Annotated in this window: 60 protein-coding genes (1 of these 60 only partly in view); 34 read left to right on the top strand and 26 right to left on the bottom strand. The window is 70.0% G+C overall.

All coding sequences use genetic code 11. From position 1 onward, the window contains the following. The 3 genes from EHO50_RS21760 to EHO50_RS21750 all read left to right on the top strand — a co-directional run. Nucleotides 1-983, top strand: the 3' portion of a protein-coding gene (locus EHO50_RS21760; RefSeq protein ID WP_128432314.1) for an Hsp70 family protein. Its footprint begins 832 nt before the window's first position; 983 of the gene's 1,815 nt are visible here — the last part of the coding sequence; its start codon lies beyond the left edge, outside the window; its stop codon occupies nt 981-983. A 66-nt stretch (nt 984-1,049) separates the two neighbouring features. Then, complete coding sequence (locus EHO50_RS21755) at nt 1,050-2,276, top strand: LmeA family phospholipid-binding protein (RefSeq protein WP_128432312.1); 1,227 nt, start codon at nt 1,050-1,052, stop codon at nt 2,274-2,276. Between the two features lie 185 nt (nt 2,277-2,461). Continuing rightward, nucleotides 2,462-3,031 carry an ABC transporter transmembrane domain-containing protein gene (locus EHO50_RS21750; RefSeq protein ID WP_425472241.1) on the top strand — a complete coding sequence of 190 codons (570 nt, stop codon included), beginning with the start codon at nt 2,462-2,464 and terminating at the stop codon, nt 3,029-3,031. A gap of 47 nt (nt 3,032-3,078) precedes the next feature. Here EHO50_RS21750 and EHO50_RS21745 read toward each other — a convergent pair whose 3' ends face one another. From EHO50_RS21745 to EHO50_RS21690, 13 genes are all read right to left on the bottom strand, one after another. Beyond that, nucleotides 3,079-3,852 carry a carbonic anhydrase gene (locus EHO50_RS21745; RefSeq protein ID WP_128432309.1) on the bottom strand — a complete coding sequence of 258 codons (774 nt, stop codon included), beginning with the start codon at nt 3,850-3,852 and terminating at the stop codon, nt 3,079-3,081. A 143-nt stretch (nt 3,853-3,995) separates the two neighbouring features. Beyond that, complete coding sequence (locus EHO50_RS45155) at nt 3,996-4,523, bottom strand: alpha/beta hydrolase (protein WP_246101307.1); 528 nt, start codon at nt 4,521-4,523, stop codon at nt 3,996-3,998. A 173-nt stretch (nt 4,524-4,696) separates the two neighbouring features. Then, a complete protein-coding gene (locus tag EHO50_RS45150; RefSeq protein WP_246101305.1) occupies nt 4,697-5,425 on the bottom strand; it encodes an alpha/beta fold hydrolase in 729 nt (242 codons plus the stop codon). 130 nt (nt 5,426-5,555) lie between these two features. Continuing rightward, a complete protein-coding gene (locus tag EHO50_RS21735) occupies nt 5,556-7,625 on the bottom strand; it encodes a pectinesterase family protein (RefSeq protein ID WP_128432307.1) in 2,070 nt (689 codons plus the stop codon). 99 nt (nt 7,626-7,724) lie between these two features. Continuing rightward, nucleotides 7,725-8,147 carry a hypothetical protein gene (locus EHO50_RS21730; protein ID WP_128432305.1) on the bottom strand — a complete coding sequence of 141 codons (423 nt, stop codon included), beginning with the start codon at nt 8,145-8,147 and terminating at the stop codon, nt 7,725-7,727. 101 nt (nt 8,148-8,248) lie between these two features. Further along, entirely contained in the window at nt 8,249-9,124 is an 876-nt protein-coding gene (locus EHO50_RS21725) for a hypothetical protein (protein WP_128432302.1), read from the bottom strand. A 589-nt stretch (nt 9,125-9,713) separates the two neighbouring features. Then, on the bottom strand, nt 9,714-10,196 hold the full coding sequence (locus EHO50_RS21720) for a hypothetical protein (protein ID WP_128432300.1): 483 nt from the start codon (nt 10,194-10,196) through the stop codon (nt 9,714-9,716). Between the two features lie 122 nt (nt 10,197-10,318). Continuing rightward, entirely contained in the window at nt 10,319-11,761 is a 1,443-nt protein-coding gene (locus tag EHO50_RS21715; RefSeq protein WP_128432298.1) for a HAMP domain-containing sensor histidine kinase, read from the bottom strand. After that, on the bottom strand, nt 11,758-12,495 hold the full coding sequence (locus tag EHO50_RS21710) for a response regulator transcription factor (RefSeq protein WP_128432295.1): 738 nt from the start codon (nt 12,493-12,495) through the stop codon (nt 11,758-11,760). The genes EHO50_RS21715 and EHO50_RS21710 overlap by 4 nt, the downstream gene beginning before the upstream one ends. Nucleotides 12,496-12,575: 80 nt before the next feature. Continuing rightward, the gene (locus EHO50_RS21705) at nt 12,576-12,773 is read right to left on the bottom strand and encodes a hypothetical protein (RefSeq protein ID WP_246101303.1); all 198 of its coding nucleotides are present in this window, start codon (nt 12,771-12,773) and stop codon (nt 12,576-12,578) included. Nucleotides 12,774-12,823: 50 nt separating this feature from the next. Then, nucleotides 12,824-13,915 (bottom strand): S1C family serine protease, encoded by a 1,092-nt coding sequence (locus EHO50_RS21700; RefSeq protein WP_164904898.1) that lies wholly within the window; start codon nt 13,913-13,915, stop codon nt 12,824-12,826. A 143-nt stretch (nt 13,916-14,058) separates the two neighbouring features. Further along, nucleotides 14,059-15,081 carry a LacI family DNA-binding transcriptional regulator gene (locus EHO50_RS21695; RefSeq protein ID WP_128432290.1) on the bottom strand — a complete coding sequence of 341 codons (1,023 nt, stop codon included), beginning with the start codon at nt 15,079-15,081 and terminating at the stop codon, nt 14,059-14,061. Between the two features lie 127 nt (nt 15,082-15,208). Further along, nucleotides 15,209-15,988 carry a winged helix-turn-helix transcriptional regulator gene (locus EHO50_RS21690; RefSeq protein ID WP_128432287.1) on the bottom strand — a complete coding sequence of 260 codons (780 nt, stop codon included), beginning with the start codon at nt 15,986-15,988 and terminating at the stop codon, nt 15,209-15,211. Nucleotides 15,989-16,169: 181 nt separating this feature from the next. Between EHO50_RS21690 and EHO50_RS21685 the strand changes: the two genes are divergently transcribed. From EHO50_RS21685 to EHO50_RS21650, 8 genes are all read left to right on the top strand, one after another. Then, nucleotides 16,170-17,024, top strand: coding sequence for an alpha/beta hydrolase (locus tag EHO50_RS21685; RefSeq protein WP_128432285.1), 855 nt, complete (start codon nt 16,170-16,172; stop codon nt 17,022-17,024). 37 nt (nt 17,025-17,061) lie between these two features. Beyond that, nucleotides 17,062-17,316 (top strand): MoaD/ThiS family protein, encoded by a 255-nt coding sequence (locus EHO50_RS21680; RefSeq protein WP_030052141.1) that lies wholly within the window; start codon nt 17,062-17,064, stop codon nt 17,314-17,316. A gap of 2 nt (nt 17,317-17,318) precedes the next feature. Continuing rightward, nucleotides 17,319-18,536 carry a hypothetical protein gene (locus EHO50_RS21675; RefSeq protein ID WP_128432283.1) on the top strand — a complete coding sequence of 406 codons (1,218 nt, stop codon included), beginning with the start codon at nt 17,319-17,321 and terminating at the stop codon, nt 18,534-18,536. Between the two features lie 199 nt (nt 18,537-18,735). Further along, on the top strand, nt 18,736-19,473 hold the full coding sequence (locus EHO50_RS21670; RefSeq protein ID WP_128432597.1) for an LmeA family phospholipid-binding protein: 738 nt from the start codon (nt 18,736-18,738) through the stop codon (nt 19,471-19,473). Between the two features lie 208 nt (nt 19,474-19,681). Continuing rightward, on the top strand, nt 19,682-19,762 hold the full coding sequence (locus tag EHO50_RS46065; protein ID WP_350751515.1) for an Ms5788A family Cys-rich leader peptide: 81 nt from the start codon (nt 19,682-19,684) through the stop codon (nt 19,760-19,762). Between the two features lie 127 nt (nt 19,763-19,889). Further along, the gene (locus tag EHO50_RS21660) at nt 19,890-20,729 is read left to right on the top strand and encodes a sulfurtransferase (RefSeq protein WP_128432281.1); all 840 of its coding nucleotides are present in this window, start codon (nt 19,890-19,892) and stop codon (nt 20,727-20,729) included. A 56-nt stretch (nt 20,730-20,785) separates the two neighbouring features. Continuing rightward, a complete protein-coding gene (locus EHO50_RS21655; protein WP_043502058.1) occupies nt 20,786-21,076 on the top strand; it encodes a DUF1416 domain-containing protein in 291 nt (96 codons plus the stop codon). Between the two features lie 95 nt (nt 21,077-21,171). Next, nucleotides 21,172-21,438 (top strand): DUF3099 domain-containing protein, encoded by a 267-nt coding sequence (locus EHO50_RS21650; protein ID WP_128432279.1) that lies wholly within the window; start codon nt 21,172-21,174, stop codon nt 21,436-21,438. Between the two features lie 20 nt (nt 21,439-21,458). Here the strand turns inward: EHO50_RS21650 and EHO50_RS21645 are convergent, their stop codons facing one another. After that, complete coding sequence (locus EHO50_RS21645; RefSeq protein ID WP_128432277.1) at nt 21,459-21,821, bottom strand: DsrE family protein; 363 nt, start codon at nt 21,819-21,821, stop codon at nt 21,459-21,461. Nucleotides 21,822-22,080: 259 nt separating this feature from the next. Between EHO50_RS21645 and EHO50_RS21635 the strand changes: the two genes are divergently transcribed. From EHO50_RS21635 to ygfZ, 3 genes are read left to right on the top strand one after another with little or no spacing between them, the layout of a single operon-like run. Further along, complete coding sequence (locus tag EHO50_RS21635; protein WP_128432274.1) at nt 22,081-22,656, top strand: heme-binding beta-barrel domain-containing protein; 576 nt, start codon at nt 22,081-22,083, stop codon at nt 22,654-22,656. A gap of 31 nt (nt 22,657-22,687) precedes the next feature. After that, nucleotides 22,688-23,125, top strand: a complete 438-nt coding sequence (locus EHO50_RS21630; RefSeq protein WP_128432271.1) for a Fur family transcriptional regulator — start codon at nt 22,688-22,690, stop codon at nt 23,123-23,125. 10 nt (nt 23,126-23,135) lie between these two features. After that, the gene (ygfZ, locus tag EHO50_RS21625) at nt 23,136-24,101 is read left to right on the top strand and encodes a CAF17-like 4Fe-4S cluster assembly/insertion protein YgfZ (protein ID WP_128432268.1); all 966 of its coding nucleotides are present in this window, start codon (nt 23,136-23,138) and stop codon (nt 24,099-24,101) included. An 18-nt stretch (nt 24,102-24,119) separates the two neighbouring features. Here ygfZ and dtd read toward each other — a convergent pair whose 3' ends face one another. Then, on the bottom strand, nt 24,120-24,545 hold the full coding sequence (gene dtd / locus EHO50_RS21620; RefSeq protein ID WP_128432265.1) for a D-aminoacyl-tRNA deacylase: 426 nt from the start codon (nt 24,543-24,545) through the stop codon (nt 24,120-24,122). Between the two features lie 161 nt (nt 24,546-24,706). Between dtd and EHO50_RS21615 the strand changes: the two genes are divergently transcribed. After that, the gene (locus EHO50_RS21615) at nt 24,707-25,330 is read left to right on the top strand and encodes an RsiG family protein (protein ID WP_128432262.1); all 624 of its coding nucleotides are present in this window, start codon (nt 24,707-24,709) and stop codon (nt 25,328-25,330) included. A gap of 380 nt (nt 25,331-25,710) precedes the next feature. Further along, nucleotides 25,711-26,970, top strand: coding sequence for a GNAT family N-acetyltransferase (locus EHO50_RS21610; protein ID WP_128432259.1), 1,260 nt, complete (start codon nt 25,711-25,713; stop codon nt 26,968-26,970). Between the two features lie 288 nt (nt 26,971-27,258). Here the strand turns inward: EHO50_RS21610 and EHO50_RS21605 are convergent, their stop codons facing one another. Beyond that, nucleotides 27,259-27,438: a hypothetical protein gene (locus EHO50_RS21605; RefSeq protein WP_128432257.1), complete on the bottom strand. Its 180-nt coding sequence runs from the start codon at nt 27,436-27,438 to the stop codon at nt 27,259-27,261. A 248-nt stretch (nt 27,439-27,686) separates the two neighbouring features. Here EHO50_RS21605 and EHO50_RS21600 point away from each other — a divergent pair, with 248 nt between their 5' ends. Beyond that, nucleotides 27,687-28,529: a winged helix-turn-helix domain-containing protein gene (locus tag EHO50_RS21600; protein WP_425472240.1), complete on the top strand. Its 843-nt coding sequence runs from the start codon at nt 27,687-27,689 to the stop codon at nt 28,527-28,529. A 49-nt stretch (nt 28,530-28,578) separates the two neighbouring features. Here the strand turns inward: EHO50_RS21600 and EHO50_RS21595 are convergent, their stop codons facing one another. Continuing rightward, a complete protein-coding gene (locus tag EHO50_RS21595) occupies nt 28,579-28,767 on the bottom strand; it encodes a hypothetical protein (RefSeq protein ID WP_128432251.1) in 189 nt (62 codons plus the stop codon). A 153-nt stretch (nt 28,768-28,920) separates the two neighbouring features. Here EHO50_RS21595 and EHO50_RS21590 point away from each other — a divergent pair, with 153 nt between their 5' ends. The 8 genes from EHO50_RS21590 to EHO50_RS21555 all read left to right on the top strand — a co-directional run bounded on the left by EHO50_RS21590 (nt 28,921) and on the right by EHO50_RS21555 (nt 37,537). Next, a complete protein-coding gene (locus EHO50_RS21590; protein ID WP_128432248.1) occupies nt 28,921-29,802 on the top strand; it encodes a winged helix-turn-helix domain-containing protein in 882 nt (293 codons plus the stop codon). A gap of 29 nt (nt 29,803-29,831) precedes the next feature. Next, entirely contained in the window at nt 29,832-30,563 is a 732-nt protein-coding gene (locus EHO50_RS21585; protein ID WP_246101301.1) for an HAD family hydrolase, read from the top strand. A 170-nt stretch (nt 30,564-30,733) separates the two neighbouring features. Then, nucleotides 30,734-31,834 (top strand): aminoglycoside phosphotransferase family protein, encoded by a 1,101-nt coding sequence (locus tag EHO50_RS21580; protein WP_128432243.1) that lies wholly within the window; start codon nt 30,734-30,736, stop codon nt 31,832-31,834. Beyond that, nucleotides 31,831-32,589, top strand: coding sequence for an HAD family hydrolase (locus EHO50_RS21575; protein ID WP_164904897.1), 759 nt, complete (start codon nt 31,831-31,833; stop codon nt 32,587-32,589). The genes EHO50_RS21580 and EHO50_RS21575 overlap by 4 nt, the downstream gene beginning before the upstream one ends. An 80-nt stretch (nt 32,590-32,669) precedes the next feature. After that, nucleotides 32,670-33,599, top strand: a complete 930-nt coding sequence (locus EHO50_RS21570; RefSeq protein ID WP_164904896.1) for an ATP/GTP-binding protein — start codon at nt 32,670-32,672, stop codon at nt 33,597-33,599. A 58-nt stretch (nt 33,600-33,657) separates the two neighbouring features. Then, nucleotides 33,658-34,740: an aminoglycoside phosphotransferase family protein gene (locus tag EHO50_RS21565; RefSeq protein WP_128432237.1), complete on the top strand. Its 1,083-nt coding sequence runs from the start codon at nt 33,658-33,660 to the stop codon at nt 34,738-34,740. A 9-nt stretch (nt 34,741-34,749) separates the two neighbouring features. After that, complete coding sequence (locus EHO50_RS21560; protein ID WP_128432234.1) at nt 34,750-35,376, top strand: TetR/AcrR family transcriptional regulator; 627 nt, start codon at nt 34,750-34,752, stop codon at nt 35,374-35,376. A gap of 55 nt (nt 35,377-35,431) precedes the next feature. After that, the gene (locus EHO50_RS21555; RefSeq protein ID WP_128432231.1) at nt 35,432-37,537 is read left to right on the top strand and encodes a HelD family protein; all 2,106 of its coding nucleotides are present in this window, start codon (nt 35,432-35,434) and stop codon (nt 37,535-37,537) included. Nucleotides 37,538-37,580: 43 nt separating this feature from the next. On the opposite strand, the gene EHO50_RS21550 is transcribed toward EHO50_RS21555, so the two are convergent. Next, entirely contained in the window at nt 37,581-38,489 is a 909-nt protein-coding gene (locus tag EHO50_RS21550; RefSeq protein ID WP_128432228.1) for a nitroreductase/quinone reductase family protein, read from the bottom strand. Between the two features lie 171 nt (nt 38,490-38,660). On the opposite strand from EHO50_RS21550, the gene EHO50_RS21545 reads away from it, so the two are divergent. Together EHO50_RS21545 and EHO50_RS21540 are read left to right on the top strand one after the other, a co-directional pair. After that, the gene (locus tag EHO50_RS21545; RefSeq protein ID WP_128432226.1) at nt 38,661-39,284 is read left to right on the top strand and encodes an RraA family protein; all 624 of its coding nucleotides are present in this window, start codon (nt 38,661-38,663) and stop codon (nt 39,282-39,284) included. 93 nt (nt 39,285-39,377) lie between these two features. Further along, nucleotides 39,378-39,914 carry an HAD domain-containing protein gene (locus EHO50_RS21540; protein ID WP_128432591.1) on the top strand — a complete coding sequence of 179 codons (537 nt, stop codon included), beginning with the start codon at nt 39,378-39,380 and terminating at the stop codon, nt 39,912-39,914. Here EHO50_RS21540 and EHO50_RS21535 read toward each other — a convergent pair. Beyond that, entirely contained in the window at nt 39,868-40,800 is a 933-nt protein-coding gene (locus EHO50_RS21535; protein ID WP_128432223.1) for an NAD(P)-dependent oxidoreductase, read from the bottom strand. The genes EHO50_RS21540 and EHO50_RS21535 overlap by 47 nt on opposite strands. A 59-nt stretch (nt 40,801-40,859) precedes the next feature. On the opposite strand from EHO50_RS21535, the gene EHO50_RS21530 reads away from it, so the two are divergent. Continuing rightward, nucleotides 40,860-41,207 carry a winged helix-turn-helix transcriptional regulator gene (locus tag EHO50_RS21530; RefSeq protein ID WP_128432220.1) on the top strand — a complete coding sequence of 116 codons (348 nt, stop codon included), beginning with the start codon at nt 40,860-40,862 and terminating at the stop codon, nt 41,205-41,207. A gap of 309 nt (nt 41,208-41,516) precedes the next feature. Here EHO50_RS21530 and EHO50_RS21525 read toward each other — a convergent pair whose 3' ends face one another. Together EHO50_RS21525 and EHO50_RS21520 are read right to left on the bottom strand one after the other, a co-directional pair. Then, entirely contained in the window at nt 41,517-41,891 is a 375-nt protein-coding gene (locus EHO50_RS21525; protein ID WP_128432217.1) for a VOC family protein, read from the bottom strand. A gap of 446 nt (nt 41,892-42,337) precedes the next feature. Beyond that, complete coding sequence (locus EHO50_RS21520) at nt 42,338-42,583, bottom strand: hypothetical protein (RefSeq protein ID WP_128432214.1); 246 nt, start codon at nt 42,581-42,583, stop codon at nt 42,338-42,340. Nucleotides 42,584-42,733: 150 nt separating this feature from the next. Here EHO50_RS21520 and EHO50_RS21515 point away from each other — a divergent pair, with 150 nt between their 5' ends. The 3 genes from EHO50_RS21515 (at nt 42,734) to EHO50_RS21505 (ending at nt 44,607) form a co-directional block, all read left to right on the top strand. Further along, nucleotides 42,734-43,369, top strand: a complete 636-nt coding sequence (locus tag EHO50_RS21515; protein WP_128432211.1) for a helix-turn-helix domain-containing protein — start codon at nt 42,734-42,736, stop codon at nt 43,367-43,369. 71 nt (nt 43,370-43,440) lie between these two features. Then, a complete protein-coding gene (locus EHO50_RS21510; protein WP_128432209.1) occupies nt 43,441-44,133 on the top strand; it encodes a hypothetical protein in 693 nt (230 codons plus the stop codon). Between the two features lie 141 nt (nt 44,134-44,274). Beyond that, nucleotides 44,275-44,607 carry a DUF2516 family protein gene (locus tag EHO50_RS21505; protein WP_181449674.1) on the top strand — a complete coding sequence of 111 codons (333 nt, stop codon included), beginning with the start codon at nt 44,275-44,277 and terminating at the stop codon, nt 44,605-44,607. 154 nt (nt 44,608-44,761) lie between these two features. Here EHO50_RS21505 and EHO50_RS21500 read toward each other — a convergent pair whose 3' ends face one another. The 3 genes from EHO50_RS21500 to EHO50_RS21490 form a co-directional block, all read right to left on the bottom strand. After that, nucleotides 44,762-46,063: a PP2C family protein-serine/threonine phosphatase gene (locus EHO50_RS21500; RefSeq protein ID WP_128432207.1), complete on the bottom strand. Its 1,302-nt coding sequence runs from the start codon at nt 46,061-46,063 to the stop codon at nt 44,762-44,764. Between the two features lie 396 nt (nt 46,064-46,459). Further along, the gene (locus EHO50_RS21495) at nt 46,460-47,539 is read right to left on the bottom strand and encodes a C40 family peptidase (protein ID WP_128432204.1); all 1,080 of its coding nucleotides are present in this window, start codon (nt 47,537-47,539) and stop codon (nt 46,460-46,462) included. A 175-nt stretch (nt 47,540-47,714) separates the two neighbouring features. After that, nucleotides 47,715-48,533, bottom strand: coding sequence for a class I SAM-dependent methyltransferase (locus tag EHO50_RS21490; protein ID WP_181449668.1), 819 nt, complete (start codon nt 48,531-48,533; stop codon nt 47,715-47,717). 226 nt (nt 48,534-48,759) lie between these two features. Here EHO50_RS21490 and mshA point away from each other — a divergent pair, with 226 nt between their 5' ends. Both mshA and EHO50_RS21480 read left to right on the top strand, forming a co-directional pair. After that, the gene (gene mshA / locus EHO50_RS21485; RefSeq protein ID WP_128432201.1) at nt 48,760-50,097 is read left to right on the top strand and encodes a D-inositol-3-phosphate glycosyltransferase; all 1,338 of its coding nucleotides are present in this window, start codon (nt 48,760-48,762) and stop codon (nt 50,095-50,097) included. Further along, complete coding sequence (locus EHO50_RS21480) at nt 50,090-50,590, top strand: type III secretion system chaperone family protein (RefSeq protein ID WP_128432198.1); 501 nt, start codon at nt 50,090-50,092, stop codon at nt 50,588-50,590. The genes mshA and EHO50_RS21480 overlap by 8 nt, the downstream gene beginning before the upstream one ends. Nucleotides 50,591-50,649: 59 nt before the next feature. On the opposite strand, the gene EHO50_RS21475 is transcribed toward EHO50_RS21480, so the two are convergent. Further along, a complete protein-coding gene (locus tag EHO50_RS21475; protein WP_128432196.1) occupies nt 50,650-51,462 on the bottom strand; it encodes a helix-turn-helix transcriptional regulator in 813 nt (270 codons plus the stop codon). A gap of 49 nt (nt 51,463-51,511) precedes the next feature. Between EHO50_RS21475 and EHO50_RS21470 the strand changes: the two genes are divergently transcribed. Further along, nucleotides 51,512-51,973, top strand: coding sequence for a DUF2000 domain-containing protein (locus EHO50_RS21470; protein ID WP_128432193.1), 462 nt, complete (start codon nt 51,512-51,514; stop codon nt 51,971-51,973). Between the two features lie 5 nt (nt 51,974-51,978). Here the strand turns inward: EHO50_RS21470 and fxsT are convergent, their stop codons facing one another. Continuing rightward, nucleotides 51,979-54,477 (bottom strand): FxSxx-COOH system tetratricopeptide repeat protein, encoded by a 2,499-nt coding sequence (fxsT, locus tag EHO50_RS21465; RefSeq protein WP_128432190.1) that lies wholly within the window; start codon nt 54,475-54,477, stop codon nt 51,979-51,981. Between the last annotated feature and the right edge of the window lie 3 nt (nt 54,478-54,480).

Here is a 54,480-nt window from a genome sequence, read left to right as displayed (position 1 = left end):
CCTCTTTGGGCTGGCTCAGGGGCGTGGACATTCCAGGGCGCGTCGTGCGTGGGCCGGGCGGCTGGGCCGAGGGCTTTTCGGACGTGCTGACGGAGGTGCGGGGCCTGCTCGGCGCGACGGAGCCCGAGCTGGTGGTGATCACCGGAGGCGGATCGCGTATGCCCGTCGCACGCCGGCTGTGTCTCGACGCGTTCCCGGAGGCCAACGTCGAGAGCGACAGCGACCCTTCCCAGTCCGTGACCCGGGGGCTCGCCAGCGTCGGACGGCACCGAGTCAACGTGGCACGGTTCCGGCACGACATCCATGAGCTCAAGGATCGGCCGGACTTCGAGGAGAAGATCCGCGCCGGCCTGCTCGACGCGTTCGACCAGGCGAGGAACACCCTCCTGACCCGCCTGCTGGAAAGGGCCGACGACGGCAACGCCGATGCCGAGGACGAACAGGACATCGACGCGCTCATCCGTCGGCTCACCGGGATGGACCAGGTGCTCGCTCGCCTGCGCGTACGCCTCACTGCCGAACTCACCCCCATGGCCCTGGAAATCTGCCGCAAATACGACATCAGGGCCGACCAGTTCATGCTTGAGCTCGTCCTGCCCGGGGTCATCGGCACCGCCATCAGCGCGCGGATCCGTCCCATGTGGCGCACGTTGCGTGGTGCCCAGTCCGTGCTCAAGACGATCGGAAGCATGGGGGGTCTCGGCCTTTATGCGATGAGGTTTGCGATGCAGAGCTCGAAGCGTCTCGCGCACTTGGGCGCGCTGGGAGCCGTCGCCGGAGGCGTGCTGGCTCTCCCGAAGGCGACGGAGATGGCCGCCCGCAAGCTCATCCGTACGACACTGGAGAACGCGCAGCTCGATCCCGCCGAGGTGAGCAGCGTGGTCACCCACGTGGCCGAGCAGATCACCGAGCAGATGGACCGGCGTGCCCAGGAGGTCGAGCGCTTCGTCTCCGACAGACCCGGCCCTGAGGCCGGGCTGTAGTGACGTGGGTCGCAGACTCCCGGTACAGGTTGCGGGCGGGGGGCATGTGCATGATCGGATGGATCGATGCGTACCCCCCACCGCATAACCACGCATCCCTATCCAAACCCCTACGAGGAGCTCGCCAGTCTGGACGACGGTCCGCTGGAGGAGTTTCTCCACGAGGACATACGGGACGAGCAGGCGGAGCAGGACGAGGCGGCGGCCCAGGACGATCCCTGGGCCCCGCCCAACCACCGCCGTAACGGCCGGCGCCGCCGACGAGGTCGCTTCGCCGGGCTTCCCCTCGCGCTGAAGGCGGTGGTCGCACTCGTCGTCCTCGCCGCCTTCCTCACCCTCGCCGACCGCTGGGCCCTCCTGTACGCCGAGCGCAGAGCGGCGGACACCCTCAAGAACCGCTTCGATCTGGCCGCGGCGCCCGAGGTGGAGATCGGCGGCTTCCCCTTCCTCACCCAACTCGCCGACGAGCGGCTGGACTCGGTGAAGGTGACCGTCCCCGACGTGGCCGCCGACCGGATCTCGCTCGCGCAGGTGACGGCGACGGCACGGGACGTACGGCTGGACACCGACGGCCCGACGGCGGTGCGCGGCGCCGAAGTCCCGAGGCTGGAGGGCGACGTCCTCCTCTCCTTCGCGGACCTCAACCGCGAACTCGGCGCCTCCCAGGTCACGTTCACGGGTCAGGGCCGTGACCGGGTCCGGGCGCGCGGCACCCTCCCGGTCGCCGGACACGACCTGCGCCTGCGCGCCGAGGCCCGCATCCTGCGCGACGGTGACCGGGGCATCGCGACGCACATCGGCGGAATGCGCCTGGACATCGGGGACCTGGCCACGTACCGCCCCGGCGCCCGCGCCACGGACGGCCTGCACCTGAGCCGCGACTCGGCGGACCGCCTCGCCCGCGAAACCAGCAAGGCGAAGGCGCTCCTGTCGATCCCGTCGGTCGTACGGCGCCTGGGAGTGCCCGACTCCGTCGTCCGCGAGGCCCTGCGCAACGAGTCCAAGCTCACCGACCTGACCGGCACCCCGCGCTTCCTCCACCAGGCCATGCGCCTGAACCTCATCGACCTGGCCCTCGACCACCCCGCCCTGCTCAAGCGCCTGGGCTTCGACCCCGCCCTCCTCGACGCCCTGCCCCGCCTCACCCGCCCGGTCCTCGCCGACCAGCTCTCCCTGGGCTTCCGGCTGCCCGAGCCGCCGAGCGGGCAGCTGCGGCTGCGGGATGTGCGGGTGGAGGAGGACGGGATCAGGGTGCGGTTGGAGGGGGCGGGGCTGGCGGTCGGGCGCCGGTAACTGCAAGACCGCCGCCCCGGCCGCCAAGAAGCACAAGGCTCCCGCCGCGCCGAAGAAGGCGGCCCCGAAGCGCCGCCCGGTCGCGCACAAGGGCTGAGGTCCGCCACGAGGCGGGGTCACCGGAGCGTCCGCGCTCCGGGGCCCCGCCTCGGCCATGTCCGCGGGGACCGCAAAGGGAGTTGAGCATGAGGGAAGTCCGGGACGCCTTCCGGCGTTTCTGGCCGCTGACGCGAGGCGATCGGGAGTGGCTGGCGGCCATCGTGGCCTGCGTCGTCGTCGCCGCGCCGGCCGAGACCGCGTCGATCCTGCTGTTCGCCGAGCTCACCGACAACGCGCTGAAGGCCGGCTCGCTGTCGGCGTTCTGGGGCCCGGCGGCGGCCTGGCTGGGCGTCGCCGCGCTGGGCGCGCTCGTCGGCTACCTCGGCAACTCGCTCGCCACCTGGACCGCCGAGAGATTCGTGCTGCGGCTGCGCGCGAAGGTGTTCCGGCATGTCCAGGACCTGCCGCCGCACTTCTTCCAGAAGCACCGGCAGGGCGACCTGGTCGAGCGGCTCACCGCCCCTGTTCCTCCTGGCCGCCCGCCACTTCTCCGGCCGTATCCGCACCGCTTCCCAGGACGAGCGGGTGGCCGACGGCGGGGGCGTTGGCGGAGCAGACGCTCGTTCTCAGGCTTTGATCGCCGTGGCGTGACCAGGGGGGCGGCATGGCAGAGCGCACGACCGTCCAGGTGTCCCGGCATGCTCGGCTCCAACTGACGTCGGGCATGCCGGGGCGGGCGGGGTTATCCCGCAGGTCGCCGTCGTCAGGCGAGGCGGTGGACGCGCTGGGTGTCCAGGTCGTAGCGGGCGCCGACGATGGCCAGTTCGCCGGCGGCCACCTTCGCGGCGAGGTCGGGCTCTGCGGCGAGGCGGGCGCGGACGGCCCGTACGTTGGCGTCGATGGTGGAGCCGACGCGGGCGTCGCCCGTCTTGGAGTGGTCGATGTTCGGGGCTATCTGGTCGGCGATGTACTGGATGTGGGCCGGCAGCCGCTCACCCGACTCGTCCGCCGCGACGGCCGCCTTCACGGCGCCGCACGACTGGTGGCCCACGACCAGGACCAGCGGGATGTCCAGTTCGAGCACGCCGTAGGCGACGCTGCCGAGTACGGCCTCGTCCAGGACCTCGCCGGCGCTGCGCACGGTCATCAGGTCACCGAGGCCCTGGTCGAAGACCAGCTCCGGCGGCACCCGGGAGTCGATGCAGCCGAGGACGAGGGCGAACGGATGCTGACCCGTCGTCAGGCTCTGCCGCACGGCGGGCGACTCGTCGGGGTGCCGCTCGCGGAAGGTGCGCCAGCGGTGGTTGCCCGCGGCGAGCTCACGCAGGGCTTCCTGAGGAGTGCTGGGGCGGCGACCGGAGGCCCCGGTGGTGGGGGCGGCGGAGGCGGAGCCCGTACCGAGGGCGGCGGTGGCCCCCAGTGCCGCGGCCCCGGTCAGCCCGGCCCGCAGGAGTGCGCGGCGGGCGAGAGAGGGGAGGGCGAACCGCTTGTGAGCAGTGCTGGCCGGCTGTGAGCCGGCGGATCTGTCGGAATTCACGGGGTGGAACGTACGCTCGAAACTTCAAATAAACGTTCCCATTGCTGAATCATGGGCGGGCGCGGGGAACTCATGATCGAGCGTTGGCCGGCTCTTGGCATTCACCCGTGCCTGCTTTGACCTTTCCAGCACGAACCCGCCTGTCAGGAACGGCACTTGACGTCGTCCGCAGGCAGTCGCCCGCTGGTCAGATAGGCGGTCACCGTGCGGGTGGCGCAGGAGCCGGGGTCGGGGTAGATCCCGTGGCCCCGTCCGCCCCGGACCTCCACCAGACGGGAGCCGCGCAAGGCGCGATGCATGGCCCGCCCCTCGGGGAGAGGCGTCTGGGAGTCCCACTGGTTCTGTACGACGAGGACGCCGACCGTGTTGTCGACGCGGGTGGCCGGTTCGGCGCCGCGCGGCCAGAACGCGCACGGGGTGATACCGGAGGCGAAGTCGCCGTAGAGGGGGTGGCGGGCGCCCTCGCGGAGGGCGTCGCGCCGGTACTGCTCCGGATCGCGAGGCCAGGAGGCGGAATTGTCGGCGCAGGTGATGGCCCAGTGGAGCGCCTCGCTATTGGCGTCGTAGGCATCGACCGGAGTATCGGCCGGGCGGGGCTCCGGGCGGGTGGCGTGAGCCCGGCGGAGCGAGACGAGGTCGCGGGCGGCCTGGTAGGGGTCGTTGAAGAACATCGGCCGCAGCGAGTTGCGTATGTCGGCGCCGGTGACGGCCCGGTCCTGGTAGTCGTAGTCGCTGCCGTTGTACTTGAGCGGGGTGCGGTCGGCACGGGCGACGAGCCGGGAGAAGGATGCCCGGACCTTCGCGGGGGTGGCGCCGAGGTGGTAGGTGCCGTCCTTGCGGGCGATCAGCCGGCTCCAGTCCCGACGGCGCCCAGGTAGGTGCCGTAGGACCAGCCGACGTAGGAGATCTTCCGCTCGCCCAGCACACCACGGATGACGTCCATGTCGCGGGCGGTGTTGCGGGTGTTGAGGTACGGCAGGCGGGCGCCTTGGCGTGCGGTGCACTTGCTCGCGAACCGGCGGGCGAGTGCGGTGTCCTCGGCGAAGGCGGCGGCGCGGTACGCGCGCGGCCACTCCACCTCCCGCTCGGTGAGACCGCAGCGCAGGGGGGTGCTGGCGCCCAGGCCGCGCGGGTCGAAGCCGACGAGGTCGTAGCGGTCGGTGACGCTCTTGGGGAACTGCTCCTTCAGCCCGGCCGGATAGCTCAGGCCAGGGCTGCCGGGCCCACCGGGATTGGTCAGGAGCACACCGTGCCGCTTGCCGGGTACGGCGGTGCGCAGGCGCGAGATCTTGAGGCGGAGGGTGGGGCCGGAGGGGCGTGCGTAGTCGAGGGGCACGGTGATCGTGGCGCACCGGAAGCCGGCGGGGTAGTGCGCGCTGCTCGGGCCGCAGCGCTGCCAGGTGGGGTGCTGGTCGTAGTAGCGGGCGAGGGTGGCGGGGTGGTCGGGCGGGGTGGATGCAGTGACTGCCGTCCCGGGAGTCGTGGTCGGCGTCGCCCGCGCCTGGACGGTGGGGACGAAGAGGGTCGCGAGCAGGCCGGTGGCGGCGAGGGCGGCTTTGTGTGTGGTGCGCATGGCATCACCCTCGCCGTGCCCACCAGGCCCGCACCTCGGCCGAAAGGCCGGAAACCCGGGGGCTTCCGGCCTGGTGGGCCCGGCCGAACGGCCGAGCCACGTCCTCAGAGCGAACAGGGGTCGGCAGGACCTAGGAAGCCGTAGGCGTCCAGTCCCCCAACCAGTCCGCGACCTCCTGCCCGGTTGCCTGGGCGTCGGTCAGCTGGGGTCGGTCGGAGCTTGCGGAACCGGAGCCCGCGCCGGAGTTCTTGTACTCGGCGAAACGGTCGTCCTTCCAGGAGAAGCCGCCCATGTCGGACCAGGGCGTGGTCTTGACGGCGGCGCTCAGCGTGCTGTTGCGGACCGTGGTCTGCGGGTCGAGGGACGCGTCACCGCCGGCGTGCCAGTTGCGGCCGAGGAAGAAGGAACGGTCGGACACGTCACCGTTGATCGTGGAGTTGGTGATCAGGATGCCCTTGCGGTTGGCGGGGGTGCTGGGCGCGGTGACATAGCCGGCCGAGGAGCCGTCCCAGCGCTTCTTCAGAGTGATGACAGAGCGGTCGATCACCGCCGTCGCCCGGCCGAAGATGAAGTCGACGTTGCCGACGACGTAGGAGTTCTTCATGTAGACGCGGCCCAGCTTGTCCTTGGCCGCGGTGTCCACGAGCAGGGTGTCCTGGTCGCCGCCGACGATGACGCCGTCGAGGAACACTTTGTCGGCGGCGGTGCGCAGGGCGACGGCCTGGTGGCCGTTCAGGTTCTGGTTCGCCTTCTCGTCGAAGTCGTTGTTGATCGTCAGGTTGCGGGCCTGGAAGTCGTCGGCCTCGACGGCGACGGTGGCGCTGCCGCCCGTGCCGTAGGTACCGCCGCCCGGCTTGGGTGTGCCGGACGCGTTGTTGTAGACGATCACCGTGTCCTTACGGCTGCTGCCCGTGCCCTGGATGGTGACGTGCGGCTTGTTCGCCGGGACCTTGACCAGCTCGCGGTACGTCCCCGGCTTGACCGCGATCACGACCCGTGAGGCGTTGTTCGCGGGTACGGCGTCCACGGCGGACTGCACGGTCGTGTACTGCCCGCTGCCGTCCTTGGCGACGGTGAGCGTCGTGGCGGCCTTGGTGCTCGCCGCCGCGGCCGTCGTACCGATGGAACTGCGCGGTCCCGCGCCCGACTTGAGGAGCGACGGCACGTTCGCCGCCGCGTCGAGCGTGTACGAGTAGTACGTCTTCGGATCGAAGGCCGTGCCCCCGCTCTCATTACGCCCGCTGGTGCCGGAGAAGACGCTGCCGCGCTGGACGAGCGTCGCGGTGCTGTCCTTGATGACGGGGTTGTTGACGCCCTGGAAGTAGGAGTTCTCCAGGACCATCTTCGTCTTGCCGCGCGAGTAGTTGCCGTACGACGACTTGATGTCGGTGCCCGCCACGTCCTCCAGGAAGTTGTTGTAGAGGTGCGCGTGGGCGGCGTTGTCGGTGGAGGGATTGCGCTGCTCGGTCTCGCGGATCCAGTTGTGGTGGATGGTGATGTCGGTGACGACATTCTCGGTCCACCCGATGCCGAAGGCCTTGTTGTCGTTGCTCAGCTTGTTCCAGGACACGGTCACGTTCGTGCTGTCCTTGCGCACGTCGATGAGGCCGTCGGCCATGTGCCGCAGATCGTTGTGGTCGATCCACACATGGTGGGCGCCGTCCATCTGGATGGCGTCGAAGTCGTGGTCCTTGTCGTTCCAGACGCCCTGGTACGCGTCCCGGATGGTGAGGTTCCGGATGATCACGTTGTGCACGCCGGAACCGAGGAAGAAGCCGCCACCGACGATGTGCCCGGAGGTACCGGACCCGACGATGGTCTTGTTCGACTGGACCTTGATCTCCTTGCCCACCGGGTTCATGTTGATGGTCCCGGCGACAACGATGACGTAGGGCTCCGCGGCCGTGGCGTACTTCTCCAGGTCGGCCTGCGTCTTCACGGTCACGATCTGACCGTCCCGGCCACCGTAGGTGCCGTTCTGGCCGAGCGAGTTGACGGACGCGAAGCCGTCGGCGGTGGCAGTGGCCCAGGCGGGGGCGGCGGTGGTCGCGGCGGACGCCTTCTGCTGGGCGTCCTCGCCGAAGAGGCCGAGGTCCGTGCCGTAGGCCAGAGTGCCGGCGGCGGTCAGGGCGAGGGGGATACCGACCGCCAGCGCGCTCCTGCTTCTGCGGTGCCGGGGCCGGTTGCGGGTTTCAGTCACGGCTGCTTCCGTTCAGGTCAAGTGGTGGGGGGCTCACGTCACTTGCCTGTCGAAGCTGTGGAGGGAAAGGTTGCCGTGCTCGGACGTGCTTTGGGGCGCCTACGAGGACGGAGCCGGAGTCGCGTCGTCGTCCCTCGCCGTGGCGTTGCGGTTCTGCCGGCTCAGGTGGACGGCGTGGAGCAGGGTGCCGACCGCTGCCGCGCCGCTCAACAGGGAGCCGAAGGCCGCGATCAGTGAGCCGGGGCCGTCGCCTCCGCCGCCACCCGGGTTCACCGCGACGACGGTCTGGGTCACGACGGTGACAGGGGTCGGTTCACCGGGTGCGGTCGGTTCCTCGGTGGCGCCGGGATCACCCGTGTACGGCGGCTGCGTGGTGTACCAACTGGTCGACGGGTGCCCGGAGGGAGGAGTCCCGCGCGACCCCGAGGTCGCCGCCACGACGAGGAGCGAGACGGCTCCTGCCGTGAACAACAGACCCACGGTGATCCACAGGGCGATCTTCGGTGACGAGTTCTTCGACATGGCTCCCCCTCGCCCCAAGCGTAAGGAGAAACGGCCGGGAAGTGGATCACGTTCCCGGCCGCCTTGGGTGAGAAAGTGCGCCAAGTGGCGCCTGGGGACCCCTACTTGGCGCAGGTGCCCGGGTCCAGCTTCTCCTCCACCTTGTCCTCGCGGCCGTCGGGCTGCCCGTTGGGCAGGAGCTTGTCGGAGACGCCGTCGATGTAGTAGCCGTACGAGTAGATCGTCTTCCAGCTCGCGTCCCGGCCGCGCCAGGTGTGCGTGGTGACGTCGCCGTCACCCTTGTTCCACTGGTAGTCCTCGACGTAGAAGACCGGGTTCACGCGCACCACGCGCTGGTACGGCGTCCAGGTCACGGCGACCTGGGTGCACGGCGGGATGGTCTTCTCGCTGCGGCGCTCGAACTTGGACTCCTTCTCCCAGCCCCACTCGTAGCCGGCGCTGCCGCCCACGCTGCCCGAGAAGATGCTCTTGGCGAGGGAGAGGCCGATGGTGCCGCCGACGCTCTTCTTGGCGAACGTCTTGGTGCCGTAGCTGCTGACGAAGGTCTCCTTGTCGTCCTTCGAACCGCGGTTGCCGATCCACGGCGAGGTGCGGACCGTCGCGCCCTTGGTGGACCAGGTGGACGCCTCGGCGTAACCGCACCAGCCGCGGAACAGCTCCCACGGCCCGGCGGGCTTCCACAGCCCGAAGACGTCCCGCAGGTACTCGTCCTGCGTCTTGAACTCGCCGGTGTCGACGTTGTAGGCGCCGTAGACGCCGGTCAGGCTCCCCTCCTGGTTGCAGAGCCGCTCGATCATCAGGTCGGTGTTCCCGGGGTCCGTACCCCGGATGTTCGACGCGCCGCCCGGCCCGTTCCCGGCCGCCTGCGCGGTTCCGGTGCCGGTCAGCACGCCGGCTATGGCGAGGGCGGTGGAGGCGGTGATCAGGGCGCTCTTCTTGGCGCCCTTCCCGAGCTTCGATTTGCGAATGAGTCGCATGGGGGTTGGCTCACTCCTGTCTGCTGTGCACAGGCGCCGACTGGTACGTCCGGCACCTGTCTGACAGCCAGGAAGATTGCAGAGAACTCGCGAGTAGGGTCGGAATCAGGTGAGGATGACAGGACATCGACAGCTGGGTGGGGGTGTCTGTCGGGTTTTTCCTGGCTTTGGCCTGCTGCCGCTTCACATGAATGCGCGGCCCCCTGGGCGGTACGGACCCCTTCGCCGCGACCGTGGACGTCGGGTGCGCGGCAGGGAACCGTGGCCGTTGCCGTATGCGTTCGCGATCATGTTCCGCGACGGCGCCCGGCCCGGTCCGGGGGGAGGGCGTCGGGCCGGGCGCCGCACCACCAACTGTCGCGTCCCTCGCCTTTGATTCGCCTCGGCCGAAAGGCCGGGTCCCGCCTGCTCCCCTGGCCGCCCCTCGGCCGATCGGCCGACCCCGAGTGAGTGGGGGGCCGGGTCCGAGGGCGCCTCGGAGTGATCAGAGGGCGACCAGGTCGAGGACGTTGATCACGACATCGGCAACGTCTGTACGGTCTGGTACTCGTCTTCGGCGCGACCTCGTGGACGTCCGTCCTGGCCGGCGTCAAGAACTGGTCGCCGACCTCGCGTCGTCGTCCGTCGCCGCGGTGGCGCTGCGGTTCTGGCGGCTCAGATGGACCGCGTGGAGCAGTGTGCCGACCGCCGCGGCGCCGCTCAGCAGGGAGCCGAGGGCTGTGATCAGTGCGCCTGGGCCGTCGCTGCCGCCCCCGCCCGAGGGCACCGCGACGACGGTCTGGGTCACTACGGTCACCGGCGTCGATGGGACGGTCCCACCGCCGCTCGGTTCCGAGGACGTCCCCGGGTCCGGTTCCGTCGGTTCCTCGGTCGGCCCATCGGTGTCACCGGGGTCGTCGGTCGTCTCCGGCCGCGTCGTGTGCCAACTGGTCGACCCGGCGCCCCCGCCCCGGTCCGGCTCCTCGTCCGACCCCGACACCACCGTCAGAACGAGGAGCGAGACGGCACCCGCTGTGAACACGAGGCCCAAGGCGATCCACAGCGCGATTTTCGGCAGCGAATTCTTCAACATGGCTCCCCCTCGCCTCAAGCCTAGGGGGAAACGGCCGGGAAGCGGATCTACTTCCCGGCCGCTTTGGGAGAGCAACTCCGTAGCGGGGCCGTAGCGGTAGACGTGCGGGGTACCGAACGTGACTACTCCTGCGGCTCCGCAGGCGGCGGCGTCGGCGCCCCCGGCAGCCGTACCGTCGCCACCGTGCCGCCGTCCTGCGCGCGGGCCAGCGTGACCTGGCCGCCCGCCTGCCCGACCGTACGGGCCACGATCGACAGGCCCAGTCCCGAGCCCGGCAGGGCCCGTGCGCTCGGTGAGCGCCAGAAGCGGTCGAAGACGTGGGGGAGTTCGTCGGCGGGGATGCCGGGGCCGTGGTCGCGGACGGTCAGGACACCGTCGGCGAGTTGCACCTCGATCGCGCCGCCCTCGGGGCTGAACTTCACCGCGTTGTCGAGGATGTTGACCACAGCGCGTTCGAGGGCCGCCGGTTCTGCCCGTACGTACCAGGGCTGAAGGTCGGCGGTGATCGTCAGCTCCGGGCCGCGCAGTCGTGCCCGGCGCAGGGCGGACTCGACCGTTTCCTCCAGCGAGATCACCTGGACGCGTTCGCCACGCTGGCCCTCGGAGCGGGACAGCTCCTGCAAGTCGCCTATCAGTGCGGCCAGTTCGGTCATCTGAGCCTTGACGGAGGCGAGCAGCGCCTTGCGGTCGGCCTCCGGGATCGGGCGGCCCGTCTCCTCGCTGCGGGTGAGGAGCTCGATGTTGGTGCGGAGGGAGGTGAGGGGGGTGCGCAGTTCGTGGCCGGCGTCGGCGATGAGCTGCTGCTGGAGTTCGCGGGAGCTGGCCAGGGCGGAGGTCATGGAGTTGAAGGAACGGGAGAGCCGGGCCACCTCGTCCTCGCTGTCGTCCTCGACCGGGATGCGGATGTTCAGGTCCTCGGTGCGGGCCACGTGCTCTACGGCGTCGGTGAGTTTGTCGACGGGACGGAGGCCGGCCCGGGCGACCGCGAGGCCGGCGGCTCCGGCACCTACGACTCCGATGCCGGAGACGAGGAGGAGGATGAGGGCGAGTTCGTTGAGGGTGGACTGGGTGCCGCTCAACGGGGCTGCCACGAGCACGCCCACCGGCTTCCCGTCGGAAGCGTCGACGCCCAGGTACACGGTCAGTGCGCGGACCTTGTTGCCGTCCTCGTCGGTGCCGTTGCGTTTGGTGCCCTGGCCGATGCGCTCCGCGGTCTTGAGCAACTCCTTGTCGGAGTCGGTCACCTTGACGGTGCCCCGCGAGAACCGGCTGACGCAGGGATCGCCCTCCTCCTTGACCAGCTGGATGTAGTTGATCCCGAACCGGCCTCCCTCAGTGCCCTGCTGCGGGGTCCGGGAGCAGGTGCTGATGACCGAATCGAGCGTGTCCGGTTTGCGCACCATCTGCTCCAGGTCCTGGTCGACCTGGTCGTACAGCTTCCCTTGCACGATGAACCAACACGTCACCGAAACCGCCGCCACCGCGAACGCCACCGCAGCCGCCACCAGCAACGACAGCCGCGTCCGGATCGGCAGCGACCTGAACCGGCGTAGAACCCTGTTCACTCCGCCCCGCCCTGCCGCAGCACATACCCCACACCCCGAACCGTGTGCACGAGCCTCGGCTCGCCGCCCGCCTCGGTCTTGCGGCGCAGGTACATGACGTACACGTCCAGCGAGTTCGACGACGGCTCGAAGTCGAAGCCCCACACGGCCTTCAGGATCTGCTCACGCGTCAGCACCTGGCGCGGATGCGCCATGAACATCTCCAGCAGCGTGAACTCCGTACGGGTCAGCTCCACCGGCCGCCCACCCCGCGTCACCTCGCGCGTCGCGAGGTCCATGCGCAGGTCGGCGAAGGTCAGCGCCTCGTCCTCCTCCACCGCGCCCGCACCGGCCGCCGCCGAGTAGGAGCTGCGTCGCAGCAGGGCGCGGACCCGGGCGAAGAGTTCGTCCAGTTCGAAGGGCTTGACCAGGTAGTCGTCGGCCCCGGCATCCAGTCCCGTCACGCGGTCGCCGACCGTGTCACGGGCCGTCAGCATGAGGATCGGCGTCGTGTCGCCGGCGCCACGGATGCGGCGGGCGGCGGTCAGGCCGTCCATGCGGGGCATCTGGATGTCCAGGACCACCAGGTCGGGCCGGTAGGCCGTCGCCTTCTCCAGGGCGTCGGCGCCGTCGACCGCGACCTCGGTGTCGTACCCCTCGAAGGCGAGGCTGCGCTGGAGTGCTTCACGCACCGCCGGCTCGTCGTCGACGATCAGGATGCGCTGGGGGTCACGGTCGCCATCGGCGGGGCTCATGGGCTCGGGATCCTCGGGTGCGGTGGGACGGAGGGGCTGATCGGCTGAACGCCTTCAGCGTCGCATGTTTCCGGGCTTTCTCAGCCTCGTACGGTACGGCGGCGGCCGCGGGCGGCAGCGGCCCGGCGACCCGCGCTCGGGCGGGCGGTCGCCAGTTCCGGCGCCCGGGACGGGGCGGTCGGCGCGTGCAGGGCGCCGGCGACCGCGAGGGCCAGGGCGAGGTCGGCGGGACCGACGCCGGTAGCGGTGTGCTCAACCTGCTCAACCTGCTTGATCACGACGTACTCCTTCAGCTCTGCGGGGTCAGCCTGCGGGGTCAGCCTGCGGGTCAGCTCTGCGAACCCGACCGCAGCTTCGCCAGGTCGGACTTGACGGTGTTGATCGGGATGGCGAAGCCGAGGCCCACGCTGCCCGCGTCGGACGAACTCGAGCCGGAGGCCGAGTACATCGCTGAGTTGATGCCGATGATGTTGCCGTTCATGTCGATCAGCGCGCCGCCGGAGTTGCCGGGGTTCAGGGACGCGTCCGTCTGGATCGCCTTGTACGTCGTCGTCGACGAACCGGTGTCGCCGTTGAACTGCTGACCGCCGAACTCGAACGGCCACCCGCCGCCGCCCTGCTGCTGTTGCTGCTGGCCCTGGCTCTCGTCCGTCGAGACGGTCACGTCCCGGTTGAGCGCGGACACGATGCCGCTGGTGACCGTGCCGGTCAGGCCCTCGGGGGAGCCGATCGCCACGACCTGGTCGCCGACCTGGACGCCGGAGGAGTCGCCGAGGGTGGCCACCGTGAGCCCGGAGGCGTTCTGCAGCTTGATCAGCGCGAGGTCCTTGCTGCTGTCGGTGCCGACGACCTCGGCGGTGTACTGCTTGCCGTCGCTGGTCCTCACCTTGATCGACGAGGCGCCGGAGACGACGTGGTTGTTGGTGACGATCTCGCCGTCACTGGTGATGATCACGCCCGAGCCGGTGGAGGATCCGGCGTTCGAGGTCGCGTTGATCTCGACGATGCTGGGGCTGACCGCCTTGGCGACGCCGGAGACCGTGCCCTTCTGGCTGGAGGGGACGACGTTGGTGCTGGTGGAGCTGGTGGTGGCGACGGTGTCGTTGCCGGTCAGCTCCTGGATGCCGTACGCCGTGCCGCCGCCGATCGCCGCGGCGACGATCGCCACGGCGGCGAGCAGCGCGACCGGGCCGCGGGGGCGGCGCCGTGTCTTCGGCGGCTGGGCGACGGGCTCGGTGAGGAGAGCGGTGGGGGCTCCGCCGGCAGGGACGCCGGTACCGGCTTCGGCCTGTGCGGCCGGCTGGTACGCCGGCGGGGGCGGCCACTCGGGGTTCACGGGGGAGGAGGCGTGCTGCTGGGCGCCCTGGTGGGGGTTCGTGTACTGCTCGTACTCGCCGTCGCGGCGGAAGCTCTCGGTCATGACAATGAGCTTGTCGCCCGACCATGAGAGCTTCCTGAGTGCTCCCTGAGAAGCCCGGCAGAAGGTCGTATGCCCGATGTAAAGACCGTTCTCGCGGCTTGGTGAGGCCTCTCAGACAGGCTTCATGAAAGCCGGCCCGGCCCTCACTTGCAGCCGCAGGACCGCCGTACCACCAAGCGCGACGGAAACACCTTCAACCGCTCACGCCGCGACCCGGCAACCCGCAGTCCGTCATCGAGGACCAGATCCACGGCGGCCCGCGCCATCGCTGACCGGTCGGACGCGATCGTCGTCAGCGGCGGATCCGCCAGCGCCGCCTCCTTGATGTCGTCGAACCCGGCGACAGCCAGCTCCCCGGGCACGTCGATCCGCAGCTCCCGCGCCGCCCGCAGCACGCCGATCGCCTGGTCGTCGGTGGAGCAGAAGATCGCGGGCGGACGGTGGGGCCCGGACAGGATGTCGAGCGCTACGCGATACGCGTCGTAGCGGTTGTACGGCGCCTCGAACAGCCGCCCCTCCGTCGGGATCCCGGCCTCGGCCATCGCGCGCCGCCAGCCCTCGACGTGGTCGGAGACCGGGTCGCCGACCGCCGGGGTCTCGGCGGTGCCGCCCACACAGGCGACGTACTCGTAGCCGTGCTCCAGCAGGTGGCGTACGGCGAGCTGGGCGCCGCCGAGGTCGTCGGTGACGACGGCGACGTCGTCGATGGCCTCCGGCCGCTCGTGCAGCAGGACGACCCGGGCGTCCCAGGCCTCGATCTCGGCGGCGGCCAGGTCGTTCAGAGCGTGGGAGACCAGGATGAGCCCCGAGACCCGCATCCCCAGGAACGCCCGCAGATAGTGGACCTCGCGCTCGCCGACGTAGTCGGAGTTGCCGACGAGGACCATCTTTCCGCGCTCGGCGGCGGCCCACTCGACCGCGTGCGCCATCTCCCCGAAGAAGGGCTGGCGCGCGTCCGGCACGATCAGGCCTATGAGATCCGTGCGCCGCGAGGCCATCGCCTGGGCGACCCGGTCGGGCCGGTACCCCAGTTCCTTGATCGCGGCGAGGACACGCTCGCGCGTGGCCGGGGCAACCGGCCGGGGTCCGTTGTTGATGACGTAACTGACGACGGCAGTGGAAGTCCCTGCCAGCCGTGCCACGTCATCGCGAGTCACCTTGGCCACGCGCGGAGTCTACGCGGATGGACCCGCTCTGGGCAGGGCGTGAAGGAGCTTCCCTGTCGCCCGGCTGTCACCGGGCTGTGCGAAAGCAACGCCGATGACGCCCCGCCCGAGCGTCCGCTGTGCCTTTCTATGCCTCGGCCCGCACTTCGGCGTCGTCCAGGACGGCTGTCTCGTCCGCATCCGCCGACTTTGACCGGTCAGCCTTGGCCTTGGCTTCCTCGGCGGCACGGTCGATCTTCTCGGGGGTAACGAATCGATAACCGACGTTCCGGACGGTCCCGATGAGTGACTCGTGCTCGGGGCCGAGCTTGGCGCGCAGTCGTCGTACGTGCACGTCGACGGTCCGGGTGCCGCCGAAGTAGTCGTAGCCCCAGACCTCCTGGAGCAGCTGTGCGCGCGTGAAGACGCGGCCCGGGTGCTGGGCGAGGTACTTCAGGAGCTCGAACTCCTTGAAGGTGAGGTCGAGGACCCGGCCCTTGAGCTTGGCGCTGTACGTCGCCTCGTCGACCGACAGGTCGCCGTTGCGGATCTCCATCGGGGAGTCGTCGTTGACGATCTGCTGGCGGCCCATGGCGAGCCGCAGCCGCGCCTCGACCTCGGCGGGGCCGGCGGTGTCCAGCAGGACGTCGTCGATACCCCAGTCGGCGGTGACGGCGGCGAGGCCGCCCTCGGTCACGACGAGGATGAGCGGACAGCCGGGGCCGGTCGAGCGCAGCAGCTGGCAGAGGCTGCGGACCTGAGGCAGGTCACGCCGGCCGTCGATGAGGATGGCGTCGGCACCCGGGGTGTCGACGAGTGCGGGGCCTTCCGCCGGAGCCACACGCACGTTGTGCAGCAGCAGGCCGAGAGCGGGGAGCACCTCCGTCGACGGCTGGAGGGCATTGGTCAGGAGCAGCAGAGAACTCATACGTCTGGTTCCTCCTCGGTCCCTGCGAGGACGTGTGCGGTACGGAACTGCTCTGCGATCCCGAAGGCCCCGTACACCTGCGGTCACCTGAGGTTTCCCGCGTCGTATACAACGCTTCCGAAAGCACAAAAGGACCCGGGGGCTACGCTGCCCGAGTCCTCTGCCCAGCAGAATAGCCCACATGAGCAACGGTCCGGCAGGTCATGTGGCACGATCGACGGTTCGTCCGCACTCTGAGACAACCAGACGTACACCTTTGCGGACGTTTCTGCACACTGACGACGGCGTGACGATCGATTCCGTATACGACCCGGGTGCGGTCGTATACGACGCCTCCCGTCCACCCGCCGGTGACCTGGCGTTCGTCGTGGCCCACGGCTTCACCGGCGACGTGGACAAGCCGCACGTACGACGGGTGGCGGAGGCCTTCACCCGGCACGGGGCCGTCGTCACCTTCTCCTTCCGGGGCCACGGAGCATCGGGCGGCCGCTCGACGGTCGGCGACCGCGAGGTGCTCGACCTGGCGGCCGCGGTGCGGTGGGCCCGCGAACTCGGGCACACGCGCGTGGCGACCGTGGGCTTCTCCATGGGGGGTTCGGTGGTGTTGCGGCATGCGGCGCTGTACGGCGAGGGGGGCGAAGCCGGGGGCGCGGCCGGGGACGGTGGGGCGCGCGCGGATGCGGTGGTGTCGGTGAGTGCGCCGGCGCGCTGGTACTACCGAGGTACGCCCCACATGCGCCGGCTGCACTGGCTCGTGACCCGGCCGGAGGGGCGGTTGGTGGGCCGCTACGGATTCCGTACGCGCATCCACCACCGGGACTGGAATCCGGTGCCGATGTCCCCGGTGGAGGCGGTCCCGAGGATCGCGCCCACACCTCTGCTGATCGTGCACGGCGACCGGGACGGCTACTTCCCCCTCGACCACCCCCGCATGCTGGCCGCGGCGGCCGGTGACCGGATGGGGCACGCCGAGCACGCGGCCCCCGACGGGCTGCTGGGCCGGATCGGGGACTGGGCTGTCGGTCGGGCGGGCTAGCCTGACGGGGTACACAGCCGATCGATTGAGGAACCCGATGCCAAAGGTCACGGTGCGCTACTGGGCCGCGGCGAAGGCCGCCGCCGGGATCGCCGAGGAGCCGTTCGACGCGGCCACGCTTGCCGAGGCGCTCGACGCCGCCCGCGAGCGACACCCCGGTGAACTCGTGCGCGTCCTGCAGCGATGCTCGTTCCTCGTCGACGGTGACCCCGTGGGCACCCGCGAACATGAGACGGTACGGCTGGCCGACGGCGGCACGGTCGAGGTGCTCCCGCCGTTCGCAGGAGGGTGACGATGAGCGACCAGCCGTATCAGGGGTACGACGGGTACGACCCGTATCAGCAGCAGCCCGCGCCGCAGGGGTGGCCCGGGCAGCAGGCGTACGACGATCCGCAGGCGGCCCAGCAGTACACGCAGCAGTGGCAGGGGCAGACCTGGGAGACGCAGGTGCAGCCACCGGTCGCGCCGGCTTCGGCGGCGGAGACGTCTTATCTGCCGTCGCAGGGCACGTATGCGGGGGCGGGTGCTTCGGATTACCGGGGCGGGGACTCGTCCGGGTATCAGGCGGGCGGCTGGGAGGGGGTGCCGCAGACGCAGGCGCAGTCCCGGCAGGGTCATGTTCATGCCCCGCAGGGCCAGGCTCCACAGTCGCACTCACACTCACAGGCCCAGGCACCCCAGCCCGAGGCGGCTGCGGAGGCGCAGGCCGAGTCGGGCGAAGACCCCGCCTACGGTCCCGCGACCGTCGTCGGCAACGCCCGCATCACCGACGCCCAGCGGGCCCGGCTGGAGGGACGTTCCCCGATCATCGAGCCCGGGGTCCAGCCGGCCGCGCTCACGGCGCTGCTCGGGCTGCTGCTCTCGGTGACGGCGGCGATCGGGTCGTACGCCCTGCTCCTCCCCCTCGTCCTCCTTCAGGCGGTGACGGCGGCGGGCTGGTTCCGGCTGAACGGCATGTGGCCCGCCCGACAGGGCATCGCGTTGGCCTTCGCGGGCGCCGTGACGGCGGACGTGGCGCTGCTGGCGGCCGACCGGGCACCGGCGGCGATCCTCGGCACGCTGGGGGTCTGGGTGCTGCTGGCGCTGGTGCTGCAGCTCCGCTCGCACGCTGATCCGGACGAGCGGATGTACGGCCTGATGGCGGCGGTCGCCTCGGCGGCGCTGTCGATCGTCGCGGCGGGGTACCTCGCGGCGGAGGGGGACGCGGTGACGGTGGGCGCGGTGGCGGTCGCGGTCGCGGTCCTGGCGCGGGCGTTGCCGTTGCCGACGCCGGTCTCCGTGGTCGTCTCGTTGCTCGCTGCGGCGGGGGCCGGGGCTGTGGTCGGTGCGATGGCCGGGGTGGGGACGGACGGGGCTCTGCTCGGTGCCGGTGCCGCGGTGTGTGCGCTGATCGGGCACCGGGTGGCCGGCTACGACTATCCGTCCAGGTTCGTGCACTTCACGGCGGGCGTCGCGCTGCCGTTGGCGGCTGCGGCACCGGCGGTGTACCTGCTGGGGCGGGCTCTGGCCTGAGCGGGGCCGGCGCCGCCCGACAAAACGGGCGCCGCCCGCGAGGTCGGTCTTGCGCCGGCTCGGTCCGTCCCCCCTGTCACAGCTGATCGACAATTCGCCGGGTCAGGCCTTCCGCGGAGTTACGCTCGCGCTGAGACGGCCACCCGGTCGTCGGTGACCGTCGTCGTTGATGACCTTTGAGGTGGGGGAACACCACGTCATGCGAGCCCTGCGGATACTGCTGATCGTCGTCGTGATACTCGGCGGCCTCTTCGTGCTGGCCGACCGGCTCGCCGTCGGGTTCGCCGAGGACGAAGCGGCCGGCAAGCTCCAGGCCAACGAGAACCTGGCCGCCGCCCCCGACGTGTCCATCAAGGGCTTCCCCTTCCTGACCCAGGTCGCGAGCGGCACGCTGGACGACGTCGAGGTGGGGATCAAGGACTACGAGGCCACCACCGGCACCGACAGCAAGACGATCCGCATCGACGACCTCACGGCGAACATGAAGGGCGTCGAGTTCTCCGGCGACTACAGCTCCGCCACCGCGGCCACCGCCACCGGCACCGCGTCCATCACCTACGCCGAGCTGCTGAAGACCGCCAAGTCCGAGCCCACCCAGGTCGCCCCCGGCGTCACCGCCAGCGTCATCGGCCTCTCCGACGGCGGCAACGGCAAGATCAAGGTCGCCGTCGAGGCCACCGTCCTCGGCAACAAGCTGCCCGAGCCGGTCTACGTCCTGAGCTCGGTCACCACCCAGGGCGACACCGTGAAGGTGCACGCCGACAACCTGCCCGACTTCGGCGGCGCCGACATCGCCGAGAACCGGGCCCGTGCGATCACCGACTTCGAGCAGAAGATCGACGGCCTCCCCGGCGGCATCCAGCTCGACCAGGTCCAGGCGGCGAAGAACGGCGTCGAGATCACCGTGAAGGGTTCGAACGTCCGCCTGGCCGGGTAGTACGGCCACCGAACCCGATCCCCCAACACCCGGTGTCCGACTGGCGAGACGGCGCCGTCCGCACCGTAGATGTGATCGCCGATACATCGGCCCGGGGGCCGTGCCGAGACGCTCTCGGCGATGACTCGATCCCGCATCGCGGACGATCCTGTCTCAGCATGCGACACACCGGTGACACGCCCACCTGTCCGTCCCTACGATCGTGGCCATGAAGCGACAGGCGGATCTCACGAAGCGGCGGGCAGTAGACCTGTGCCGCGTTGCCGCCATGCTCTGTCGCCCCTTCTGAGCGGAAGCTCCGACTTCTGCGTTTCCCCGCGCCCTGACCAGGGCACAGGTGCGCCGTCTCGGCCCGAGCGCGCGCACCCCTTCGCACTCGCACGCCCCGCCGCAACTGCCCCGGAGGAGAGAAGAGCATGAGCCGCAGCGACGTCCTCGTCGACGCCGACTGGGTCCAGGAGAACCTGGACGACCCCAACATCGCGATCGTGGAGGTGGACGAAGACACGTCCGCCTACGAGAAGAACCACATCAAGAACGCGATCCGCATCGACTGGACCAAGGACCTGCAGGACCCGGTCCGCCGTGACTTCATCGACCAGGAGGGCTTCGAGAAGCTCCTGTCGGCGAAGGGCATCGGCAACGACACCCTGGTGATCCTTTACGGCGGCAACAACAACTGGTTCGCGTCCTACGCCTACTGGTACTTCAAGCTCTACGGCCACGAGAACGTCAAGCTCCTCGACGGCGGCCGCAAGAAGTGGGAGCTGGACGCCCGTGAGCTGGTCGAGGAGGTGCCCGAGCGCCCGACGACCGACTACGAGGCCAAGGCCCAGGACACCTCCATCCGTGCCTTCCGTGACGACGTCGTCGCCGCGATCGGCTCGCAGAACCTGGTCGACGTCCGGTCGCCCGACGAGTTCTCCGGCAAGCTGCTCGCCCCCGCGCACCTGCCGCAGGAGCAGTCGCAGCGTCCGGGTCACGTCCCGTCCGCCCGCAACATCCCGTGGTCGAAGAACGCCAACGACGACGGCACCTTCAAGTCGGACGACGAGCTCAAGGAGCTCTACGCCGAGGAGCAGGTCGACCTGGCGAAGGACACCATCGCCTACTGCCGTATCGGTGAGCGCTCCGCGCTGACCTGGTTCGTCCTGCACGAGCTGCTCGGCGTGGAGAACGTCAAGAACTACGACGGCTCCTGGACCGAGTACGGCTCCCTCGTCGGCGTCCCGATCGAGCTCGGCGCCAACAAGTAACCACCAAGCCCATCCCGACCGGCCTTCCTTCCGGTCAGACCCCTCTGGAGAAAGACATGTGTGGAGCGAAGGCCGGCGGCCCCGACGCCTCGACGATCAAGCCCGGTGAGACCACGATCCAGGGTCAGGTGACCCGCGACGGCGAGCCGGTGACGGGCTACGTCCGTCTGCTGGACTCGACCGGCGAGTTCACCGCGGAGGTCCCCACCTCCGCCACGGGCCAGTTCCGCTTCTACGCGGCCGAGGGCACCTGGACCGTCCGTGCACTCGTCCCCGGCGGCACCGCCGACCGTACGGTCGTCGTCGCCGAGAAGGGCGCGCTCGCCGAGGTCGCGATCGCGGTCTGAGCGAACTCAGCAGCCGAAGGGCCGCACCCCACGGGTTGGACACCCGGGGTGCGGCCCTTCGGTATGCCCGCGCGGTACGGGCCTACCCTGGAACCATGTACGCACGGCGACGTCACCTCTACTTCGCCATGATGGGGACGTGCATCACGCTCTTCGTCCTGGCCTGGGGCGTCGTGCGCCTGTGGTCGGTTCCGGTGGCCGTGGGCATGTGCGTGGTCGCCATGGTCATCCCGCCGCTCGCCGCGATGGTCGCCAACCGACGAGGGCCGGAGGACCGTTGGTGGGACGACCCGTCCGGTGACCCCCAGTCCGACGAGTGGTGGGACGAGCTGGACGGCAAGAAGCGCCCGCGGTCCCAGTAGAAGTGGGGTCAGCCGGGGGGTCAGTAGACGAGCGCCTGCGTCTCGTCCCCGAGTGCCTCCTGTACGAACACCTGCGCGCCCGCGATACGGACACCCTCGATGACGTCCTTCTCCGTGATGTCCCGGCGGGCCGCGCACTGGGTGCACAGGGTGAGGCGGCCGGCCGCCAGGATCGAGTCGATCAGGTCGGGCAGCGGCGCCGCGTGCGGGAGCTCGAACTCGGCGGCGCGGCCCGGCAGGGCGAACCAGGCGGACTCGCCGGTCAGCCACACGGAGACGTCGACGCCGCTGGCCACGGCCACCGCCGCCACCGTGAACGCCTGCGAGCAGCGTTCGGGGGCATCGGCCCCCGCCGTCACCTTGATCACGAGCTTCTTCGCCATGTCCGAATCGTAGTCAACGCCCATGAGGGTGTACCTCACACAGAGGGCCGGTGCCCGGCCGCGTAAGCTGGGGCCCGGCCCTGTGTACGCAAAGCATTCCCCGCGCTCAATCGAGGAGCACCCCGTGGAGATCTTCTTCGAAGTCCTGCTGGTCCTGGTCGCCGTCGGCGTTCTCGCCTTCGCCGGTCTGACCGTGAAGAAGCTGTACCAGGGCCAGCGCTGACCGCCATCACCGACGTACGAGGCTTCTGAGCTGCTCATGATCGAGATCCCGTCCGACCTCCACAAGGACCTGGTCCCCCTCGCCTTCCTGCTCGGCAACTGGGCGGGCGCCGGCGTGCACGACTTCCCCGGGTCCGAGAAGTGCAACTTCGGGCAGGAGGTCACCTTCACCCACGACGGCCGGGACTTCCTGGAGTACCAGTCCCACACCTGGGTGCTGGACAACGACGGCAACAAGGTGAGGCCGCTGGAGTCCGAGCACGGCTTCTGGCGGATCGACGCCGACCGCAAGGTCGAGGTCACGATGGTCCGCCACGACGGGGTCGTCGAGGTCTGGTACGGCGAGCTCGCCGACAAGAAGCCGCAGATCGACCTGGTGACGGACGCCGTGGCGCGGACCGCCGCCTCCGGCCCCTACACCGGGGGCAAGCGGCTCTACGGCTATGTGAAGAGCGACCTGATGTGGGTCGGTGAGAAGCAGACCCCCGAGGTCGAGCTGCGCCCCTACATGTCGGCCCATCTGAAGAAGGTCGTCACCCCGGAGGAGGTCGAGCGCTGGGCCAAGGCCCTGCCCGACGACATGCCGGACGACGGCATCGCGTTCTTCAAATAAGCGGCTGTTCGAGTAGCTCTAGACTTCCAGTGTGGTGAGCACCGACTGGAAGAGCGACCTCAGGCAGCGCGGCTATCGGCTGACGCCGCAGCGCCAGCTTGTCCTCGAAGCTGTGGACGCCCTGGAGCATGCGACCCCCGACGACATCCTCGTGGAAGTGAGGAAGACGGCGTCGGGGGTCAACATTTCCACCGTGTACCGGACCCTGGAGCTCCTGGAGGAGCTCGGTCTGGTCAGCCATGCCCACCTCGGGCACGGTGCGCCGACGTATCACCTGGCCGACCGGCACCACCACATCCACCTGGTCTGCCGGGACTGCGAGAACGTCATCGAGGCGGACGTCCAGGTGGCCGCCGAGTTCACGGCCAAGCTGAGCCGGACCTTCGGCTTCGAGACCGACATGAAGCACTTCGCGATCTTCGGCCGCTGCAAGGACTGCTCCCTGAAGAGTTCAACTACCGAGTCGTAGGCTTAGGCATATGAAGAGCCCCCTGCTGACCTTGCCCGGAGCCGTGCCCGCCGAGGGCGTGGACGAAGGCGTCGCCGCGCACTACGGCGACCTCTTTCGCGAGCAGCGCGCCCTCGCCGACGGCACCGGTTTCGTCGACCTCTCGCACCGCGGAGTCCTCACCGTCACCGGCGCGGACCGGCTGAGCTGGCTGCATCTGCTGCTCACCCAGCACGTCAGCGACCTCCCGGTCGGCCAGGCCACCGAGGCGCTGATCCTCTCCGCGCACGGCCACATCGAGCACGCGCTGTATCTCGTCGACGACGGCGCGACGGTCTGGGCCCATGTCGAGCCCGGCACCCAGGAGGCGCTGATCGCGTACCTGGAGTCGATGAAGTTCTTCTACCGGGTCGAAGTCGCCGACCGGACGGACGAGTTCGCGGTCGTGCACCTGCCCGCCGGCTCCATCGCCGAGGTCCCCGAGGGTGTCGCCGTGCGCGAGACGCCGTACGGCCGTGATCTGTTCCTGCCGCGCGCCGACCTGGAGTCGTACGCGGGGAAGGCCGGCCCGGCGGCCGGGATCCTGGCGTACGAGGCACTGCGCGTCGAACACCACCGCCCCCGCCTCGGCTTCGAGACCGACCACCGCACCATCCCGCACGAGCTGGGCTGGATCGGCAGCGCGGTGCATCTGCAGAAGGGCTGCTACCGGGGCCAGGAGACGGTCGCGCGGGTCCAGAACCTGGGCAAGCCCCCGCGCCGGCTCGTCTTCCTGCACCTCGACGGCAGCGAGGTCCACCTGCCCACGCACGGTACGGAGATCCGGTTGGCCGACGAGGGCCCCGACGGCCGCAAGATCGGCTTCATCACGACATCCGTGCGCCACCATGAGCTCGGCCCGGTCGCGCTCGCGCTGGTGAAGCGGAACGTGCCGGTGGACGCGCCGTTGATGGCGGACACGACGGCTGCGGCGCAGGAGGTCGTGGTCGAGCCGTAGGGCTCCAGGTCAGTACGTCTAGATCTCCACCAGGACGGTGAACGGGCCGTCGTTCGTCAGCGCCACCCGCATCTTGGCGCCGAACCGGCCCGTCGCCACGGTCGCCCCCAGGGCGCGGAGTTGGTCGACGACCTCGTCGACGAGCGGCTCGGCGACATCACCGGGGGCGGCGGCGTTCCAGGTGGGGCGGCGGCCCTTGCGGGCGTCGCCGTAGAGGGTGAACTGGCTGATGACGAGGAGCGGGGCGTCGATGTCGCTGCAGGACTTCTCGTCGTGCAGCATGCGGATCGACCAGAGTTTGCGGGCGAGTTGGGCCGCCTTCTCCTTGGTGTCCTCGTGTGTGACCCCGACGAGGACGCACAGTCCCTCGCCCACGATCTCCCCGACCGTCTCGCCGTCCACGACGACACTCGCGCCGTCCACCCTCTGCACCACAGCTCGCATGCCGCCATCATGCCGTGCGTGCGGAAGTGCCTCGTAAGGGGCCTCTTTTTTGATCTTAAGCCCCCATCTGGGGCTGTTCATGGGCACTCGGTCACATAGTGGCCAGTTGGGATGGCACGATGCTTCCCACACGCCGCCGGTCGAGGGGACGGTAGAGGCACATGAGCACACCGAGTACCGGGCAGCCCCCCGGGGCAGTCCTGTGGACCCACGCGGGCCAACTGGACGGCCTCAGGCCACCCACGCAGCGCACCGCCGACGATCCGGGCCCGGGTCCGGTTCCACGGCTGCCCGTGGAACCGCCCGAGCACGACCTGACCGTGCTCAGCCTGCCAGAGCTGCGCACCCTGCGTCGGGACGCCCAGCGCGACGAGGCGGACCTGAGTTATGTACGACGACTGCTGCAGGGACGCATCGACATCCTGCGCGCGGAGCTGGCCCGGCGCTCTCCGGCGGGGGCGGCGTCGGTCGTGGAGCGGCTCTCGGAGATCCTGACCGACGCCCCGGCCCGCCACCGCTCCTCGGCCCGCCATGTGACGCTGGGGACCCCGCAGAGCGAGGAGTACCGACGGCTGGCCGCGGAGATGCTGGCCGAGGTGGAGCTGTCGGACCTCCAGGCACGTACGGACATCGAGCTGACCACCGCCATGGGCCGTCTCGTGGGCTACGAACAGCAGGTGTCGCAACGCCGCCAGCACTTGCAGCGAACGGCCGACGACTGCAGCGCGGAGATCACGCGCCGCTACCGCGAGGGGGAGGCACAGGTGGACGACCTCCTCACTTAGCACCACCTGACGGCCACGTCCCAGCGCCGGCCCCGGCATTCCAGCCCGTCCGGCGTTCGAGGACGAGCTCTGCCATCCCTAGCCCCCACCCACCCGCGGGGGGCTCTGCCTCACTGCGGCGGCGGTCACTTCCTGGTGCCGGTCCAGGCATTCCAGCCCGTCCGGCGTTTGAGGACGAGGCCCGTTCAGGGCCGATGGGGGTCCAGGGGGCGGAGCCCCCTGGCGGGGTCGGAGGGGCGGAGCCCCCTGGCGGGGTCGGAGGGGCGGAGCCCCCTGGCGGGGTCGAAGGGGCGGAGCCCCTTCAAGGACGGGAAGGGTAGGGGCGGCGGGGGCGAGGAAAACCCGGCGACACCCCCACGCCCGCCCCCTACCGTGGCCCCATGAGCCGTCCCGAACCCCACATCGACGTCCGCCCGATCACCGAGGCCGACATCCCCGACTGGATCCGGGCCCTGAACACCGGCTTCCTACGCACCCCCGACGTCGCCGAGACGGAGATCGCGGACCGCAGCTCGTACATCGTCCCGGCCCGCACCCTCGGCGCCTTCGACGCAGGCCGCTGCGTAGCCACCTTCCGATCGTTCGCGCAGGAGATCACCGCCGTCGGCGGCACCCCGGTCCCCGCCGACGCGATCTCCAACGTCACCGTCACCCCCACCCACCGCCGCCGCGGCCTGCTCACCCGCATGATGGCCCACGACCTGGCCGCAGCGAAGGACCGCGGAGACGTCGTCGCGACCCTGATCGCCGCCGAGTACCCGATCTACGGCCGCTACGGCTTCGGCCCCGCCACGTCCACCGCCCAGTGGACCGTCGACGTCCCCAGGACCGGCCTCGACCCGAGGTGGGCCGGCCCCGAGGACGGCGGCCGTATCGACATCGTGGACGGGGCGGACGTACGCAAGATCGGCCCGGAGCTGTTCGAACGGGTGCGCCGCGCCCAGCCGGGTGCCGTGGACCGGGACGAGCGCTGGTGGCTGGTCAACACGGGGGTGCTCCGCCTGGACAGGTCCCCGTGGACCGAGCCCTTCTTCGCGGTGTACCGGTCGGCGGGCGGCGAGGTCGAGGGGCTGGTGTCGTACACGGCGGACGACCACTGGGGCGACGGCAAGCAGCCGTTGAACACGGCGTCCGTGAACTGGCTGATCGCGGCGACCCCGGACGCCGAGCGCGCCCTGTGGCACTACCTGTGCTCGATCGACTGGATCACCACGGTGAAGAGCGGCTGGCGGGCCCCCGACGACCTGCTGCCCCTGTACCTGCCCGATCCGCGGGCCGCCCGGGTCACGACGCTGGCCGACTGGCTGTGGGTGCGGATCCTGGATGTCGTACGGGCGCTGGAGGCGCGGACGTACGAGGGGCAGGGGGAGCTGGTGCTCGAGGTCGTGGACGCGGGTGGGCTGAGCGGCGGGCGCTACCGGCTGCAGGCGGCGGCGGACGGGGCGTCCTGCACGCCGACCACGGCCGCCGCCGAACTCACCCTCGACGTAGCCGACTTGGGCCGGCTCTGGCTCGGCGACGAGTCCGTGGTGCGGCTCGTCGCGCTGGGGCGGGTGCGGGAAGAACGAGCGGGCGCCGCCCGGGTGGCCGACGCCCTGCTGCGTACGTCCAGGCGGCCTTGGTGCCCGGACATCTTCTGACGCTCCTCTCTGCCGACGACAGGTCTGCTCATCCGTAGCGAGCTGTTCAGTTGTGGTTGTCGCTGTGGTTGGTGCTGTGGTTGGTGCTGTGGTTCTGGGCTGTGCGCCCGTATGCGGTTGTGGCTGTGCGTTCGATGTTCGGTTGTGGCTGTGCGGTGCGGCTGTTCCACGGCCGCTGTTCAGTTGTGGCTGTGCCTTTGGTGCAGACCGACCGAGCTCCCGGCTCCCCTCCGGAAGGGAGCCCGGACGGCCGAACCTGGTCGCCAGGTCCTGTCGTCGCGACCGGACCTAGTGGGCGAGCAGCATCACGAGGATCGCCGCGCCGATGCCGCCGATCATGGTGTTCTTGGCCTTGATGCCGATGGACAGCGCCAGGAAGGCGATGATGCCCATCGGCCCGTACTTCCACTGGACGAGCTGCTCGAATCCGATGGCGAGTGCGGCGACGGCGAGGTAGAGGAGCGGCATGCCGGTCTCCTTCGGGGCGATGGTCGACAGAACCGACTCTGGTGGCCAACCCTTGGAAAGTTTGACCATGTTGCTTAAGTTGGCGACCAACTTCACTGTACTTATGACCGCTTGGAAGCGTCCTATAACCACCTTCCCTGGAACTGCCCAAAGATGGCGGGAAGTTGTAGTGTTTGGTCGTGGAGCCGAAACCCGTCTCCGTCAATGGGCGGAAGAGTTCACAGCGGCCACAGAAGTCACATCGGGAGGTGGCCGACGAGCTGCGCGCCCGAATCACCTCGGGTGAGTTGCGACCCGGCCAGCGCATGCCCACCCAGGCCAGGCTGGCCGACGAGTTCGGCGTCGAGCGCGGAGCGGTACGGCAGGCCCTGCGCATCCTGCAGTCGGAGCACCTGCTCACCAATGTGTCCAAAGGGGCCCCGGCGACCGTCGCCTCCGACCTGGGCAGGGCGCTGACCGGCCCCGGAGCTCCGCCGCAGCCCACCATGGTGGCCCTCGCCCCGCGCATCGCCGCCGCCTTCGCGGCCCCGCACGTCGAGATCGACGCCCTGTGCCTGACCTCGGTCTCCCTCACGCTCGCCATCGGCGAACCGCTCCGCCAGATCCACGCCGGACAGCTGAATCCGGCCAAGGTCGACGTCCGCATCCTGCTGCCCAGCCGCGACATCTCGCTCGCCTTCCCGACGCCGGTGGACGCCTCGGCCGACGACGCCGACGAAGAGCTGCGCCGGCGCTGGCTGGCCCAGCGCAACGCCCAGGGTCAGGTGCTCCGGCACAATCTGCAGGCGCTGCGCTCCACGCACGGCATCGATGTGCAGGTCACCTTCCGCGCGCTGCCGTTCACCCCGCCGGTGAAGCTGTATCTGCTCAACGGCACGGAGGCGCTCTTCGCGTACTACACACTGGCGCGCCGCGAGGTGGAGATCGACCATCAGCAGCTGGAGATGTACGACGCCCCGGGCATCCAGTCGATGCTGTTCGCCTTCGAGCAGGGGGCCGGACTGCGGGACATGACGTTCGTGGAGCAGTCGCATGTGTGGTTCAACGCGTTGTGGGAGACGATCAGTTCGGAGCTGGTGCTCACGAGCTGATCGTCTCCCACAACGTTTGACCTGTGTGTTTGCTGCATGCACCCATGGTTCACAGGGCGGGGCCCGAGACCAGGAGCGCAAGGACTACGGCCCCGATCGAACTGACTGCCGGGCTCTTGGCCTTGATGCCTATGGTGAGAAGCAGCAGGCCGATGATGCCGGTGGCACCGTACTTCCACTGGAGGGTCTGCTCGACGCCGACGACGAACACGGCGGAGAGGAGTGCGAGGACGGGCATCTGTGTTTCCCCCTTCGGGCTCCTGGGGATGGAAGGATTACTTCCGCCAACTCAACCAACTTGACGCCAACTCTGACTAAGTTGTCCCCACTTGGCCCCTACTTTGAAACAAGCTACAAACAACTCCCCTTAGATGGGTGAGAGTTGTAGCGTTTGGTCGTGACCCAGGAGAACGTGGCAGTGAACGGCAGCAGGAGACTCTCGCCCCAGGAGATCGCCGACATCCTGCGGGAACGGATCCGCGTCGGTGACCTCAGGGCGGGCGACCGCCTGCCCACCCAGGCGGAGCTGGCCGAGGAGTTCGGCGTCGAGCGAGGCACCGTACGCCAGGCACTGCGCGCGCTCCAGGAAGACGGCCTCCTCACCAACGTCAGCAAGGGAAGCCCGCCGCGGATCGCCGTGCCGACCCCCACGAGGGGCGCCCCCCAGACGACGATGGTCGGGCTGTCGCCACGGCTGACGGAGGCCTTCGCGGCCTCGCACGTGCGCGTGGACGTCGTATGCCACACCTCCGAGACCCTGATGCTGGCCCTCGGTGAGCCGCTGCGCCTGATCCACGAAGGCTCGATCCACCCCAAGTCGATCGACGTCCGCATCCTGCTGCCGTCCCGGGACATCCACCTCGCCTTTCCGGTACTGGTCGAGGGGCGCGGAGACGACGAGGATCCGGTCCACAAGCGCTGGCTGGAGATGCGCAATGCGCAGGCGCAGGTGCTCCGGCACAATCTGCAGGCGCTGCGCTCCACGCACGGCATCGATGTGCAGGTCACCTTCCGCGCGCTGCCCTTCACCCCGCCGGTGAAGCTGTACCTGCTCAACGGTGACGAGGCGCTGATCGGCTACTACGTCCTCACCGAACGCGAGGAGGAGTGGGAGAGTCAGACGCTGGAGATGTACGACGCCCTCGGCTCCCAGTCCCTTCTCTTCTCCTTCGTCAAGCAGGCCGGTCAGCGCGACGCCGCATTCGTGGAGGAATCCCAGAAGTGGTTCGACGCCCTCTGGGAAACCATCACCACTGACCTGACACTCTCCTAGTGACTTCTGATACGAAGCAGACTGAACCGGTGACAGGACAGACGGAGCGTCTCCGGGAACTGATCGCCCATGCCCGCGTCGTGCTCTGGGACTTCGACGGGCCGATCTGCCGGCTGTTCGCCGGGCACTCGGCGTCGGGGGTGGCGGCCGGGCTGGTGGAGTGGCTCGAAGGGCGGGGGCTTCATGATCTGCTGACGGTGGACGAACAGGAGACCGAGGACCCCCACGGGGTGCTGCGGGCCGTTGACCGTCGGCATCCCACCAGCGACCTGGTGGCGGAGCTGGAGGAACGTCTCACCCAGGAGGAACTGCGGGCCGCACGCTCGGCGATGCCCACCGCGTTCGCCGACCCGCTGATACACACGTGGAAGGCCGTGGGGTCGCGGCTGGCCATCGCCACCAACAACTCCCCGAGAGTGGTCCGCGGGTACCTGGAGAGCCGTGGCCTGCTCGCCTGCTTCGACCCCCATATCTACGGCCGCAGCCAGGACCTCCGGCTCCTCAAGCCCCATCCGCACTCCCTCAACCGCGCCCTGACCGCGATGGGCGCCGCCCCGTCCACCGCCCTCTTCATCGGCGACACCCCCACGGACTGCATCGCCGCCCGGGAGGCCGGGGTTCCGTTCCTGGGCTACGCGCGTAACGAGCGCAAGGGGAAGCTGTTGAAGGAAGCGGGGGCGACGGACGTCGTGGGGTCGTTGGAGCCGTTGCTGGCGGCGGTGCGGTCGAAGGGGAGACATAGCTGCAAACCGTCCGAATAGCGCCGAACGGGTTGTGTCGTTCGTGGCGTTGCCGAGACCGAGCAGGTTGGGGCAAACCGGTGGCCATCGCCTGGACGTGCACGAATACGTTTGTGCAACGCGCCACAGGGTCCGGAAAGTTATGCACCTGTTGGCATGGCCTCCAGCGCGAAGCGCTAATCTCGGCCACCGTGCCCCCTCTGCAACACGGAGCGCGCTCGTCGCTCGCGCACCGCCTTTTGGAGTCCCGTCGACTCCGAGGCAGGGGCGAGGTGCTCAAGGGCCACCACAACACCAACTACGTGTTGCGGGTAGGGCTGTTGCTGGCCCTGGTCATCGGTGTCGTCCCCTATACGCGGTTCAAGTACCGGGTGCCGTTGAACACGGTCGAGGTCGTCCCCCGCATCTGGCCGCGCGAGGCCGATGTCCTCGAGGTCGTCTGCCGGTATCTGCGCGAGGTGCCGCGCTGTCTCGCCGTACTGGGGGAACTCGGCGACCGCTCCCTGCACCGGTACCGCAGGGGCAAGGCGCTCAGTGAGCGCAATCCCGACGGTGTGATCGACGAGAAGCTGATGCGGGAGTTCGCGGCGTTCTTCGTCAGGACCGCCCAGGTGCCGGTCAAGGAGCTCCCGCCGCCTCCCGAGGACTGGCCGGACGACGGCGACAGCGACAGGTTCCTGCACTGGCTGGTCGACTTCACCGAGCAGCGCGTGCACCAGCCCAACCGTGAGCGGTTCGGCGACCTCTTCGACGCGGTGGGGATCCCCCAGGACGCGATGACGACGTTCAAGGAGAACCATCACGGCCTGACCTCGCGTCCCTTCAAGCTCCTGCACACCGACGTCCACCGCGCCAACGTCGTGGTGCGGCGCGGACGGATCGCGGTGATCGACTGGGAGCTGGCGATATACGGGGATCCCCTGCACGATCTCGCCACGCACATCGTGCGGACGGGGTACGGCAAGGAAGAACAGGAACGAATGGTCGAGCTGTGGGCACGGGCCATGGAGGCGGCCGGCTGCGCCGAGCTCACCGCAGGGCTGCACAAGGACCTCGACACCTACCTGGCCTTCGAGTACGCGCAGTCCGTGTTCCCGGACGTGATGCGCGCGGCGCTCGATCTCCCGGGCGATGCCGAGGAGCGGCACTTCCAGGCGGCGGCGGAGCGGGTGAGCCGCGCCATGGGCCGGGCTCGTGAGCCACTGCGGCTCGTGGCGGTGCCGGACCTGGAACAGATGGTGGAAGCCCTGCGGAAGTGGCACAGCCTGTCCGTGCCGACGGCCGCTTCATGACCGTGGTACGGCGGGAGAGCGAGGGTCTCAGGGCCGCGGCGGAGCGGATCGTGCGGGGGCGGTGCGTGCTGTTCGACTTCGACGGACCGCTGTGCCGGCTGTTCCCCGGCACCTCCTCGGCGCCGCTCGCCGACGAACTGCGGAAGATCGTCGCGAGGCGCGGCGCCCTGGCCCTGCTGCCGCCCGCGGCCTTGGCGTCCATCGACCCCCAAGTCGTGCTGCGTGCCGTGGACTCGGCGCGTCCCGGTGATGCGCTGGTGGCCGAGCTGGACGCCCGTCTCGTCCAGGGCGAGAAGGACGCGGCGAGGATCGCGCCTCCCACCGAGGGCGCGGACGATCTGGTCCGGCGGCTGGCGAAGGAAGGGGTGCGGATCGCCGTCACCACGAACAACTCGCCGGACGCCGTCGCCGTATACCTGCGCCGGAGGGGCCTCGACGAACACTTCGCGGGCCGGATCCACGGCCGTACCGGCGACCCCAGGCGGTTGAAGCCCCACCCGGACTGCCTGCACCGGGCCTTGGACGCGCTCGGCGCCGACGCGGCGGACGCCCTGATGTTCGGCGACACGACGACGGACCTGGCGGCGGCGCGGGCGGCCGGGGTGGCGTTCGTGGGCTTTGCCCCGGACCAGGACCAGGAGGGCCGGGAGGGCCAGGACCCGGGCGTGCGCGAGGCGGAGGCGCTGCGGGAGGCGGGCGTGGCTGTCATCAGGCATCGGTTCGATGATTTCTTGGCCATGATTCCGTGGCGATGACCGCGGCCTCTTCCTGAGGGCCCGCCGAGCGGGCACCATGAGCAGGCTCGATCCAAGTCGGGGGCTCGCAGGGGGAATTGGTGTCGGACACGAGGCCGTCATGGGGCGGCAGACTGGCGGCCGGCTGGGGGCGGCTGGAGCCCACGATCACACGGCTCTTCCTCTTCGCCGTCTTCGTCATCGGACTGGTGGCGCAGTTCGTGAAGCCGGTCGGGGACGCGCTGGCGGACAAGGTCTATCTGGGTGGGTCGCTGGTCACCGTCGTGGGCTATGTGCTCTACGCCGAGGTGCAGCGGCTCAACGGGCGTCTGGACAGCGAGATGCAGAGGCTGAACTCGGGAAGGGTCGTCACACCGAGGGAGCTGGTGAGCGAGTTCCAGGAGGCGCTCGAGGGCAGAGACGTCCGGCTGGCGGCGATGGGATTCACCGGAGAGACGCTCGCCGCCCCACTGAAGACCTTTCTCCAGGAGCTGAGCGAGAACAAGCAGCGCAAAGTGAGCATCCGGGTCCTGGTGCCGGACTTCACCCGGCAGATCGAGGTCCCGGGCTTTGTGGATGCGGACGGCAAGGTCTGCGACTCACCCGCGTTCCGCGCGGAGCTGAGGGAGCAGATCGCGGCGTACGAGAGAAGCCTCAAGGAGCAGAAAGGACGGATGGCCGTTGCCAACCGGGGGACGCTGACCGTCGAGTTCCGGGTGCTGCACATGTCGCCCTCGCTCAAGCTCTACTTCATCAACGACCGGGTGTACGAGGGGATCTACGACAAGATCGACCTGCGCCCCGAACCGTGGACCACCGGCACCCCCGCCCAGCCCGGCCCCGACCCGGCCGACGGTCGTCTCCTGGATCTCATCGGCTACGACTCCCTGCTGACCCGCTGGTCCCCGGACGGCGGCGCCCACGACCGGATGATGATCAGACGCCGCCAAGAGTTCTTCGAAACGCTCTGGAACGCGGCACGCGAGCCGGCGCCGGCGATCCCACACCCCACCCGACCCGACGCTTCCTGAGCGCGGGAGCCTGCGGCGGGCGTACGCTCCAGTACTCGGTGAGGTGGGGAGGGTGCCCATGGGCCCGGAGTCCGTTTCGGTGGCGAGATCGCGTGCCGTTGAGATGTCCGAGGCCGCCGGGGTGGTCATTGGGCCGCTGAAGGGCTATCACCACGAGACCTACGTCATTCCGCTGCCGGGTCGGACGGAGCTCGTCAAGCTCCGGGAGCCGCGCACGGGCCTCCTGTGGTTCGATCGGCGCTGCTTCGCGTCCGAGGAGCAGCTGCTGCGCGCGTTGACCGGGCAGATCACACGGGTCCCCCAGATCTTCGAGGTCGCGGGCATAGGGCTGCAGGTGTTCATCGAAGGCCGCACCATTGGCGCGCGGCGCTGGACAGGCCGTCGCGTTCCCGACGCCATCCACGACCAGATCGTCGGCCGCTTCCGGGAGATGGCGCGGATCGTGCCGTCGTCGCTCAGCGTGGAGCGACGGTGCGATCTCTCGGATCGGTCCGGGGACGGCGACACCAGCCGATTTCTGGATGGTCTGATCGCGTTCGTCGAAGAGCGGGTCTACGCCGGCAACCATGCGGAGTTCGGGGACCTCTTCGAGGAGCTCGGCGTGGGCAGTGACGCGTTCGTCCGCCTGCGGAAGCACGTGCTCGGGCCCGGGCTGTCGGAGCGCCCCTTCTGCCTTCTGCACGCGGATCTGCACCGCGAGAACTTCATCGTCGACGACGAAGGGAGGCTGTGGACGATCGACTGGGAGCTCGCGATGGTGGGCGACCCGCTCTATGACCTCGCCACGCATCTCTACTTGATGCGCTACCCATCGGATCAGCAACGGCGTATGACCGAGGACTGGTGCCGTGCGGTCGAGTCTGTCCATCCCGGTGCCTCGCACGGTTGGGCGGACGATCTGCCGCTGCTCCTCGACTTCAAGAGGGCGCAGTCGGTCTTCACCGATGTCATCCGCGTGTCGCTCTCTCTTCGGGACGGGGCGGAGATCAACTGGGTGGCCCTGCCCCAGGCCGCCGGGAAGCTGCAGCGGACCCTGGCTGCCGCAGCCGTGCCGCTCGGCTTGGTGGAGGTGCCGAGCCGCTCGCAGATCATGGCGGCACTGGTGAGCTGGCTGCGCGGCACGGCCATGGCTCCTGCGTAGGCTCCCCGCATGAGCGACACACCCCCCGCAGAGCCCGGGCTGCGCGAGCGCAAGAAGCGGCGGATGTACGAGACCGTGTCGGACACCGCCATCCGCCTCTTCCTCGAGAAGGGCTTCGACGCGGTCTCCGTGGCCGAGGTGGCCGCCGCGGCCGAGATCTCCAAGCCGACGCTGTTCCGGTACTTCCCGGCGAAGGAGGACCTCGTCCTGCACCGGATCGCCGATCACGAGCAGGAGGCCGCCCGGATCGTGGCCGGCGCGCAGGGGTCGCCTCTTCGGGCGCTGCGGCGGCACTTCCTGGACGGGCTGGAGCGGTGTGATCCCGTCACCGGGCTGAACGACCATCCCGAGGTGCTCCGCTATCACTCGCTGCTGTACGGGACTCCCTCGCTGGCCGCCCGCATGTACGCCTACCTGGAGCGTTCGGAGGCCGCGCTCGCCGACGCGCTCGGCGGGGACCTGGACGCGCGACTGGCGGCCGGGCAGATCGCCGCCGTGCGGAGGATCCTCGCGCTGGAGAACTGGCGGCGGATCGCGGGCGGGGAGCGGGTGGAGGACGTACGGGCCGATGCCGTGGCCGCTGCCGAGCGGGCGTTCGACCTGCTGGCGAAGGGGTTGCCCTACCTCTCCGAATGAGTGAGATTGAGTAAAAAACTTAACTCGGTTACGTTATTTGGGTACGCTTGCTCGAATGACGTCAACCGAACTCGCCCTCCGGCACGCCCTCCTCGACGAACGAGCTCACCACGACCGCTGCCGCGCCGCCCTCGCCGCCATGGTCGACGGCGCCCAGGAACAGGTCGTCGTCGGCGAGGACGTCTCGGCCTCCGGTGCCGACGCCGAGGTCCTCGGCTATCAGCTGCGCAGCCAGGCCAAGGAACTCCGGGAACTGCCCGCAGGTCCCCTGTTCTTCGGACGGCTGGACTTCGGGGAAGAGGGCGAGCACGGCGGGCAGAGCTATCGCGTCGGGCGGCTGCGGATCACCGAGCATCCGGCCGCCCCGCCCCTCGTCGTCGACTGGCGGGCTCCCGTCTCCCGCGCCTTCTACCAGGCCTCCGCCCGTGATCCGCAGGGCGTCGCCGTACGACGGCGGTTCGGCTGGGCGCCGGGGAGTCGCGGGGACTCCGCCGACCTCACCGGCCTGGAGGACGAGCACCTCGACCGGGGGGAGTCGCGGGTCAGCGACATCGTCGCCCGGGAGATCGAACGGCCCCGTGTCGGGCCCATGCGGGACATCGCGGCCACCATCCAGCCCGAGCAGGACGAGCTGGTACGGGGTGACCTCGCCCTGTCCGTGTGCGTACAGGGCGCTCCCGGCACCGGCAAGACCGCCGTCGGCCTGCACCGCGCCGCGTATCTGCTCTACACCCACCCGCAGCGCATCCGGCGCGGCGGACTCCTCATCCTCGGGCCCAACCGGACCTTCCTGTCGTACATCTCCGAAGTGCTGCCCGCCCTCGGCGAGACCGGCGTCCGCCAGTCCACGCTGCGGGACGAGATCGCCCGGCATCCGATCACAGGGGCCGACGACCGGCGGGCGGAGGTCGTGAAGCATGACGTCCGGATGGCGCAGGTGCTGCGGCGGGCGTTGTACGCACGGGTGAGCACGGGAACGGGAACGGGAGCGGAAGCGGGAGGGGGAGCGGGCGCGGGAACAGGAGCGGGAACGGGCACAGGGTCGGGCAGGGGCAACTCCCTTGTTCTTGCCGAGGGTTCGTATCGGTGGCGGGTTTCGGCGGGCGAGCTCGAGCGGATCGTGGCGGGGGTGCGGGCGGAGGAGCCGCCGTATGCCGTCGGGCGGGAGCGGGTGCGGACCCGGGTGGTGCGGTGCATCCGGGACCAGGCGGAGCGGCGCAGCGGGGTGCGGAGCAACGCGTGGGTGCAGAAGGTCTCGCGGTCGCGGCCGGTGGGGACGTACGTCGATGCGGTGTGGCCGCGGGTGCGGCCGGAGGAGGTGGTGGCCGAACTCCTCATCGACCCGGGGGCGTTGGCGGCCACCGCCGACGGGCTGCTGGACGCCGAGGAGCAGAAGGCGCTGCTGTGGGCGAAGCCGCCCAGGTCGTGGAAGTCGGCGCGCTGGTCGGCCGCAGATCTCGTACTCCTCGACGAGGTGGCGGGGCTCATCGAGCATCCGCAGGGGTACGGCCATCTCGTCGTCGACGAGGCGCAGGATCTGTCGCCGATGGAGTGCCGGGCGATCGCGCGGCGGGCGGCCTTCGGGTCGCTGACCGTGCTGGGGGATCTGGCGCAGGGGACGACGCCCTGGGCCGCGCGGTCCTGGGAGACGGTGCTGCGGCATCTGGGGAAGCCGGACGCGGTGGTCGTACCGCTCACGACCGGGTTCCGGGTGCCGGGGGCGGTGCTGGCGCTGGCCAACCGGCTGCTGGAGCGGGTGGATGTGGAGGTGCCGCCGGCCCGCTCGTTGCGCGGGGACGGGGAGTTGCGGTTCCGGGAGGCGGTGGCGGGTGACCTGATGGCTGCGGTCGTGGGTGCCGTACGGGATGCGCTGGGCCGGGAGGGGTCCGTGGGTGTCGTCGCCGCCGACGGGGACGCGGCCCGAGCGCGGGAGGCGCTGGTGGCGGCCGGGATCGAGGCGGGGGGTGCGGACGAGCTGGGGGCGCGGGTGACCGTCGTGCCGGCGAGTGTGGTGAAGGGGCTGGAGTACGACCATGTCGTCGCCGTGGAGCCGGCCGCGATCGTGGAGGCGGAGGAGCGGGGGTTGCAGCGGCTGTATGTGGTGGTGACGCGGGCGGTGGCGGGGTTGGAGGTGGTGCACGGGAGGCCGTTGCCGTTCTAGCTGTCTGCGCGGGCGGCGGCCTCCCGCGCGTCACCGTCGTCCGTTACACGGCGTCCAGGAGCGGGATCAACTGCTCCTCCTCGTACGTCAGATGCGCCTCCAGCTCCGCCGTGAGGCGCTCCACCTCGGTGCGGGCGGAGGCAGGGTCCGGGTACTCGGCGGTCACGACCTGACGCAGATCCTCGACGAGGGCGGCGATGCGCTCGTGCTCCTCGCGGAGGCGCGCCAGGGTGGGGGCGAGTTCGGGGTGGCGGTCGGCCAGGAACGGGAACATGGCCATGTCCTCGCCGGTGTGGTGGTTGTGGAGGCCGGCGCAGAAGGTGAGGCAGTTGACGCGGAGCTGGGCGCCGAGGGTGGAGCCGCCCCTGCCGCCCTCCTCGCCGCCTACGCCGCCCTCCTCGTCGCCCCCGCCGCCCTCCGCGTCGCTCTCGCTCTGGCTCATCTCCTCGCGGATCAGGGCGAGTTCGCGGCGGAAGGCGTCATGGACGACCTTGATCGCCTCGCCCATGGAGGACGCGTTGATGTTCGGGGGGCCGCCCTGGGCGATCTCGTGCAGGGCGACCACGGGGATCACCCGCTCCGTCTTCGCCTGGTACGCGGCCCAGCCCGGATCCGCCTCGACGGCCCGCGCGAAGGCCCGGTCACGCTCCTCGCCCTCGAGGACCACCGCCCGGGCCTCGTAGGTGAACGCACCGCTCTCGACGGTCACTCGGGGGTTCGCGACGAGGTTGTGGAACCAGGCCGGGTGCTTCGGGGCGCCGGCGGCCGAGGCGATGACCAGGACGCGGTCGCCGCCGTCGGGGAGATAGCCGACGGGGGTGGTGTGGGGCCGGCCGGTGCGGGCGCCGGTGGTGGTGAGGAGGAGCAGGCGGGCGCCCTCGAAGTAGCCGCCGACGCGGCCCTTGTTGGCGCGGAACTCGTCGATGACCTGCTGATTGAAGTCGTTGGGCAATTCTTTCTCTTTCTCTTTCTCTGTCGCTGATTCCGTACGGAGGGAAGGCGAAGAGAAAGAGGCGGGCTCCTGGCCCGCCGCCGCGGCCTCACTCAGAGGCCGGGCAACACCCAACTCGCTCACGGCACATGGCCGACCCGGCAGTCATGGTCGTGACTGTAGCTTTTTTGTATGACTGCCACGACCGAATTTCAGGGCATTCCCACGACCACCCTCGCCGACCTGCTGGGCCGCGGCCAGGTGATGGACATCGGTATCCGCCCGCTGTGGGCCCCGGTCCCGCGCATCGCCGGACCGGCGTTCACCGTGTCGTGCCCGCCCGGGGACAACCTCATGCTGCACGCGGCCATCCACCGTGCCGAGCCCGGATCGGTCGTGGTGGTGGAGTCGGGCGACCTGGACTACGCGCTGGCCGGCGGGAACGTCTGCGCCGTCGCCCGCCGCCGGGGTGTCGCCGGGTTCGTCGCCGACGGGCTGATCCGGGACCTGTCGGAGGTGCGGGAGATGGGGTTCCCGGTGTTCGCACGGGGTGTCATCCCGATCCCGGGTGGCAAGTCGGTCGTACGGCCGTTGAACGAGCGGGTGCGGTGCGGGGGTGTGGCGGTCGACGCGGGGGACGTCGTGGTGGCCGACGAGGAGGGCGTCGTGGTCGTGCCGGGCGCCCGCCGCGAGGAGATCCTGACGGCGGCCCGGGCCAAGCTGGCCAAGGAAGCCGCCGAGACCCTGGACGCCTGGGAGGAGGCGCACCGGGCACGCATCGACAAGATTCTTGCGCAGGAGGGGTTCGAGGGCTGAGTAGGCGGTCGAGGGCTGAGCAGGCCTTTTCCCCATGCCGCTTTCGCTACGGCGGCCAGGGGCCGATCCTGTTCCCCCATGCTCCTCTCCCCCATGCTCCTCTTCATCGACATCGACGGGACGCTGATCCCCTTCGGGTCGGAGCGGCCGTACCCGGTGCACGAGCCCCGCTTCCCGCTGCCGCAGTCGGCCGCCGACCAACCCCTCCTCACCCGCGCCGACCCCGCGCTCGGCGTCCGGCTGGCGCGGCTCGCGGCGATCGGCTGCGAGCTGGTGTGGGCCACGACCTGGATGGACGACGCGAACGACGTCGTCGCGCCCTGGCTCGGCCTGCCCCCGCTGCCGGTGGTGGACTGGCCGGACGAGGGTGTGGAACCCCCGCTCGGGCCCCGTGGCCTGACTTGGAAAACGCGGACAATCGTGGCCTGGGCCGCGGGGCGTCCCTTCGTCTGGGTGGACGACGAGGTGACCGACACCGACCGGGCCTGGGTGGCCGCCCACCACCCCGCGCCCGCCCTCCTCCACCGTGTCGACCACCGCTACGGCCTCACCGCCCGGGACTTCGACGTCATGGAGGAATGGATCACTGCCGGGAGTGGGCGGCGCGGGAGCGGCCCAGCAGTTCGGTGACCCGCATGAAGCCGTCCGTCCCGTGGCCGAGGGCGACGACCCGGCGGGCCAGTCCTTCGGCGGCGCGGATCACGCCCGCCTCGATGCCGTGGGACTCGGAGGCCTCGACGATGTGGGCCATGGAGGACACGGCGGAGGTGATCGGGTTGAGTTCGCCGGAGTAGGTGCCGTCGTCGACGTCGCCCGCGAACTCCTCGAACAGCGGCGACAGGATCGCGCCGATGCCCTGGGCGAGGGGGAGGAGCTCCCGTGCGGTGATGCCCTCGGCGCGTGCCACGGCCAGGGCGTGTGCGTAGCCGGCCATCGCCGTCCAGAAGATGTCGAGCAGGGCGATGTCGTAGGCGGCGGCCCGGCCGATGTCCTCGCCGAGGTGGGTGTGGGTGCCGCCCAGGGTGTCGAGGACGGGGCGGTGCTCGCGGTAGAGCTCCTCCGGACCGCTGTAGATGACCACCGCGTCGGGTGTCCCGATGGTCGTGGTCATCGACATGATCGCGCCGTCCAGATAGCGGATGCCGTGCGCGGCCGCCCAGTGCGCCGCGTCCCGGGCCCGCGCCGGGGTGTCGGCGGTCAGGTTCACGACCGTACGGCCCTTGAGCGCGTCGGTGACCGCGTCCTGCCGCAGGACGGCGTCGGCGGCGTCGTAGTTGACCACGCAGACGACGGTCAGCGCACCGGCGGCGACCGCCTCTGCCGGCGACGCGGCCGCCGTGGCACCGCGGGCCACGAGCTCCCGGTCCCGCCCCGGCGTGCGGTTCCAGACGGTGACCCGCAGCCCCGCGTCCAGGAACGCCCCGGCCAGGGCCCGGCCCATCGGCCCGAGACCGATGACGGTGACAGTGGGGGTGGAGGTGGGGGTAGCGGTGGAATCGTGGTCGTAGGCAGGCATGACTGAACTCCCTGTAGGGTGGCGATAGTTGATGAATTGCTGACAAAAGGGGTGGGGGTATGACGCGTCGGCGCCATGACCCGAACGTCTGCGGGGTGACCGCCGCGATCGCCGTGATCGACGGCAAGTGGAAGACGTCGCTGCTGTGGCTGCTGGAGTCCGGCCCGCTCCGCCCGGCGGAACTGCGCCGCCGACTGCCGGGCCTCAGCGAGAAGGTGCTGACCCAGGCCCTGCGCGAGATGGAGACGGACGGTCTGGTGCACCGTGAGGTGTACGACGTCCTGCCGCTGAAGACCGTGTACTCCCTGACCGGGTTCGGCCGTGACCTGGCCGAGGCTCTCGGCCCGCTCTCCGACTGGGGCCACCGCCGCCTGGAGCGACTGGCCGAGACCCAGTCGGCCTCCTGACCTGTAGGCCACCTCCGTCCGTCGTACGACTGCCGGGCGCGTCCTGCGCCTCGTCGATCACCCGTATCCAGGGTCGGACGGGGGCGGAGCGCTGCCAAGTACCCACAAAAAAGTGGGTATCGGCGCTGCGGCTGCTACGACCGTGCCGGTTCCTCCCGCCAGATACGTAGGACCGTCCCGTCCGCCTTGCGGACCACGTCCTGGATGTGGCGGATCGCGTCCGCAGCTTCCTGGTGGTCCTTATGACGACACCCCGTTGAGCGTGCTCAACGGGGTGTCGTTTCGGCCTTTGCCGATGCGGGCCGATGCTCAGCTCAGGCGGGCTCGCAAGAGGCAGAATTCGTTGCCCTCGGGGTCGGCCAGGACGTGCCACTGCTCCTCGCCGCTCTGTCCGATGTCGGCCGGGCGCGCGCCGAGCTTCAGGAGGCGTTCGAGTTCGGCGTCCTGATCGCGGTCGGTGGCGTTGACGTCGAAGTGCATCCGCAGCCTGCCCGCCTTGGGCTCGGTGGTGGGGATGAAGACCAGGGTCGGCTGCAATCCGCCGAACCCTTCTCGTGGTCCGATCTCCACCGCGCCGCCGTCGTCGGGGTCGAGCACGATGAAGTCCAGCACCTCGCACCAGAACGCCGCCAGCTGCTGCGGGTCTTGGCTAGGGATGATCAGTTCGGAGATTCGACAAGCCATGGCCGGCACCCTACGGGGCGTCAACCGCACGCAGCCAGCCCTTAAACGGCCCAAGATCGCAACGCATTTGGGCACGCGGGAGCGGCGGAACGGCCCGCTCGGCCCGCTGCCGCAGCGAGTGCACCACCAGGTCGCACTCGGCTCGCACCGGGCCATGTGGATCACTGTCCGTACGGTCCGTGAGCAGCTCGGTGCAGCGTCGGGGGCCGCGTAGCACGCGGTGGCGGCGTCGGGGACATGCTGTGCCGCGGCCGAAGCCGACCGCTCCGCGGGACACGGCGGTGCGCCCGCGTACCCGGCGGGCTCCGTCGCTCGGCCGCGGTGGCGGCGTCGGGGACACGCTGTGCCGCGGCCGAAGCCGAGCGCTCCGCGGGACACAGCGGTGCGCCCGCGTACCCGGCGGGCTCCGTCGCGCGGTCAGATGCCGCTGCCACCCTGGTCCCGCGTCACCGCCGCCCCTGGCAGGCCCTCCAGCACTCCACCTTGCGGAAGGGGCGGGCGGCCCGGCCCGACACCGCCGGCCACCGCGAAGCCATCAGCGCGGCGAGCAAGTGCCCCAGCAGCACGACGCTCGGGGCCCGGACATCCTCGACCAGCCGCACCGAGGCGCCGTGAAGGGCGGCGACGGTGTGCTTCCGCCCGTCGCTACGGCCCGGGTCTCCCAGCGACAGCAGCATCGGAGGCGTCGGCATCGCCGCTCCCCAGCCGACCTGGGCGCGGGCCACTCACTCCCACTCGACGCCGACCCACGCCTGCTCCATCTGAGCCCCCGTCACGTGGCGTGGCGCACTTTTGCAAGCGGGTGCTTGCAATAGTTAGCGGGGGTGAGGCAAGGTGGAGGCATGGCATCGCTCAACGTCGGCAATCTCGGTGAGTATCTGCGTGAGCAGCGGCGCAACGCGCAGCTGTCACTGCGGCAACTCGCCGATGCCGCGGGGGTGTCCAATCCGTATCTGAGCCAGATCGAGCGCGGGCTGCGCAAGCCGAGCGCGGAGGTGTTGCAGCAGGTCGCCAAGGCGCTGCGGATCTCCGCCGAGACGCTGTACGTCCGGGCCGGCATCCTCGACGCCGAGCGGGACCGGGACGAGGTGGAGACGCGTGCCGTCATCCTCGCCGATCCCACGCTGAACGAGCGGCAGAAGCAGGTGCTGCTCCAGATCTACGAATCCTTCCGCAAGGAGAACGGGTTCGGGATATCCCCCGAGGCGGGTGAGGCTGCCGAGGTGGCCGAGGCTGTCGAGGCAGTAGGTGCTGTCGAGGCAGTGGAAGCCGTCGAGTCGGCCGAGGCCGTCTCGAGCGACGGCCACCCCGACGGTGCGGCGGACGCTCAGGGCAGTGACACCGCCGTACACCGCAAGCCCGCCGCGCGCCGCACCCGCACGACGCGAGCGACCCGCACGACCCGCACACCCCATACGTCCGACGGCAACGACGCCGCCCCGGAGAACCCGAACGACCCCCAGCAGTCGGCCGGCTGACCACACGCACCGGCAGGCCGACCGCGGGACCCAAAACCCTCACCTCGAAGCAACCCGGGAGGACCATCACCATGGCCATCACCGACGACCTGCGTAAGACTTTCAGCGACCCGACCCCGTTCTACTTCGCCGCCGGCACCGCCGACCTGGCCCTGCAGCAGGCCAAGAAGGTGCCCGGCCTGGTGGAGCAGCTGCGCGCCGAGGCGCCGGCCCGGATCGACGCCGTTCGCAACACCGACCCGAAGGCCGTCCAGGAGAAGGCCGCAGCTCGCGCCAAGGAGGCCGGTGCCAAGGCCAAGGAGGCGCAGGAGAGCATCCAGGCCAAGGTCAACGAGTTCATCGGCAGCCTGGACGCCGACATCAAGAAGTTCGGCAGCAACCTGGATGCGGACTTCAAGAAGTTCGGCAGCAGCATCGACGCCGACCTGAAGAAGTTCGGCGAGGGCGCCCAGGACCTCGCGCTGCGCACCGTCGGCGTCGCCGCCGAGTACGCCGTGAAGGCCCGCGAGGCCTACGAGAAGGTCGCCGAGCACGGCGAGCAGGCCGTGAAGACCTGGCGCGGCGAGGCCGCCGAGGAGATCGAGGAGCTCGCGGTCGCCGTCGAGCCGAAGGCCGAGCCGGTCGAGGTCAAGGAGGACAAGGCCGAGGCCAAGCCCGTCGAGACCCAGCCCGCCGCGGAGGCCGCCCCGGCGAAGAAGACCACCGCCAAGAAGACCACGACCCGCAAGACCACCGCCAAGAAGACGACTCCGCCCGCCAAGTAACACGGACGGGTGAAGAAGAGCGGTTGGACACGGGCCGGGCACTTACCCAGTGCTCGGCCCGTTGTTCGGGTAGCGGGCCTGCGGTTGCGGGTACGGTGACCGCGTAGGTACGAGCCGAATCAGGTGGTGGACGTTGTGCTGATGCAGGGCTTCGCGGGGTTCATGTGGCTGTTGAGCATGGCCCTGATCCTTTTCAGCGGCTTCGCGCTGATCGACGCGGCCACGCGCCGTGAGGACGCCTATCGCGCGGCGGACAAGCAGTCCAAGCCGTTCTGGCTGATCATCCTCGGGCTCGCCTTCATCGTGAACCTGATCTTCAACATCCTGTCGTTCCTGCCGATCATCGGCCTCATCGCGACGATCGTGTACATGGTCGACGTACGCCCGGCGATCAAGGGACTTCCGGGCGGGGGCCGCAGCAGAAAGGGCTCCAGCAGCGACGGCCCGTACGGCCCGTGGAACGGCGGTCGCTGATCAACGGAATGACCGCTGTTGATCAACGCCGCTGAGCGGCATCGCCCTCAGGGGCGCGGGGCTGTGTCGATATGCGGCTCCGCCGCGTGGGCGCGACCAGCCCACCACGGCCCCGCAGTCGGCATATGACCCGAACGCACCGGCGGGTATCCGATCACACGGTCCGGTCGAGCAACAGCACAGCCACGTCGTCCGTCAGCTCGCCCCCGTTGAGGTCCCGCACCTCATTGACCGAGGCCCGCAGCAGCGCCTCTCCGCGCAAGCCCTCGGAGAGCTGTCGCCGCACCATCTCCACCATGCCGTCCTGGCCGAGCCGTTCCCGGCCCTCACCGATACGCCCCTCGATCAAGCCGTCGGTGTAGAGCATCAGACTCCACTCCGCCCCCAGCTTGACCTCCATCCGCGGCCACCGAGCCCCGGGCAGCAGCCCGAGCGCGGGCCCGTTGTTGTCGTACGGCAACAACTGCGCGGGCCGTCCGGGCCGGGCCAGCAGCGGGGACGGATGTCCCGCCAGGCACAGCCCCGCCCGACGGCCGTCAGGCGCGATGTCCACCGTGCAGAGGGTCGCGAAGATCTCGTCGTCGGCCCGCTCGTGCTCGAGGACCTGCTGAAGCGTCCCCAGCAGGGCGTCCCCGCACAGCCCGGCCAGCGTCAGCGCCCGCCAGGCGATCCGCAGCTCCACGCCGAGCGCCGCCTCGTCGGGCCCGTGCCCGCAGACGTCGCCGATCATGGCGTGCACGGTGCCGTCGGCGGTGCGGACGACGTCGTAGAAGTCACCGCCCAGCAGCGCACGCGAACGCCCGGGCCGATACCGCGCGGCGAACCGCAGCGAGGAGCCCTCCAGCAGCGGCGTAGGCAGCAGGCCGCGTTCCAGCCGACGGTTCTCCTGCGCCCGCATGCGGCCCTCGGCAAGGCGCCGCTCGGCCGTGTCGGAACGTTTCCGCTCAACGGCGTACCGGATCGCCCGGCTCAGCAGCCGCCCGTCCAGCTCGTCCCGGAAGAGGTAGTCCTGGGCGCCGACCCGCACGGCCTCCGCGCCGCGCTCGGCGTCGCCCGAGGCGGTGAGCGCGAGGACGGCATGCCGGGGCGCGAGCTCCAGGACGTGCTTGAGCACGGCCAGCTCGTCGTCGTCGGCGACCCGGCCGGGCGCCGCGAGGGCGAGGTCCAGCAGGATGCAGTGGACGTCGTCGGTCAGCAGCCGCTCGGCCTCGGTGAGGTTGCGGGCGGTGCGCACGCGGATGGGCTTGCCGGCCGAGTCGAGCAGCTCGGGCACGATCGCCGAGCCGCCGGGATCGTCCTCGATCAGCAGCAGCGTCAGGTTGGTGTGGGTGGTGTTCTCGACCGTCTCTTCCTTACGCGGGGCCTCTTCCTCGGAGGTGCCGCCTGGGGACGCGGCCGGCGCCTGACCACTCTCCACGGCCGGGATCGCTCTCTGCCGCGGTATGGGTAGGGGCATCGTCTTGAGTTCCTTCCCTCCCCCCGAGGGCATGGTGCGAACGAGGGACCTCGATCCACCGACGGGGACCATAGCGGTAGTCGGCGGCGCAACGGAATGGTGTGAGCCACGCCGCGTGGGAGTCGGCCACTGTCATATGCCGCGTTCCGTACCGCAGTTGGACAGGCCGGAAGAGCGCCAGGGATGACGAACGTCACGTTCACCCAGCGTTTGAGGGCGATGTGACGTGGGGTGGGTCACGTGGCGGGGGTCACGGCAGCCATTACAAGACGCCCTGAATCCGCACGTATCAGGAAATCCTCGTGCCACAGGAAAATCCCGGGCCACAGGGAATCCTCGCGGCTCAGGGAATCCTCGCGCTCGGGGGAGCCGGAGCCTCACACATCGACGGAATCCTCACGCATCGGGCCGAACCACCCCGAGAATCGGCATCGAGCCGGCCCCCGCGACCGTCACCGTCCGCCCCGGGCGTGGGGCGTGGATGATGGCGCCGTCGCCGATGTACATGGCCACATGACTGGCGTCGCCGTTGTAGATGATGAGGTCGCCGGGGCGCATGTCCTCGATGTCGATGCGCTTCAGCTGCTTCCACTGCTCCTGCGAGGTCCGCGGAATCCCCTGCCCGGCGCTGGCCCAGGCCTGTGACGTAAGCCCTGAACAGTCGTATGTCTTCGGCCCCTCGGCGCCCCATTCATAGGGTTTGCCCAGCTGCTCCGTGGCGTACTCGACGGCCTTGCGCCCCTGTTCGGACGCCTCGCCCTTGATGTCCTCCAGGATGCCGGAGTCCAGCCAGGCGGTCTGCGCCTTGTAGGCGGCCTCCTTCTCCAGCTCGGCGAGGCGCTCCTTCTCTTCCTCCTCCAGCCGGGATTCGAGCTGTTCGGCCGCCTTGATCTGCTTCTCGATCTTCTTCTGGGCGGCGGCCTTGGCCTTGCGGCCGGCCTCCAGCTTCTTCCACTGGGCGGAGGCGTCCCTGGCGTACAACTCCAAGTCCTGCTGGATGCGGGTCATCTCCGCCAGCAGCCCCTTGGTCGCGCGCTGCCCCTGCAACGCCCGGCCCGTACCGTCGAGGAACGCCTGCGGGTCGTCGCTGAGCATCAGCTTCGCCTCGTCGGGCAGCCCGCCGGACCGGTACTGCGCGGCGGCCGCGGCCCCGGCCCGCTTCTTCAACGCGGCCAGCCGCTCCTGTCCTTTGACGATCCTCTTCGCCAGCGCGACGATCTCGGCGGACTGCTTTTCGGCCGCCTCCTCGGCGGCGTTGTACTCGTCGGTGGCGACGGCCGCGGCGTGGTAGAGCTTCTCGAGCCGCTGGCGCACGGCCTCAAGGTCCTTGTTCGACACGGTGGTCGAGGGCGACGAGGGTGAGGTACTGGGTGACGGGGAGGGCGCCGCGAACGCCGTGCCTGGCGCCGCCAGCACGGTGACCGCACAGACGACGGTCACAGCTGCAGTGATCAGGCCGCGCTTGCCCGAACCCATACCTGTTGCCCCCAAACTGATGTCCCGTCAGTAACTTACGAACGCTCGGGGGATCGTGCCATGGCGACGCGCAAAGTGACAGAGGTCTGCTTCCCCCCGTTCCCTCCCCGTCATGACGATCTCCCCGCCTTTGTGACGAACGACTCCCTCAGATCGTTCCGCCCGAGTCGCCAAGTCAGGCGCGCGGCGCCAACGCCTCCCACCGCACGGTCACTTCACCCTGCCGCCACCGCACCGGCCCGTCCGCCACCGGCCAGTCGACGGCGAGGTCACGCACCGCCCTGATCCAGCGCTGCCGTGCCCCGTACGACGCATAGGGCGCGGCTGCGGCCCAGGCGCGGTCGAAGTCGCGCAGAAAGGCATGGACGGGCTCGCCGGGAACGTTGCGATGGATGAGCGCCTTCGGCAAACGCTCGGCGAGATCCGAAGGCCGCTCCAGCGAGCCCAGCCGGGTCGCGAAGGTCACCGTACGAGGCCCCTCCGGCCCGAGCGCGACCCACACATGCCGACGCCCGATCTCGTCGCAGGTCCCCTCGACGAGCAGCCCCCCACGGGACCCGCCCCCCGGATCGGCCGGCGCGAGCCGAGCACACAGCCGCTCCCAGACCCCGGCGACCTCCCCCTCCTCGTACTGCCGCAGCACATTGGCCGCCCGCACGAGCAGCGGCCGCTGCGGAACGGGAATCTCGAACCCCCCGTGCCGAAACACGAGCCCCTCCCGCTCGTACGGCTTCGCAGCCAAGACCCGAGCCGGTTCGATCTCCACCCCGACCACACGCGCCCGGGGTGCGACGGACCGCAGCCGAGCGAGCAGCTCCACGGCGGTCCAGGGGGCGGCGCCGTACCCGAGATCCACGGCGACGGGCTCGACGGCCCGCCGCAACTCGCCCCCGTACGTGGCGGCGATCCAGCGATCCATACGGCGCAGCCGATTGGGATTGGTGGTCCCGCGCGTGACGGTGCCCACAGGTCGGGCGAAGGCGCGGGATGTCATGCATACGAGGGTATGCGGCTGCTCCGACCGTCGGACCGTGCCACCTACACGCACTCGACAACGCACCCGACAACGCAGCCCACCCCCGAACAGTTGAGCGAACCCCGGTAACGCCTCGGCAAAAACCGCCCCACCAGGAATGGGAACCCCTACCTCCGGCGTTGCACCGCCTTGGAGGGCGCGAGGACCCTCCGTCCGGCATGCCCGCAGCAAGGAGGAACGCCACGTGAGCCAGTACGTCGGCAGGCTCGGGCGTCGCTCCCAGGCCGCCCCCCACCGGCTGCGCCTGCACCGCCGCCCCCGCCGCATCGCCATGCTCTCGGTGCACACCTCACCGCTCCACCAGCCCGGCACAGGCGACGCCGGCGGCATGAACGTATACATCGTCGAGCTGGCACAGCGCCTCGCCGCGATCAACATCGAGGTCGAGATCTTCACGCGCACGACCGCCACAGACCTCCCGCCCGTCGTGGAGCTCGCCCCCGGCGTCCTCGTCCGCCACATCGACGCGGGCCCGTACGAGGGCCTCAACAAGGAGGACCTCCCCGCCCAGCTGTGCGCCTTCACCCACGGCGTGATGCAGGCCTGGGCCGGCCACCGCCCCGGCTACTACGACCTGGTCCACTCCCACTACTGGCTCTCCGGCCACGTCGGCTGGCTGGCCGCCCAGCGCTGGGGCGCCCCCCTGGTGCACGCCATGCACACGATGGCCAAGGTCAAGAACGCCAACCTGGCCGACGGCGACACCCCCGAGCCCGCCGCACGAGTCATCGGCGAGACCCAGATCGTCACGGCGGCGGACCGCCTCATCGCCAACACGGCAGAGGAGGCCGACGAACTCGTACGGCACTACGCCGCCGCCCCCGACAAGGTCGCCGTGGTCCACCCCGGCGTCAACCTCGACCGCTTCTCGCCCGCCGACGGCCGCGCCGCAGCCCGAGCCCGCCTGGGTCTCCCGCAGGACGCCTTGATCCCCCTGTTCGCGGGCCGTATCCAGCCCCTGAAGGCCCCGGACATCCTCCTGCGCGCGGTGGCCGTCCTCCTGGACGAGCACCCCGAGCTGCGCTCCCGCATCCTCGTCCCGATCGTGGGCGGCCCCAGCGGCAGCGGCCTCGCCAAGCCGGAGGGCCTGCAGAAGCTGGCCGCCCGCCTGGGCGTTGCGGATGTCGTACGGTTCCGCCCTCCCGTCGGCCAGGAGCAGCTCGCCGACTGGTTCAGGGCGGCATCGCTGCTGGTCATGCCGTCGTACAGCGAATCCTTCGGCTTGGTGGCCATCGAGGCGCAGGCGGCCGGCACACCCGTGCTGGCGGCAGCGGTGGGCGGCCTGCCGGTGGCGGTCCGCGACGGCCGTACGGGCTACCTGGTCCAGGGCCACAATCCGGCCGACTACGCACGCGTGCTGCACGCCTTCGCCGACGACCCCCACCTGTCCCCCCGGATGGGAGAGGCCGCAGCCCGGCACGCCCTGTCCTTCGGCTGGGACACCGCGGCCGCCGCCACGGCGGACGTATATGTGGCCGCGACCCACGCCCACAGGCGTCGCGTACGCTCCCACCATGGCTGACGCACACAAGGCGGCGCAGGTCGTCGAGGGAGCCCTGAAGGACGCCGAACTGGAGTGGGAGAGCCCCGCCCCCGGCAACTACGTCGTCAAGCTCCCGGGCACCCGCAAGCTGTCGACGACGGTCTCCCTGCTCGTCGGCCGCCACTCCCTCTCCCTGAACGCCTTCGTCATCCGCCACCCCGACGAGAACGAGCCCGGCGTCCACCGCTGGCTCCTGGAGCGCAACCTCAAGCTGTACGGCGTGAGTTACGCCGTCGACCGGCTCGGCGACATCTACGTCACCGCCAAGCTCCCCCTGTCGGCCATCACCCCCGACGAGATCGACCGCCTCCTCGGCCAGGTCCTGGAGGCGGCGGACGGCGCCTTCAACACCCTCCTCGAGCTGGGCTTCGCCTCCGCGATCCGCAAGGAGTACGAGTGGCGGGTGGCGCGCGGCGAGTCGACGCGCAACCTGGACGCGTTCGCCCATCTGACCCAGCGCCCCGCCGACTGATCTCAGGTCTGTACTAACGGCGCCACGGAGGCCGTACGGCCGCGCGATCTGTACGACGCTCAGCGCGCGCTGCTGCGGTAGCGCCCCGGCGGAACCCCTACCAACTTCCGGAAGTGCCGGGTGAAATGGGCCTGGTCGTAGAACCCGGTCGCGGCGGCCACGTCGGCCGGCGACCGGCCGTCCAGGAGCAGCCGCCGGGCCCGGTCGACACGGCGGGACATCAGGTACTGGTGCGGGGCGATGCCGTACGCGGTACTGAACGACCGTACGAGATGGGCCGGGTGGGCGTGCAGCAGCCCGGTCGCCTCGTCGAGGGCGAGACCCTGTACGACGCGCTCGTCGAGAAGCTCACGCAGCCGGCGGGCGAGGGCGGGGTCGCGCCGCGGGACGTCGTCCGTGACGGCTTCGGGCCGCAGGTGGGCGCGCAACCGGTCACCGATGAGGGTCAGCCGACTGTCCGCCTCCAGTTCGTCGCCGGGCTGCGCGAGCGCGGTGTGCAGCCGGCCGACGCGCAGCCGCAGTACGGGATCGCGGAGGTCGGGGGAGTCAACGGCGCGCCCGATCAGGTCCTCGCCCAGCCGACTGCTGTCCAGGTACAACACCCGCTTGCGGAAACCGTGCGAGGTGGCGGGGGAGCCGTTGTGCGGGACGTGCGGCGGGAGGAGGGTCACGGTGTCGTGCGGGGTGCCGTGCTCATGCCGTTCGAGGTCGTAGCGCACGGCACCGTCGTCCACGATGAGCAGCGTCCAGGCCTCGTGGACGTGCATCGGGTAGGCGTACTCGGTGAAGTGGGCGTGGAAGACCTCGGTGACGCCCGGGACGCGGGGGCGCCACGCGGTGACTTCCTGCGTGACTTCCTGCCGGGCGGCCATGCAAAGAACGTACAAGACGAGGTCGTGGGGCGGTCGGCAGTCTCGTCGTATGAGCGAGACGAGCGACATGAGCGGTACGAGCGGTACGAGCACCGAGCCCATCCGATTCGACACGAAGATCGCCGTGCTGCTGAGGGAGGACCTGGAGCCCTGGCAGCGGCTGAATGTAACCGCGTTCCTGGTCAGTGGGCTGGGGACGGAGGTACCTGAGGTGATCGGGGAGCCGTACGAGGACGCGGACGGGGTGGGCTATCTGCCGATGTTCCGGCAGCCTGTGCTGGTCTTCGAGGGGACGAAGGAGACGTTGACGGCGGCGCACGCGCGTGTGCTGTCGCGTGCGCTGCCGCGGGCTGTGTTCACCTCTGATCTGTTCGGTACGGGGAACGACCGGGACAACCGGGCGGCGGTGCGGGCGGTGGGGACGGGGGAGCTGGACTTGGTGGGGGTGGCTGTGTACGGGCCCAGGAACGCGGTGGACAAGGTGGTTAAGGGGGCGCGGATGCATCCGTGATGGGGTCAGCGGCGGCGTTTCCTTGTGAGCTTCTGGGCTTCGTAGGTTTTGCCTTGGGCATGGAGCGTCTCGACGAGGCCGTGTGTGACGATGCCGTACAGGGGGTGGTCGGCTCCCAGGGTTTCGCGGATGCGGAGTCTCGTGGACTTCTGGAGGCGCTCCGCCTCAGCATGCCGGCCCAGGTGGTACAGAGTCCTGGCGAGGAAGTCAGCTGAGGTAACGGTGTCGTGGTGGTCGTTTCCCAGCACTCTCTGGTGTCGTTCCAGGACGTCGGTCAGTGTGCGGTGGGCTTCGTCATGGCGACCGAGTGCGATCTGAACGAAGGCGATGCTTTGGATGGCGCGCAAGGTGTCTGGGTGGTCGTTTCCCAGCACTCTCCGTCGTCGTTCCAGGACGTCGGTCAGTGTGCGGAGTCCTTCGTCATGTCGACCGACTTTGCTCAGGGCAACCCCGAGACTGTAGGCGGAGTAAAGCGTGGCGGGATGATCGTCGCCCAGTACCGCCATGCGCCTGGCCAGGACTGCCTCGTGCATGACGTGCGCTTCGGTGAATCTTTCCAAGTGCCCCAAGGTGGTAGCGAGGTCATGCGCTGAGCTGAGCGTCTCGGGATCGTCTTCGCCCAAAACCCTGCGGCGCCGCTCCAGGACGTCCTCGACGAGCGGCAAAACCTCCTCATGGGCCCACAAACCGTCCAGAGCCCAGGTCAGCATGTGGGCGGCGTGCAGAGCGTCGGGATGGTCATCGCCCAAAGAGGCAGTCCACGTCTCGTGCAGGGTGCTGGCCAGGTCGCGCGCGACCTGGGGCTGAGCGCTTCGGACGAGATATACGGCTGCCCTCAGCAGCACAGGGCGCAGTTCTGCCCTGTCACCCATGAGGTGAAGCGTCGCCATCAGATGCTGCGTGAGCGTCGTCCACCCCAGCCACGTCTCGGGCAGCTCCGGATCACCCGGATCGAGGGCAGTCAGCAGAACGGCCACGTCGTCCTGCAGCGCACCCGCTGCTTCGCCGCTCGCCTTGTCCCGCACCACGGCCTGAGTCAGCCGGTGCACCTGGAACGCGTCGGGCCCCACCACAGCCAGCCCGTACCGGGCCAGCGGATTGAGGGCGCTCTGCGGCCACAGGAAGTCGTCCGGGTCTCCACCGACCGTCACCAGCTCCGCCCGCCCCGCCACCAGCCAAGCCGTCGGAATCCGCTCGGGCCCGAGGAAAGCCGCCAGCCGCAGCACCGCCGTCGCCTCCGGATGCTCGGCGTCGAGGCGGTCCGTGGCGATGGTGACCGTGGCCGCGAGCGAGGCTGGATAGTCGTACACCTCGCCGCGATCGAGAAGCTTGGCGGTGTGCGTCTCCAGAACGCGCAGGTACTGCTCCGGCGGCATTCCCTCGCTCATCACGCCCGCCGCCTGCGCCAGTGCCAGCGGCAGGTCGCCGAGGGCGTCGGCGAGTGCGTCGGCGTGCTCGGGGTTGAGGGTGGGCAGCTGGGCGGTGAGGTAGTCCAGTGATTCCGCGCGACTGAACACCCCCAGTTGGAGTCGCGGCACGACCTTGCGCCAGTCCGGATTGCGGGCCGTGATCAGCACATGCCCCGGCCCCTCCGGCAGCCAGGTCCGCAGTTGCTGCGGATCCTCCGCGTTGTCCAGGACGATCAGCCACCGGTCGTGGGTGCGCAGGTACTCCATGGCGTACCGCGCGTTGACCTCGACACCGGCGTCCGGCTTGGCCACGCCGACGCGGGCGGCGAGTTCGGCGTAGCGGGCGGGTACCTGCTCCCCCTGTTCGGCGTCGACCCACCAGACGAGGTCGTACTGGCCGGCGAAACGGTAGGCGTACTCCAGCGCGACCTGGGTCTTGCCGATGCCGCCGGTTCCGTTGAGCGCCTGGACGGCGGCCTGGCGTTCGGCGAGCAGTTTGCGGCGTACCTCTTCGATGACGAGGTCCCGCCCGGTGAAGTGCGGGTTGCGTCGCCGCTGCCGCAGGTCCCATACGGCGGGGTCGGAGGTGCCGGACGGAAAGCGGGGTTGGGGGCCGGCCGGAGTCTTTCTCTTCCAGGCCCTCGATTTCCCCTTCGGCTTTCCGGGGAAGTCGGGTTTGCCGGCGGGCACGGCGGGCCCGCGTACCGCCTCCAGGAGCGCTGCGTGGGCGTCGGTCTCGTCGAGGCCGTGGAGTTCCTTGCTCAGTCGCCCGGCGAGGATGGCAGGCAGTTGGCCCTCCTGCAACGGCTCGACCACCAGGGGGAGGAAGCGGTCACGCCGGGCGACGACGGCGGTCCACTCCTCCTCCGTGTAGCGGCCGGGGGCGAAGTAGGCGGGTGAGAACAGGGCGACGACGGCGGAGCAGCGCGCCATGGCGTCGTTCATCTTCTTGACGAAGTCGTCGCCGGTCCGCCAGTGCCACAGGCCCAGCTCGACCTCGTATCCGGCCTCTTGGAGGTGCCACGCCACCCACTCCGCCCACTGGCTGTCGGGCCCGGCATGACTGACGAAGATCAACTCGGAACTGTCGGTCATGCC

It is taken from the genome of Streptomyces cyaneus, assembly GCF_004028635.1.
In the GTDB taxonomy this organism is placed as follows: Bacteria; Actinomycetota; Actinomycetes; order Streptomycetales; family Streptomycetaceae; genus Streptomyces; species Streptomyces cyaneus.
Note: the sequence above shows the minus strand (reverse complement) of the source record. Positions and strands in the feature narration are given on the sequence as shown.

Coding starts and splice junctions, on each gene's coding strand:
- EHO50_RS21470 (WP_128432193.1), top strand. CDS start 51,512: ATGAGCGAGACGAGCGACATGAGCGGTACGAGCGGTACGAGCACCGAG.
- EHO50_RS21565 (WP_128432237.1), top strand. CDS start 33,658: ATGGGCCCGGAGTCCGTTTCGGTGGCGAGATCGCGTGCCGTTGAGATG.
- EHO50_RS21535 (WP_128432223.1), bottom strand. CDS start 40,800: ATGCCTGCCTACGACCACGATTCCACCGCTACCCCCACCTCCACCCCC.
- EHO50_RS21730 (WP_128432305.1), bottom strand. CDS start 8,147: ATGTCGAAGAACTCGTCACCGAAGATCGCCCTGTGGATCACCGTGGGT.
- EHO50_RS46065 (WP_350751515.1), top strand. CDS start 19,682: ATGAAGCGACAGGCGGATCTCACGAAGCGGCGGGCAGTAGACCTGTGC.
- EHO50_RS21495 (WP_128432204.1), bottom strand. CDS start 47,539: ATGGGTTCGGGCAAGCGCGGCCTGATCACTGCAGCTGTGACCGTCGTC.
- EHO50_RS21530 (WP_128432220.1), top strand. CDS start 40,860: ATGACGCGTCGGCGCCATGACCCGAACGTCTGCGGGGTGACCGCCGCG.
- EHO50_RS21610 (WP_128432259.1), top strand. CDS start 25,711: ATGAGCCGTCCCGAACCCCACATCGACGTCCGCCCGATCACCGAGGCC.
- EHO50_RS21680 (WP_030052141.1), top strand. CDS start 17,062: ATGCCAAAGGTCACGGTGCGCTACTGGGCCGCGGCGAAGGCCGCCGCC.
- EHO50_RS21700 (WP_164904898.1), bottom strand. CDS start 13,915: ATGACCGAGAGCTTCCGCCGCGACGGCGAGTACGAGCAGTACACGAAC.
- fxsT (WP_128432190.1), bottom strand. CDS start 54,477: ATGACCGACAGTTCCGAGTTGATCTTCGTCAGTCATGCCGGGCCCGAC.
- EHO50_RS21575 (WP_164904897.1), top strand. CDS start 31,831: ATGACCGTGGTACGGCGGGAGAGCGAGGGTCTCAGGGCCGCGGCGGAG.
- EHO50_RS21710 (WP_128432295.1), bottom strand. CDS start 12,495: ATGAGCCCCGCCGATGGCGACCGTGACCCCCAGCGCATCCTGATCGTC.
- ygfZ (WP_128432268.1), top strand. CDS start 23,136: ATGAAGAGCCCCCTGCTGACCTTGCCCGGAGCCGTGCCCGCCGAGGGC.
- EHO50_RS21480 (WP_128432198.1), top strand. CDS start 50,090: ATGGCTGACGCACACAAGGCGGCGCAGGTCGTCGAGGGAGCCCTGAAG.
- EHO50_RS21720 (WP_128432300.1), bottom strand. CDS start 10,196: ATGTTGAAGAATTCGCTGCCGAAAATCGCGCTGTGGATCGCCTTGGGC.
- EHO50_RS21725 (WP_128432302.1), bottom strand. CDS start 9,124: ATGCGACTCATTCGCAAATCGAAGCTCGGGAAGGGCGCCAAGAAGAGC.
- EHO50_RS21505 (WP_181449674.1), top strand. CDS start 44,275: ATGCAGGGCTTCGCGGGGTTCATGTGGCTGTTGAGCATGGCCCTGATC.
- EHO50_RS21520 (WP_128432214.1), bottom strand. CDS start 42,583: ATGCCGACGCCTCCGATGCTGCTGTCGCTGGGAGACCCGGGCCGTAGC.
- EHO50_RS21615 (WP_128432262.1), top strand. CDS start 24,707: ATGAGCACACCGAGTACCGGGCAGCCCCCCGGGGCAGTCCTGTGGACC.
- dtd (WP_128432265.1), bottom strand. CDS start 24,545: ATGCGAGCTGTGGTGCAGAGGGTGGACGGCGCGAGTGTCGTCGTGGAC.
- EHO50_RS21750 (WP_425472241.1), top strand. CDS start 2,462: ATGAGGGAAGTCCGGGACGCCTTCCGGCGTTTCTGGCCGCTGACGCGA.
- EHO50_RS21545 (WP_128432226.1), top strand. CDS start 38,661: ATGACTGCCACGACCGAATTTCAGGGCATTCCCACGACCACCCTCGCC.
- EHO50_RS45150 (WP_246101305.1), bottom strand. CDS start 5,425: ATGCGCACCACACACAAAGCCGCCCTCGCCGCCACCGGCCTGCTCGCG.
- EHO50_RS21500 (WP_128432207.1), bottom strand. CDS start 46,063: ATGCCCCTACCCATACCGCGGCAGAGAGCGATCCCGGCCGTGGAGAGT.
- EHO50_RS21635 (WP_128432274.1), top strand. CDS start 22,081: ATGATCGAGATCCCGTCCGACCTCCACAAGGACCTGGTCCCCCTCGCC.
- EHO50_RS21515 (WP_128432211.1), top strand. CDS start 42,734: ATGGCATCGCTCAACGTCGGCAATCTCGGTGAGTATCTGCGTGAGCAG.
- EHO50_RS21555 (WP_128432231.1), top strand. CDS start 35,432: ATGACGTCAACCGAACTCGCCCTCCGGCACGCCCTCCTCGACGAACGA.
- EHO50_RS21525 (WP_128432217.1), bottom strand. CDS start 41,891: ATGGCTTGTCGAATCTCCGAACTGATCATCCCTAGCCAAGACCCGCAG.
- EHO50_RS21605 (WP_128432257.1), bottom strand. CDS start 27,438: ATGCCGCTCCTCTACCTCGCCGTCGCCGCACTCGCCATCGGATTCGAG.
- EHO50_RS21655 (WP_043502058.1), top strand. CDS start 20,786: ATGTGTGGAGCGAAGGCCGGCGGCCCCGACGCCTCGACGATCAAGCCC.
- EHO50_RS21645 (WP_128432277.1), bottom strand. CDS start 21,821: ATGGCGAAGAAGCTCGTGATCAAGGTGACGGCGGGGGCCGATGCCCCC.
- EHO50_RS21510 (WP_128432209.1), top strand. CDS start 43,441: ATGGCCATCACCGACGACCTGCGTAAGACTTTCAGCGACCCGACCCCG.
- EHO50_RS21675 (WP_128432283.1), top strand. CDS start 17,319: ATGAGCGACCAGCCGTATCAGGGGTACGACGGGTACGACCCGTATCAG.
- EHO50_RS21595 (WP_128432251.1), bottom strand. CDS start 28,767: ATGCCCGTCCTCGCACTCCTCTCCGCCGTGTTCGTCGTCGGCGTCGAG.
- EHO50_RS21755 (WP_128432312.1), top strand. CDS start 1,050: ATGCGTACCCCCCACCGCATAACCACGCATCCCTATCCAAACCCCTAC.
- EHO50_RS21690 (WP_128432287.1), bottom strand. CDS start 15,988: ATGAGTTCTCTGCTGCTCCTGACCAATGCCCTCCAGCCGTCGACGGAG.
- EHO50_RS21490 (WP_181449668.1), bottom strand. CDS start 48,533: ATGACATCCCGCGCCTTCGCCCGACCTGTGGGCACCGTCACGCGCGGG.
- EHO50_RS21475 (WP_128432196.1), bottom strand. CDS start 51,462: ATGGCCGCCCGGCAGGAAGTCACGCAGGAAGTCACCGCGTGGCGCCCC.
- EHO50_RS21540 (WP_128432591.1), top strand. CDS start 39,378: ATGCTCCTCTTCATCGACATCGACGGGACGCTGATCCCCTTCGGGTCG.
- EHO50_RS21560 (WP_128432234.1), top strand. CDS start 34,750: ATGAGCGACACACCCCCCGCAGAGCCCGGGCTGCGCGAGCGCAAGAAG.
- EHO50_RS21670 (WP_128432597.1), top strand. CDS start 18,736: ATGCGAGCCCTGCGGATACTGCTGATCGTCGTCGTGATACTCGGCGGC.
- EHO50_RS21660 (WP_128432281.1), top strand. CDS start 19,890: ATGAGCCGCAGCGACGTCCTCGTCGACGCCGACTGGGTCCAGGAGAAC.
- EHO50_RS21685 (WP_128432285.1), top strand. CDS start 16,170: ATGAGCAACGGTCCGGCAGGTCATGTGGCACGATCGACGGTTCGTCCG.
- EHO50_RS21650 (WP_128432279.1), top strand. CDS start 21,172: ATGTACGCACGGCGACGTCACCTCTACTTCGCCATGATGGGGACGTGC.
- EHO50_RS45155 (WP_246101307.1), bottom strand. CDS start 4,523: ATGTTCTTCAACGACCCCTACCAGGCCGCCCGCGACCTCGTCTCGCTC.